Origin of the sequence: Erythrobacter sp., assembly GCF_024305245.1 — a bacterium.
GTDB lineage: Bacteria > Pseudomonadota > Alphaproteobacteria > Sphingomonadales > Sphingomonadaceae > Erythrobacter.
The window spans coordinates 1-57,009 of sequence record NZ_JAMWYX010000002.1 but is presented as its reverse complement, the minus strand read 5'-3'; the positions used below and the strand labels follow the sequence as shown (position 1 = coordinate 57,009).

Sequence of the window (57,009 nt, the reverse complement as noted above, 5' to 3'; positions counted from 1 at the left end):
GCCGCCACTCCGTCCCACGAATTCTGGTCATGGTTGTCGGTATAGACCATCCGCAGCGCCGCGTGCGGCCAGGTTTCGGCCTGCCCGGCGTAGTAGCCGCGCATCGCGCCTGCGCCGCTGCCGTCCTTCACCAGGCGCTGCATCGCCTCCTTCCAGCCCCAGCCATAGGTGGCATCGAAAGCGCGGGCGTGCAGATCGCGCTGCTCCCACTCGGCGAGCATGAAGACGGGCTTTACCGTGTCCAGTTCGGCCCGCGCGGTCTCCCAGAAATCGAGCGGGACGTAGCCGGCAACATCGGCGCGGTAACCGTCGATTCCGAATTCGCGCACCCAGTAAACGAGGCTTTCGGTCATGTAGCGGCGCAGACCGGGCTGGCTGTAATCGAAATCCGCCACGTCCGACCAGTCGGTGCCCTGCGGACTCATCAACGCGCCTTCGGGTGTGCGGGTGTACCATCCGGGGTGGCTCACCGTCAGCGGATTGTCATAGGCCGAATGGTTGGCGACCCAGTCGAGGATCACCTTCAGCCCCAGCCGGTGCGCCTCGTTCACGAAAGCGCGAAACTCCGCCTCGGTGCCCAGTTCCGGATTGACCGCGCGGTAGTCGCGCACCGCGTAGGGACTGCCGAGTGTGCCCTTGCGGTTCACCTCCCCGATGGGATGGATCGGCATCAACCAGATGATGTCCACGCCCATTGCGGCAAGGCGCGGCAGGTGGTCCTGCGCGGCGGCGAAGGTGCCCTCCGGCGTGAACTGGCGGGTGTTGAGCTGATACAGCACCGCATCGCGCGTCCACTCGGCATTCGTCACTTCGACCAGCGTGCGCGGCGTATAGACCGGCTCGGCCAATGCGGGCGAAGCCAGCATCGCCGCTGCCAGCAGAGCAAATCCCCGCCGCATCATGCCTCTCCTGCGCGCAGCAGCGGCGCGTCGGCAGGCAGGTCGCCATCGGCCACGAACAAAGTGGCGATCGCCGCCAGCACGAAGCTGACCGCAGCGATCACCATCGCGTAGATCGGCTCGCCGCCGAACAGGTTGGTGACGAGGAACCCCAGCACCGTCGCCGCCAGCAATTGCGGCACGACGATGAAAATGTTGAACACCCCCATGTAAATGCCCATTTTTTCCGCCGGGACGCAGCCAGCAAGGATCGCATAGGGCAACGACACGATCGATGCCCAGGCGATGCCGATACCGATCATCGGCACCCACAACAGCGCAGGATCGCGGATCAGCAGCATCCCGGCAAATCCCGCCGCGCCCAGCATCAAGTTGATCGCATGCAAGCGGATGCGATCGATCCGCGCGGCGATGAGGATAAATCCCAATGCCGCCGCCGCCGCCAGACCGTTCCTGACTGAGCCGAGCAAGGCCCACCAGTCGGCCGCGTCCTGATAGCCTTGCGTGGCCGGGTCGGGCGCACTGAAATGGTACTCGGCGACCGCAGGCGTGCCGTAAATCCACATCGCGAACATCGCGAACCAGCTGAAGAACTGCACCACCGCGAGCTGCTGCATGGTCTTGGGCATGGCGAACAGATCGCTGACCACTTCCATAAAACCGCTGTGGTTGCGCCCCTCGGCCCGCAAGACGCTCGCGACCAATTGGATGCCGCCGAATGCGGCGAGCAAGGCGGCCAGCACGTAAAGCTCCTGGGCGACCTCGATTGCGCCCAGAAACGCCGGGCGCGCTTCGCCGCGTGCCAGCGCGACGAAGGCGGCAAAGACCACGCCTGCGATGATCCACACCATCCCGCCCTTGCGGAATTGCGCGGCGCTGCGCAGCGCTGCGGCGGAGGTCTTGCGTGCGATGCCGAGCGCATTGCGCCGCGCCGCTTCGAACCCGGCCAATTCATCCGGCGAATATTCGCGGGTGGTGAACACCGTCCACGCGACCGCCGCCAGCAGCGCCGCCCCGCCGATATAGAACGCCCACTGCACCGTCTGCGGGATTTCGCCAGCCGGTGCGACATTGCTGAGGCCAAGCCAGTTGGTCATCACCCACGGCAGCGCGCCCGCCACCACCGCGCCCACCCCGATGAAAAAGCTCTGCATCGCGTAGCCCATCGTGCGCTGCCGGTCGGGCAGATTGTCGCCAACGAAGGCGCGGAACGGCTCCATCGTGACATTGAGCGAGGCGTCCATGATCCACAGCATCCCCGCCGCGACCCACAACACCGGCGAATTGGGCATCACGAACAGCGCGAGGCTGGCTAGCAGCGCGCCGACGAGGAAATAGGGCCGCCGTCGTCCGAACCTGCCCCACGTCTTGTCGGAAAGATGGCCGATGATCGGCTGCACGATCAGCCCCGTCATCGGCGCGGCAATCCACAGAATCGCCAGTTCATCGACCTCGGCGCCGAGCGTCTGGAAAATCCGGCTGACATTACCGTTCTGCAGGTCGAAACCGATCTGGATGCCCAGAAAGCCGAAGCTCATGTTCCATATCTGCGCTGGCTTCAGCGCGGGCTTGTGGCCTGCTGGCATCATGATCGCACTATCCTCTCCCGCCGCTCCCCGCTGCTGCAGGGATGACGCGGCACCCGCCGGGCGGTAAAATCGCGGCTCTCATGGCCGATGGCTTCCAACCCGTGCTAAGCTAGTCTGGACAGCTTGCAAAAATTTGCAAGAAACTTTGCGATCTTGATCGTGAAAATTCTCCCAAGAGCAGGCATTACGCTGCCTTTCATTGTTTTATCATTGGCTTATTTAATGCGTTCGGGACCAACACTGCCCTCTACAAAGATTTGCAAAAATTCGGGCATGATGCCAGAACGCCAACGGAGGGAGTTGGGTCATGATGCGAATCTTCGTAAGCGTAATCGCTGCGCTGTGCGCCGGCACCGCGTTGGCGGGCGAGAAATCTTCGGCCTTGCCGCCACTGGCCGATCGCGCGCCCGAGGACGAGATCATCTACTTCGTCCTGCCCGACCGGTTCGAGAACGGTGACCGGGCCAATGATCGTGGCGGGATAGAAGGCACGCGGCTCGATCACGGTTTTGATCCCGCCCACAAGGGCTTCTATCAGGGCGGCGATCTGAAGGGGCTGATGCAGCGGCTCGACTACATTCAGGGCCTCGGCGCGACCGCGATCTGGCTCGCGCCGGTGTTCAAAAACAAGCCGGTGCAGGGCCCGCCGGGACGCGAGAGTTCGGGCTATCACGGCTACTGGATCACCGATTTCCTCGACGTCGATCCGCATTTCGGCACCCGCGCGGAGTTCAAGGCGCTGGTCGATGCCGCCCACGCCCGCGGGATGAAAGTCTATATGGACATCATCACCAACCACACCGCCGACGTGATCAAATATGCCGAATGTTCCGGCCCGAATGCGCCCGAGGAATTGCGCAACAACGCGGCTTGTCCCTACCGTTCGGAGGGGGAATACCCCTACACCACCCGCGGCGCAGTAGACGGCGCGCCCATCAATCAGGGCTTCCTTGGCACCGATCCCAAGCATCTGACCGCAAAGAATTTCGCGCACCTGACCGATCCCGATTGGGCTTATACGACCTATGTTCCCGATGCCGAAAAGGCGATCAAGAACCCGGCGTGGCTCAACGATCCGATCTATTACACCAATCGTGGCGACAGTTTCTGGGAGGGCGAAAGCCGCACCACCGGTGATTTCTCCGGGCTCGACGACGTGATGACCACCAACCCGCGCGTGGTGGCGGGGTTCATCGACATCTACAAACAGTGGATCAGCGACTTCAAGGTCGACGGCTTCCGCATCGACACCGCCAAGCACGTGAACCCCGAATTCTGGCAGGTGTTCGCGCCGGCCATCCTCGATCACGCCCGTGCGCAAGGCATCCCGCATTTCCATATGTTCGGCGAGGCGTACGAATTCGAACCGGCGCATCTCGCCAAGTTCACCACGCAGGCCGGGCTTCCGGCAGTACTCGATTTCGCGTTTCAGGGCCGCGTGCGCGATGTGGTGGCAGGCGAGAAACCGGCCACGACGCTCAGCTACCTGTTCGAAACCGACGCGGTTTACGCCGAGGGGTTCGAAACCGCGAAGCAATTGCCGACCTTCCTCGGCAATCATGACATGGGCCGGTTCGCGATGTTCGTGAAGCAGGCCAATCCCGGCATTTCCGACGCCGAACTGGTCAGCCGGATCGAACTGGGCCACGCGCTGATGATGTTCTCGCGCGGGGTACCGACGATCTATTACGGCGACGAACAGGGCTTCGTCTCCGACGGTAACGATCAGGACGCGCGCGAGACGATGTTCCCGTCTGCCACCGCAGTCTACACCGATAACGACCTCGCTGGCACGGATGCGAGCGTGGCCACGAGCAATTTCGATCCCGCTCATCCGATCTACCGCGCTATTGCCGCAATGGCCGCGCTGCGCACGGCTGAACCGGCGCTGCGGCACGGGCAGCAGCTTACCCGCCATGCCGATCACGATGGCGGTGCGCTGGTGATTTCGCGGCTCGATCCCGAAGACCAAGGCGAGATCGTGATCGCCTTCAACGCCGGAGACACCCCGCGCCCGCTCGCCTTCCCGGTCGATGGCAGGGCGACGCAGTGGGAGTCGCTTTCGGGCGATTGTCCGTCTAACAGCGCGGCTATCGGCGCCTATCACCTCACCATCCCGGCCACCGGCTATATCGTCTGCAGGGCGGAGTACTGATCCCGTGAATGCCTCGTCCGTCGGCGCTGCATCGGCCGCCGCACCTGCTGCCGAAACCACTGCTGCGCTCGCCTGGTGGCGCGGCGCCGTGATCTACCAGATCTACCCGCGCAGCTTTCGCGACACCAATGGTGACGGGATCGGCGATCTGGCCGGGATCGTCGAGGGGCTGGACTATATCGCCGGACTGGGGGTCGACGGGATCTGGATTTCGCCCTTCTTCACCTCGCCGATGCGCGATTTCGGTTATGACGTGGCCGATTATTGCGGGATCGATCCGACCTTCGGCACCTTCGCCGATTTCGACCGGATCATCGAAAAGGCGCACGGGCTGGGCCTGAAGGTCATCATCGATCAGGTCTATTCGCACACGTCGGACGAACACGACTGGTTTCGCGAAAGCCGGAGCGATCGCACCAATCCCAAGGCCGACTGGTACGTCTGGGCCGATCCCAAGCCCGATGGATCGCCCCCGTCGAACTGGCAATCGGTGTTCGGTGGTTCCGCCTGGCAGTGGGACGGGCCGCGCAAGCAGTATTACCTGCACAATTTCCTCACCAGCCAGCCCGATCTCAACGTCCATAACCGCGAGGTGCAGGATGCGCTGCTGGATGTCGCGCGGTTCTGGCTGGAGCGCGGCGTTGACGGCTTCAGGCTCGATGCGCTGAATTTTTCGATGCATGATCCCGATTTGCGCGACAATCCGCCCTCGGGCCTGCCGCTGGAACTGGTGACGCGCCCGTTCGACATGCAGGCCAAGCGTTACAACCAGTCGCACCCCGATATCGTCGCGTTCCTCGAGCGGATCAGGCAGACGATCGACGAATTTCCGGGCCGCTTCACTGTCGCCGAAGTTGGCGGGCCGGAGCCGCTGGCGGAAATGAAGGCGTTTACCCAAGGCGGCAAGCGGCTGGATTCGGCCTATAATTTCGATTTTCTCTACGCCCCGCAGCTCACTGCGCCGCTGGTTCGCGCCAGTCTTGCGCAGTGGAGCGGCGAGCCGGGCGAGGGTTGGCCTTCGTGGGCATTTTCTAATCACGATGCCCCGCGCGCGATTACCCGCTGGGTGCAGGGCGGCGACCACGCCCGCGCCGCACGGCTCAATCTGCTGCTGCTGCTCGCGCTTCGCGGCAACCCGATCATCTATCAGGGCGAGGAGCTGGGCCTGCCGCAGGGCGAGGTCGCTTTCGAGGATCTGCTCGACCCCGAAGCCATCACCAACTGGCCGCACACGCTGGGGCGCGACGGAGCGCGCACCCCGATGCCGTGGCAGGCGAGCGCACCGCAGGCGGGCTTTTCGAGTGCCAACCGCACCTGGCTGAAGCTCGATCCCGCGCACGCCGCATTTGCGATCGACCGGCAAGCGGAGGATCTGCAATCGAGCCTGCATTACACCCGCAAGTTGCTGGCGCTGCGACGGCAGCTGCCGGCGCTGGTGATCGGCGATATCACTCTGCTCGACACGCCCGACGCGATCGTTGCCTTCGTGCGCCGCACTGCCAGCGATGCCGTGCTGTGCGCCTTCAATCTGAGCAATGAGGCGCAGAGCTGGGCACCGCCCGAGGAATTCGCCGCGGCGCAACTGCTGGCGAATGAAAGCACCATCGGCAGCGCGGCAAGACCGCCCATGGTGCTGGCGCCGTGTTCGGGTTACTGGGTTGCAAACAACCCGGAGCCCGCCTGCCAATGAACGCAACCCGGCCTGCCTCACGGCGCAGCGCCACGCTGGAGGACATCGCGCGTGAGGCCGGAGTGTCGGTCTCGACCGTTAGCCGCGCGCTGAACGACAGTCCTTCGGTCAAGCGGCGTACCAAGCAGCAGATCTGGCAGATCGCGCGGGCGCATGACTATGAATTCCGCGCCAGCATGCCCGCCGGGCCGAGCGGGGCCGATGCGACGATTGCGGTGGTCGTTCCCGCTCCGCAGGCGCGCGAAAGCCGGGTGGCGGACCCGTTCTTCCTCGAACTGCTGGCGGGAATTGCTGAGGCCGCGCGCGAACGCAACGCCGACCTCCTGATCAGCCATCTGACCCCGCGCGCGGGTGAGGATCTCGACTACGCGATGAGCACCAGCCGCGCGACCGGCGTGATCTTCATCGGGCAAAGCTCGCTCCACCATGCGTTCAACGCGCTGGCGCTGCGCGACAATCGCTTCGTGGTGTGGGGCGCGGAGTTTCCCGATGCGCAATATTGCGCAATCGGATCGGACAATGTCGCAGGCGGGCGGCGCGCAACCTCGCACCTCGTCCGCCTTGGCCGCCGCCGCATCCTGTTCCTCGGCGATACCGAAGCGCCCGAGGCCGAACAGCGCAGCCGCGGCTATCGTCAGGCGCTGGCACAGGCCGGGATCGGGTCCGACGACAGCCTGATCGTTCCGGCCCATTTCGAGGTCCATTCCGCCGAGGCCGCGACCCGCAGCGCGATTGCCCGCGGCCTGAAGTTCGACGCGGTGTTTGCCGCCAGCGATCTCATCGCGATCGGCGCGATCCGCGCGCTTACCCGCTCCGGGGTCGATGTGCCCGCCGATGTCTCGGTGGTGGGGTATGACAACATCCCGGCAGCGCGGCTCGTCACCCCGCAACTGACCACCATCGATCAGGACGCGAACCTGGCCGGACGGATGCTGGTGTCCAAGCTGATCGACCGCGGCGATGGCCCGGCGATTTCCGAACGGCTCGAAACCAGCCTGCTGATCCGCGAAAGCTGCGGCGGATAGCGGATGACCGCCGATGCCGCCCCTGCCCCGCTCACCAGCATCGTCATTGTCGGCGGCGGCAGTGCGGGCTGGATGACGGCGGCCGCGCTCGCCGATGTCGTTGGCCGCGATTGCGCCATCACGCTGATCGAAAGCGAAGCGATCGGCACCGTCGGCGTGGGCGAAGCGACCATCCCGCCGATCCGCAATTTCAACCAACGGCTCGGGATCGACGAGGCAACCTTTGTGCGCGAGACGCAAGGATCGTTCAAACTCGGGATCGAGTTCGTCGACTGGGGCAAGCGCGGACACAGCTATTTCCACCCCTTCGGCCAATACGGCGCCGAGTTCGATGCCGTGCCGTTCTATCACCACTGGATGCGCGAATATCTGGCCGGGCGCGTCACCGGCCCGATCGACGATTTCTCGATGTGCTGGGCCATGGCCAAGGCGGGCAAGTTCACGCACCCTTCCGCTGATCGGCGGCTGATCCAGTCGACCTTCGATTATGCCTATCACTTCGACGCCGGGCTCTACGCCGCTTTCCTCAGGCGCTTTGCCGAGGCGCGCGGCGTCGTGCACAAGGAAGGCCGCGTCGTCGACGTAGGTTTGCGCGGCGCGGATGGTTTCATCGAACATGTCACGCTGGAGAGCGGGGAGACGGTGAGCGGCGAGTTCTTTATCGATTGCAGCGGCTTTCGCGGACTTCTGATCGAGGAGGCGCTGGAAGCGGGCTATGACAACTGGCAGCACTGGCTGCCGTGTGACCGCGCGGTGGCAGTGCCCTGTGAGAAGGGCGAATTCACGCCCTACACCCGCTCCACTGCCAAGGTTGCTGGCTGGCAATGGCGCATCCCGCTGCAGCACCGCACCGGCAACGGCTACGTCCATTGCAGCGAGTTCATTTCGGAGGACGCCGCCAGCGCCGAACTGCTCGCCACCCTTGACGGCAAGCCTCTGGCTGACCCGCGCACATTGCGCTTCGTCACCGGCAAACGCCGCGAGTTTTGGAAGCGCAATTGCGTCGCCATCGGACTTTCGGCGGGGTTCATGGAGCCGCTCGAATCGACCAGTCTGCACCTCATCCAGTACGGCATCCTGCGGCTGATCGCGCTGCTGCCCGATAATGCGATGTCGCCGCTGCTGGCGCGCGAATACAACGCGCAGACCACCAGCGAATACGAGCGGATCCGCGACTTTCTGATCCTGCATTACAAGGCCAGCGAGCGGGACGATTCCGAGCTGTGGCGCTACTGCGCGGCGATGCCGATCCCCGACAGCCTGCAATACAAGATCGACCACTTCGCCGCTCACGGCATGCTGGTTTCCGGCGAGCGCGAGCTGTTCGCCAACCCCAGCTGGATCGCGGTCTATCTCGGCCAGGGCATCGTGCCCGCCCGTGCACCCGCCCTCGCCGCAATGCGTGGAGGCGTGCCGGTGGGCGAGCGTCTGGCGCAAATCCGCAGCGCGATGGACGAGGCGGTGGCCGCGATGCCGGGCCATGGCGAATTCGTCGCCCGCCACTGCGCCGCGCCGCCGATCACCACCTGATCGCGCCGCCTATCGTCGCTTCGACGAAGGCTCTGCCACGCCGATTAACCCCGGCGCGCGCTGCGCGGCGGCGCGTGTAGGAGACACATGAGACACTGTCCAAGGAGCGAAAATCTTCGCCCTCATCCGATGTCATCGGGAGGCGGAAAAAGCACTTGCGGCAAGGCATGGCGCCGACGCTGCCACCCGCAACACAAGTAGGAAAGCGGATGCACCGCTTATGCCGCCTCGCGCCGGTGTCTCGCCTGCCGCGGCACTGAAAGCCCGGACGCGGAAAGGGCCCGCCATTGCTGGCGAGCCCTTCCTGAAACCCTGGAGCGACCCGAGGGTTGTATTGCGATGCTACCGATCAGAAGTTCTTGCGGATCGTGAAGTTGAACGTCCGCCCGTAGATCTCGTGGCGGCTCGGGAAGGTGCCGACCACGTCGCCGCCGACCCCCAGCAGATCGTTCTGGGTCACGAAGGGTTCGTTGGTCAGGTTGAACGCTTCCAACAGAATCCCGACGCCGTTGAGCGGGCTGCCCGGCTTTTCGAAGGTGTAGCCGATCTGCGCATCGATGATGGTTTCACCCTGCGCATCCGCCCCGTCGAGCCCGCCGGAGAAGTTCTGCACTTCGGACAGGAAGGCACCGCGGTAACGCGCGGCGAGTTTGGCTCGGAAGCCGTACTTCTCGTAGAAGATATCGCCCGACCAGGTGACATCCGAATATCCCGGAATGCGGATCGGGTTGAGCCCCGGCTGTTCGATCTCGGCATCGGCATAGGTCACGCTGGCGAACCCGCCGAACCCGTCGAGCGCGGTCGAGACATCGCCGAAATCGAACCGCAGCGTGCCTTCGATCCCGGTGATCGATCCGTCCGCGAAGTTCACCGGACCGCCGAACACGCCGGTGGCCAGTTCGGGCGCTGTCGTAAGGATCGATCCGAACCCGGCATTCTCGATTTGCTGGGTCAGGTCGATCGTTTCGCTGAGATCGAGCACCCAGTCGGACAATTCCTTGTGGAATGCCGCGACGATAATCGCCGAACCGGGCGTGAAATACTTTTCGAACGACACGTCGAATGATGTCGACCGGTAAGGCTGCAACGTCGGGTTGCCCCCGCCCAGATTGAAACATACCAGCGTGGGCGGATTGAAGCCGATCACCGTATCGGGGATCTGGTCGCCATTCGTGTCCGCACAGCTCAGCGGATTGACGGAGATGTTCTGGTTTGCCGCCAGCTGATCCAGCCGCGCGCGGGTGATGGTCTTGGCCGCCGCGACACGGATGAAGGTGTCCTGCGCAACCTCGAAGCTGAGGTTCATGCTCGGCAGCCAGTTATCGTAGCTCGCGCTCACATCATTGGTGAACCCGCCGCTGATCGTGCCGACCGAGGATTGTTCGGTATCGGCATAGCGCAGGCCGATATTGCCGCGCACCGGAACCGATCCCAGATCACCGTCGATATTGGCCTGGATGTAGAAGTTGTGGATCTTCTCCTCGACCACCCATTCGGTGTCGTCGGTCGCCCGTTCCAGCTGATAGACGCCGCTGTCCAGCAGCGCCGCCGGATTATAGGCGATGATGTCCTGCCCGATCCCCTTGGAATTGGACGACCCGATAATCAGGTCGGCCGGGATCGCCAGCGAGCTGTCCGTGAAAGCGGGGCCGGCGCGCAGGAACGTGCCGTTATTGTCGAAATCCTTGTTGCGATCGGTGTAGAGCCAACCGACCACGATGCTGTCGATCATCCCGCCGTCGAATTCCCATGAGGCTTCGGCGCGCAGCTGATGAAGTTCGTCGTTGATCTCCGGTTCGCGCAGGAATCCGACCTGGCCCCAGCCGCCGGGATCGGTCAGCAGGACATTGGCCGGATCGGCGTAATCGATCAGCCCGTCGATCGAATATTCGCCGCTTTCGGGGAAGGTGAAGGTCAGCGTGTCCTGCGCACCCGAGCGGGCACGGCCGGTCCCTGCGTAGGATTCGAAATCGACATCGTCACGGTCGAGCGTAGAATACCCGTAATCGAGCACGAAGCCGAGATTGTCGTTCGCCCGCCATTCCAGATTACCGCCGATCGCGAAGATCGAGGATTCGGCGCCTTCGGTGTCGGTGCGCAAGATCGGCACCACCGCCGAATAGGTCGCCGTGTCAGCGAACGGGCCGCTGCCGGTCGCGCTGTCGAAACTCGCCCCGCTCCACGAAGCGATCGGAGTTTCGGTGCCGCGGAAGATGCCGGAATCGCTGGTATCGGTGTAGAAGCTGTCGATCGTCAGCGCGAAATTGTCGGTCGGTTCGAACTGCAGTGTCCCGGCAACCGAGGTGCGTTCGAAACTGCGGCTCTGCACGCCCTGACGCGGATTGTCGCTGGGATAAATCACCCCGTCGGCCGTGCGCGAGACCTGGTCGTTGCGGGTCTTCAACTCGCGCTGGATGATGTGGGTCGGTATCGATTGAGTCGTCACGCCCAGCGACCAGCCCAGCGTGCCGCTGGCGTTCTGATCGATGTAGCTGGCGAAGAAGCGGTACCCGTCATCCGAAAAATCGGGGTTCAGCGATCCCTGATCGTTGATCGTGTAGGTCGCCTGCGCGGTGATCTGGCGATCCTTGTAGTCGAGCGGCTTGATCGTGCGCAGATCGACCGCGCCGGCAATGCCGATGGCGGCCAGTTGCGCATCGCCGGTCTTGTAGACCACGCCCGAGCCGATCAGTTCGGACGGAAACTGGTCGAATTCGATCCCGCGGTTGTTACCCGCCGAAACCACTTCGCGGCCATTGAGCAGCGCGAGCGAGAAGTCGGGGCCGAGGCCGCGGATCGAGATCTGCTGCGAACGTCCGCGCACGCGCTGGGCGGTGACGCCGGGCAGACGCGCCAGCGTATCGGCGATCGAAAGGTCGGGCAGCAGGCCGATGTCTTCGGACGAGATCACTTCGACGATGGAGGTCGCATTGCGCTTGGCATCGAGCGAGGACTGGATCGAGCTGCGGATGCCGGTGACGACAATCGCGTTCTCTTCATCATCGGCGGTGGCGGTTGCCGGTTCTTCGGCGTCCTGCGCCAGCACCGGTGCGCCGGTCGCGGCCAGCGCCAGAAAGGTTGCGGCCCCGCAAAGCAGACGCGCGCTCACATTGATCCCGTTGGTCTTCATCTGAAATCCCCTCCAGCAAGCGACATCATGCGTGCGCTTTTGCAGGTTTTTTCATAGCGCAGTCTGCAGCCGAGGTAAATCGCCAATCGCGCGGCCGGGTCCGGCCCTGATTTTGCGCCACATTCCATAAATTTATCAACGGTATGGATGCAGGATACAGCCCAATCCTCCGACCAATGCCGAAAGGTTTCAACAGTTTGTTGCCCGATTGTCACAGTCTTTCCAGGGCGCTCTGCAGTGCTGCACAGGCAGGGCGAGGGCCGCATTGACGAGGCGGAACGACTTTCCATTATATTATTTTGGATCAGTGTTTTATCGTTACTGCTAGGCCGCCGTCACTGCATTTGCTAGGCTTCCGGTCATGGCAATCACCCCCACATCGCACCCGATATCGGCAGCGCCCGGATGGGCCATTGCGCCTGACAGGGCGGCGCTTTCAAATTTCTCGTCGCAAAATCATGCTCTTGTCACTGTCGATGCCATGCTCGAAACGCCTGATCGCGTCATCGATCATGCATCTTTGCAGGATTTTGCAAGAATCACGCCGCAATATCCCGGCCTGCGTGCGGCGATGGATCCGCAGGTCTGCGCCGCCTGGGTCGCGGTGCTTTCGCCATTGTTGAGCCGCTGGTTCGATGAAGGCGGCACGTGCTGGGAGATGCAGGGGTGGTATTCGCTGGTCACCACCCCGCCCGCCAACCTCGCCCCGATCCAGCGGCTGCCGCATGTCGACGGCACCGATCCGCGCCAGATCGCGATGATGCTGTACCTCCACCGCACCGGCCACGGCGGAACCGCGTTCTTTCGCCACCGGTCGACCGGGCTGGAGGCGATCACAGACGCCGATTTCCCGCTCTATCGCGAGGCCGTGCAGCGCGACGTGGTGCGCACCGGCCTGCCGCCTGCGGCCTACCCCACCGACGGCGCGCCGCATTTCGAACGCACGCATGCCGTTCCCGGACATTTCAACAGCGCCGTGTTCTATCGCGGCAACATCCTGCATAGCGGGGTGATCGACAATGCCGCGCCGCTTTCCTCCGATCCGCGCGAAGGACGGCTGACGATCAACGCCTTCTTCCGCCCGGTGGCGGATTGAAGCGGCCCCAAGGGTAGAGCAGAGCAAGGGGGCAGAGCTATGGCAGAGGGCAAGTTGCAGAAGCTGGTGATCGTCGGCGGCGGGACCGCAGGGTGGATCACCGCAGCGGCGTTCGCGCGCCTGCTGGGCCAGAGCCTGACGATCGAACTGGTCGAATCCGAAGCGATCGGCACTGTCGGCGTGGGCGAGGCGACGATCCCGCAGATCATCCGGCTCAACACCATCCTCGGCATCGACGAGCATGAATTCCTGAAGGCGACCTCGGGCACGTTCAAGCTCGGGATCGAGTTCGTCGATTGGGGCAAGCGCGGCAGCCGCTATCTGCACACCTTCGGCGATACCGGCATGAACCTCGGCAATGTCGCGTTCCATCACTACTGGCGGCGCAGTTGCATGGGCGAGGCGCAGCCCGATGCGCGCGGGCTGTGGCAGTGGTCGTTGCATCAGGCGGCGGCGGATCAGGCGCGGTTCGGCAAACTCGACCGGGTCGGCAACACCGCGATGACCGGGCTGGCCTATGCCTACCACTTCGATGCCAGCCGCTATGCCCTGTTCCTGCGCGCCTACGCCGAAGGGCGCGGTGTGACGCGCAGCGAAGGCATCGTAGAGAGTGTCGCACGCGATGGAGAGACGGGCGACATCACCGCCATCACGCTCGCCGGGGGCAAGCGCGTGGCGGGCGACTTCTTCATCGACTGCACCGGTTTTCGCGCGCTGCTGCTGGGGCAGGAACTGGGCGTCGGTTATGAGGACTGGTCACGGTGGCTACCTTGCGACCGGGCGCTGGCGGTGCCGAGCGAGCGCTTGTCGACACTGGTGCCCTACACCCGCGCCACCGCGAAGGACGCAGGCTGGCAATGGCGCATCCCGCTGCAGCATCGCACCGGCAATGGGCATGTCTATTCCAGCGGGTTCACCACGGACGAGGCGGCGGCCGATACGCTGATGGCGGGGCTGGACACCAGGCCGCTGGGCGATCCGCGCCCGATCCGTTTCACCACCGGCAGGCGGCAGGCGTTCTGGTCGCACAATTGCGCTGCCATCGGCCTTTCCAGCGGGTTTCTCGAACCGCTCGAATCCACAAGCATCCACCTGATCCAGTCGCATGTCAGCCGGTTGATCCAGCTGTTCCCGCGTTCGCCCGGTGCAGGCGCGATGCGCGACGAATACAACCGCCGTTGCCGCGCCGAATTCGAACAGATCCGCGACTTCCTGATCCTGCATTATAACCGCACCGACCGCGACGACACCGAGTTCTGGCGCTATTGCAAGCACATGGCTGTGCCCGACAGTCTGTCGCACAAGCTCGAACTGTTCGCTGCCGCAGGCCGCGTCGGGCGTGATGCGGATGATCTGTTCCGCGAGGCCAGCTGGGTGCAGGTGATGCTGGGGCAAGGCATCATGCCCGCCGATTACGATCCGATGGCCGACCAGGTCAGCGATGCGCAACTGGCCGAATTTCTCGCCAACCTGCGCACCATCGTCGAACGCGGCGTCGCGGGCCTGCCGAGCCACGAGGATTATCTGAAGCAGCATTGCCCGGCCGCAGACCCGGCGACAGCCGCCGCCTGATTGACGCTGCGCAGGAACAAGAAAAAGGGCGATGTGGCTACCCACACCGCCCGCTTTTCCTGATCAGCAGCGCCGCAGCGCTGATGACACCAAAATCTTAGCTGCTCTGGCTTTCGAGATAGGCCACCAGATTGGCGCGATCCTGCGCATCCTTGATGCCCGGGAAGGCCATCTTGGTGCCGGGCATGAAGCCCTTGGGATCTTCGAGGTATTCGAACAGAACGTCGGTCGTCCAGGTGACGCCGCTGTTCTTGTTGGCGTCCGAATAGCTGTAGCCTTCGACCGAACCCGACGGACGGCCCACGATGTTGTGCAGCGACGGGCCGACGCGGTTCACGCCTTCTTCGAGCACGTGGCACGAACGGCACAGCGCGAACACCTTTTCGCCTGCAGCGGCGTCAGTGGTCATGCTGGCGAATTCCATCGTCGCACCGGCAGCAGCAGCATCGGGCGCTGCAGCGGCAGGCGCCGCAGTTTCTTCGACCGCCGGAGCAGCCGAAGTTTCTTCAGCCGCCGGGGCGTTGTTGCCGCCACCGCATGCCGAAAGAGTCATCAGGCCCGCCAACGCGGCCGCACCCATCAGGAAATTACGCTTCATAGTCGTTTGTCCTCTGAACAACTTAGTCCTCCCGCAACCGCAGGGGACATAACCGAGTTTTTCCGGCATGAAAAGCAGGACTTCCACAAGCTCGAATGCTTTCGCCCCCGCCGTTGCCGTATAGTCCCTACGCATGAAAGCCGAAGGGTTTCCCGCAAAACGTGAACGGATATTTGCCTTGTTGCGCAGGGGCGCTAAACAGCAGGCATGAAAAACCTGCCCTGGCACACCAAAATCGTCCTCGCCCTGCTGGCGTTCCTCCCGCTGTATTTCGCGGTTGCCGCGCTCGGCACCAAGATCGGCGTGTGGGGCTGGCAGACCGGGCTGGTGGCGCTGACATTCGGCGGGGGCGTGATCCTGCTGGGGATCATCGCGGTCGCCGCGCTGGTGTCGCTGATTCTGGGTGTGCTTGCAAAGCCGCGCCGCAATGTGGTGCTGGCGGCGGCGATCATCGGGCTTTTGATACCCGGCGCGGTGTTCGTGATGTTCACCGCTGCGCGCGGCACGGCGGCTGACAATCCGATCCACGATGTCGCCACCGACACTTCCGATCCGCCGGCTTTCTCCGCCGAGACGCTGGCCGCGCGGGCCGAGGCCGAAGCCAACCCGCTGAGCGATTATCAGACGCCGCTGGGGGAACTGGAACTGTACAAGGGCGTCGCGCCCGAACTCGCGATCAAATCGCACGCGCAGATCATTACCGATCGCTATGCGAACCTCGCGCCCCTGCCGCTGGCAGGCGCGAGCCGCGCCGATGCAGTGGCGGCGGTCGCGGCGGCGATGGGCAATATGGGCTTCAACAACATCCGCACCGATGCCGCCACCGGCACGGTAGAAGGGGTGGCGGAAACGTTCTGGTTCGGGTTCAAGGATGATGTGGTCGCGCGGATCGGCGAGAACGAGATCGACTTCCGCTCGGTCAGCCGGGTCGGGCGCAGCGATCTGGGCGCGAATGCCGAGCGCATCGCCGAACTGCGTCAGCGCGTAGCAGGCCAGATCGGCCAGCGCTGACGCGTCAGTCGCGGAACGCCGACGCTGCGATTGCGCTGCGCTGCACCACCGTCAGCACGCATAAAGCGGCGTAGCCATAGGCGATTGCGCCGAACCACGACGGAAACAGGCACATGGCGATAAACACCGCGATCGTCTCGGTGCCTTCGGCCAGCCCGGTGGAATAGAAAAAGCTTTTGCGCCCATGCGCCTCGGTCGTGTCGCCGCGCTTGGCGGCGATGACGGCGAAGGCGAGGAAGCTTACCCCCGTCAGCACGAAACTCGCCGTCAGCACCAATGCAGGCAGCGTGTTGGCGGCGCTGAGAAGGCCGAAGCCGAGCGGGATGCTCACGTAAAACGCAAAGTCGGCGACAATGTCGAAATAGCCGCCCAGATCGGACGGCCCGCGCACCCGCGCCACTGCGCCGTCCAGCCCATCCGCCAGCCGGTTGGCGATGATCAGCGCCAGACCCCAACCGATATGCCCGAACGCAATGGCCGCCGCGCCGCCAAGGCCCAGCGCAAGGCCGGTAAAGGTCAGGCCGTTGGCGGTCACACCCAACCCGGCGAGGAACTGCCCCGCGCGGTTCAGCGGCGGATCGATCAGCGGGCGAAGTTTGGCGTCCAGCATCAGGTCACGCGCCCCAGCTTACCAGACCGATCCACGCCCCTGTCATCGCGCTCGCCAGATTGCCTGCGAGCCAGCTTTTCATCCCCAGCCCGGCAGCTTCCGCCCGGCGTTCGGGACACAGCGTGCCGATGGTCGATACCAGCAGGCCGACGCTGGCAAGGTTCGCCACGCCGCACAGCGCATAGGTGACGATCAGCAGGCTGCGCGGGCTGAAGGTGCCGTCAGGCAGCGCGGCGAGTTCGAGATAGGCGACATATTCGTTGAGGATCGCCTTGGTGCCCATCAACCCGCCCGCCGCCTGCGCCTCGGCCCAGGGCACGCCCAGCAGCCACATGAAGGGGGAGAACAGCCAGCCGAACACCCGCTTCAGGCTGATCGCCTCGCCTTCGATCAGGGGCAGCAGGGCTAGCACCTGATCGGCCAGCGCCACCAGCGCGAACACCACAATGATGACAGCGATCACCGCGAGAAACAGCGCCATCCCGTCCATCGTGCCTTTGACGATCGCATCGATGCTGCTTTCGTATTTGAGGCCGGGTTCGTCCTTCTCCACCGCCGTCTTGGCGTCATCGGCGCTGCCCGGCACCATCAGCCGCGCTATCAGCAACGCGGCGGGCAGCGAAATCAGCGAGGCGGAAATCATGTGGCCCACCGCATCGGGCACAGTGGCGCGCAAGGTGGTGGCATAGAGGATCAGGATCGCGCCCGATATGGTCGCCATAGCCAGCACCATCACCTGAAACAGTTCGGCGCGGGTCATCCTGTCAAAGTAGGCGCGCACCACCAGCGGACTTTCGACCACGCCGAGGAACATGTTCGCCCCGCCCGACAGGCCGACGACGCCGCTCACCCCAAGGCTGCGACGCAGCAGAAACGACAAGCCGTTGACCAACCAGCGCAGCACGCCCCAGTGCCACAGCAGCGCGGCGAGCGCGGAAAACACGATCACCAGCGGCAGGATCTGAAACGCGATGATCAACGGCGGCTGCTCGCCTTCGGCCAGCGCGAACGGCAGCGGCGCTCCGCCGAGATAGCCGAACATGTAGGATGAACCCTTGAGCGTCGCCTGCTCGACCGCGCTGACCGCGCTGTTGGCCAGCCCGACGATCTCCCACACGAACGGCACCCGCACGATCAGCAACGCCAGCAGCCCCTGCAACGCCAGCGCGCCCAGCATCCAGCGCCAGCCGGGATGGCGGGCGCGGTTCTCGCTGAAGCCCCAAGCGAGAGCCAGCAACACCGCGAGCCCGAGCACGCCTCTCAACTGGTCGAACAGTTCCAAACGCGCCCCCGATTGCCGTCGTTAAAAGCGCTTCTTGCCGATCAGCCGGTCGAGCGCCAGCGTATCCTGCCTGCGAAACGCGATCAGCGCCAGCGCCGCACCCGCCACCGTGACCGAGGGGAAGAACAGCAGGTTCGCGTCGTCGGGGCTGGCGAACAGATACAGCCCGAACGGGTCGAGAAAATGCCGCCAGATCGGCAGCGCCCCGCCCACCAGAATGATTGCCGAACCGATCAGGGCATATTTGCGCAGCAGGCCGAGCACCACCAGCACGCCGATCGTCACCTCGGCGGCCGCGAAGGCGAGTTGCAAGGTGGAGTCCGCGCCGACGCCGCCGTAATATTTGTTGGCAAGGCCGCTGCCCATGCCGTCATTCAGCAGCCGCGCGCCGCCCCACAGCACCAGCAGCATTCCGGTGCCGACCCGCATGATCAGCAAGGCGATCTTGGCAAGCATCTGTCGTTCTCCTGATTAGCCCCGCCGCCATGCGTGGTAGCGTTCGACCCACTTCAGCAGCCCTTCGGGCTTGTGCGCCTTCTTCCAGTTGCCCGCAGCGAACTTGTTGGCTTCGGCCATGGTGGGGTAGGAATGGATCGTGCCGAGGATCTTGTTCAGCCCGATCCCGTGCTTCATCGCCAGCACATATTCGGCCAGCAATTCGCCCGCGTTCGCGCCGACGATGGTGGCGCCCAGCACTGTGTCCTTGCCCGGCGGGGTGAGGACTTTGACGAAACCGCGCGTCTCGCTTTCGGCGATCGCGCGGTCGAGGTCGTCGAGATCGTAGCGGGTGACCTCAACCGCAATGCCCTGCTCTGCCGCCTCGCGCTCGTTGATGCCGACACGCGCGACTTCGGGATCGAGGAAGGTGACGGCCGGGATCACGCGGTAGTCCGCCTTGAACTTGCGGAATTGCCCGAACAGCGCGTTGACGCTGGCGTACCAGGCCTGATGGCTGGCAACGTGGGTGAACTGGTATGGCCCGGCCACATCGCCCGCCGCGAAGATATTGGGGAACTTGGTCGCGAGGAATTCGTCGGTGTTGACAGTTTTCGCCGTATCGACGCCAATCGCTTCCAGCCCGAATCCGGTCAGCCGCGCCTTGCGCCCGACCGCGACGATCAGCGTATCGAAGGGCACCTGCACTTCGGAACCCTCGTGTTCGGCAAACAGGGTGCTGCCTTCGACCCGCACCGCCTTGTGGCCGGTCAATACGGTCACGCCCGAGTCTTCCAGTACGCTGCGGGCGAGTGCGGACACGTCCTCATCCTCGCGCCCCAGCACCGCATCCGCCATCTCGACCTGCGTCACCTGCGAACCGAGCCGCGCCAGCGCCTGCGACAATTCGCACCCGATCGGCCCGCCGCCCAGCACCGCAATCCGCTGCGGCGCTTCGTCCATCGCGGCAAAAGCGTCCCACATCGTCTCGCTGGTCAGGTAGCCGCTGTCCGCCATGCCCGGAATGTCCGGCACCACCGGCGAAGCCCCGCTGGCGATGACAATGCTGCGGGTGGTGAGCCGCTGGGTGCCGCCGTCATTCAACGCGATCTCGACCGTCCACGGGTCGATGATCGTCGCATAGCCCTTCACCACATCGACGCCGAGCCCGGTGTAGCGTTCGACGCTGTCGTGCGGTTCGATCGCCTTCACCGCCCCAAGCACGCGGGCGATCACCGCCTTGAACGGCACCTCCGGCTCGACCGGGGCAAGGCCGTATTTGTCCGCCCCGCGCATCATCGCGGCAACCTTGGCGCTCTTGATCAGCGCCTTGGACGGCACGCAGCCGGTGTTGAGGCAATCGCCGCCCATGTCCTTGGCTTCGACCAGCGTCACGCTCGCCTTCACCTGCGCGGCGATATAGGCCGACACGAGGCCCGCGGAGCCTGCGCCGATGACGATGAGATTGCGGTCGAACTTTGCGGGCCGCGTGAACCCGGCATAGACCTTGCGGCGCTTGATGCTTCCGATCACCAGCTTGGCCAGCCACGGCGCGATGCCGAGCAGGGCAAAGCTTGCCAACACGCCTGGCGATACGATGCCGGACAGGCTGTCGATCTGCGCCAGCTGCGTCCCGGCGTTCACATAGACGGCGGTGCCCAGCAGCATGCCGACCTGGCTCACCCAGACATAGGTCCAGATCCGGATGCGGGTCAGGCCCATCACCAGATTGACCACGAAGAACGGGAACGCGGGAATCATCCGCAGGCTGAACAGGTAGAACGCCCCGTCGCGCTCCAGCCCGGCGTTGATCGCCTTCAACCGCTCGCCAAACCGCGCCTCGATCGTGTCGCGCAGCACATAGCGTGACGACAGGAACGCCAGCGTCGCTCCGGCGGTCGAGGCGAAGGAGACAAGGATCGTGCCCGTCACCAGCCCGAACAAAGCGCCCGCCGCCAGCGTCATGATCGCCGCACCCGGCAGCGATGCCGCAGTGACCGCAACATAGACCGCAAAGAAGCCGGCGAGCACCGCCACCGGGTTCTCGGCATAGAACGCTTCCCACTGGACGACGAGATCCTTCACCCCGCTCAGCGTGAGATACTGCCCCAGATCGAACACGAAATAGGCCGCGATAATCGCGGCCAATGCGGCAAGGATGATGATTTTCTTCAAGGGAACTCCTTGCCCTGTTTTCGTCGGAAACGTGCCGGAGGTTACGCGGTTTCCGCAAGCGCGGCGTATTTTGCGATCCAGCGCTTGTCGATCCAGTGCTTCAGACGCAGCACCCAGCGCCCCTGTGCCGCCAGCGGGCCATAGCTGGCAATCGCCTGCCCGTCGCCGGTATTCATCAGATACAGGCTGTTCCAACGCGGATGATAGGCGGCGCGCGGCGGCTCACCCGCCAGCAATCTGCGCAGATTGGCCGCCAGCACCGGCCCGGCAAACACCGCATGCACCCCTGAATGGGCCAGCGGGCGGTCGGCGCGGGCGGCTACGTCCCCGGCGGCAAGGATATGCGGGTGGGATACCGAACGCTGGTGCGCATCGACCAGCGCGAAGCCTGCATCATTGACCGCCAAGCCGCTCGCCCGCACCCACTCCGGCGCGGCGCTGCCGATGGCGGCGACGACAAGATCGGCCGGTTCGAGCGACTGCGCGCCTGCCATGATAGCGCCGCCTTCAAACTGCGCGGCGGCAGTGTGCACTGCGATGCCTTGCCGCGCCAAAGTCTTGCCCACGCGGCTGCGCACCGCCGCCGAAAAGCCGGGGAGCAAGCCGCCCTCGCCTGCCACCAGAGTCACTTCGAGCCGCGCTTCGGCCCATGCGAGGTTCCGCAGCCCGAACGCCAGTTCCACCCCGCCCGCGCCGCCGCCGGCCACCACAACGCGGCGCGGCGCGGCGCGGTTGGCCATGTTGGCGATGAAGGTTTCGATCGGGCGAATATCGATCAGGCGCGGGTCATCGCCCAGCAGCGCCGCCGCCCGTCCTTCGCCGCCGGTGTCGAGCGAAGCGTGATCGAACGCGATTTCCTCGCCGGTGTCGGTGCGCACCACCCGCGCCTGCGGATCGATGCCGACACAGCGCCCCTGAACGAATTCGACGCCCGCGCACCGGGCCAGCGCCGCAAGATCGACCAGCCCTTCATCGCGTCCGTGCTGCCCCGCCAGCCAGCCCGGAACCATGCCCGAATAGCGCAATCCGACCGACGGGGTGAGCAGCAGCGTACGGGTGCCAGCAGGCGGCCCGCGCCGGATCCAGTCTGCCAGCACCGCCACATGGGCATGACCACCGCCGACCAGCAGCAGGATGCGCTGCTTTCCGCCATCCACCGGTGATTGCGCCGCTTTTTTCATTGCTTGCCCATGCCCGAAACCGCACGGTTCATCTAGCGGCAAGGTTCAATGGCTAACGCGGCCTGGAAATGAAAATGCCTCTCAATAGCTTCCTGTAGGTTCGTATCTTCATGAATTTGCATAAACGGCAACCGCCGGAACCGCCTGCAAGCTGGTGGATTGAAGCTGTGCCGCAAAAAGTGTTGCGCGGCATGCATCTGGCCGTGACAAGCCGGGGAGCGCGCCTAAAGGTCGCGGATGAAAGATGCGGGTACATCGTTCCGCGCCTGTCCTGCTATATGATGCATCGCGTGAACACATTTATTGGACAGAAAGGCTGCCATGGCGGTTGAAGCCCCATCTTACGGCTCGCAGATCTCGCTGACCAAGTTCTTCCGGATCTTTGCCGAGATCATGAAGCCCGAGAGCAGTTTCTATTGGCTCGCGGTAGTTTACGGCATCGGCATCAGCCTGCTGTCGCTGGCGACGCCGATATCCGTGCAGATGCTGATCAACACGGTTGCCAACACCGCCATGCCCGCGCCGCTGGTGATGCTGTCGGTCACGCTGTTCGTGCTGCTGCTGTTCTCCTCGATGCTCTATGCCTTGCGCATTCACCTGATGGAGCTGTTTGCACGCCGGTTCTACGCACGCATGGTCAGCGAGATTTCGCTGATCGCGATCTACGCGCAGAACCCGTTCTTTACCGACACCACCCGCGGCGCGCTGTTCAACCGCTATTTCGATGTGATGGTGATCATGTCGCGCACGCCGATCCTGGTCATCGACGGATTCTCGATCCTGCTGGGCATCACCGTCGGCTTTGTGCTGGTGTCGCTTTACCACCCGCTGTTCCTGATCTTCACGCTGGTGCTGATCGCGCTGATCTGGATTGTCTGGCTGGTGTGGGGCTCGCGCGCGATCCGCGCCGCAATCGACATGAGCCATGCCAAGCACGGCACCGCCATGTGGCTGCAACAGATCGGCGAATCGAACGGCTTTTTCAAATCTCAGCAGCGGGTCGATTACGCCATCGCCGAGACCGACCGCGCCACCCATAATTACCTCAACGCGCGCCGCCGCTATTTCCGCCAGCACTTCTCGCAGACGCTGTCGTTCCTGCTGATGTATGCCTCGGCCAGTGCGGTGCTGCTGGGGCTCGGCGGCTGGCTGGTGATCCAGTTCGAATTGACGCTGGGCCAGCTGGTGGCGGCAGAACTGGTGCTGTCGGCCGCGTTTTTCGGCGTGGCGCAGCTGGGCACCTATCTCAACTACTTCTACGAATTGTGCGCTGCGGGCGAGGAAGTCTCCCTGTTCTTCGATGTCGAGCAGGAAAAGCCCGGCGGTGCGGACCCGCTCGGCGGGGACGATCACGCGCTGGTGTTCCGGCAGGTCCGGGGCTCGGCCCGCCACGAAGAAGCCGAATTCAATTTCACCATTCCCAGCGGCGCAGTCGTGATGGCCGCGACCAGCCAGCACGGGCTGCAGCGCCTGTTCACCAACGTCCTCAAGCTCTACGAGCTACCGGCGACAGGCTACGCCACGCTCGGCGGGACAGAGCTGAAAGAGATCGAGGCGCATCACCTGCGGATGAGCATCTATGTGCTCGACCGGCCCAGCTTCGTGCCGATGACGATCCGCCAATATCTCGGCCTGTCATGCGCGGCGGGCGAAAGCTGGCGCATGCTCGATGCGCTGGAGGCGGTCGGTGTGGCGGAGGCGGTTGCCGGACTGGAGCACGGCCTCGATACCAAGATCGCGGCGACCGGTTATCCGCTCTCGACGATCGAACTGCTCAAGCTCAAGCTGGCGAGCGCCATCCTCGCCCGTCCGCGCGTCCTCGTGCTCACCCGGCTGTTCGATCTGATCGAGGAAGAACACCTCACCCACGCACTCGATGCCATTCGCGCAGGCGCATACACAACGGTGGTCTATTTCTCCGCGCGTGACGCCGCGCTCGGCTGCGACACGTTCCTCCACATGGAGGCTGATCGCCAGACCTGGTTCGATAATTTCACCGACTTTACCAAAGCCCGCCGCGACAGCCGCGTCGCCCGCGCCGATGTCGAACGCCTGCAGGCTCAGGTCGCCGCGCCCGGCAGCGGAGGTCGGCCATGAACGCGTCGCAACGCACGCCGCACCGCTTCACGGCGCTGGAAACCGTCAAGGTGCCGCGCGTGATGCGCGCCACATTCTATATGCTGTTGGTCGGCTTTCTGGCCGGACTGGCGTTCCTGATCTACGCCCCGTGGCTGCAGACTGCGACCGGGCGCGGGGCTGTCACCACGCTCAACCCGAACGAGCGCAAGCAGGATATCAACGCGCTGGTGCCGGGCCGGATCGAGGAATGGTACGTGCGCGATGGCAGCGCGGTCGAAAAGGGCGATCCGATCGTCCGCATCGCCGATATCGATCCGCAGCTGATCGAGCGACTTCAGGCCGAACGCCAGCAGGTCGACCTGCAATTGCAGGCTGCGCAAAGCGCCCTGGCGACCGCGCGGCTGGATGAACGCCGATCGCGCGAATTGTTCGAGGCCGGATTGGCCGCGCGGCGCGATTACGAGCAGGCGCAGATCCGCATCGCCGAAATGGAAGGCCGGGTCGCCGCCGCACAGGCCACTCTCAACCGCGCCGATGTCAGCCTGTCGCGCCAGTCGGTGCAGATCGTGCGCGCGCCGCGCGACGGCTTTATCCAGAGCCTCAATGCCGGAGATTCCGCGACCTACATCAACGCAGGTGACGTGCTGGCGACCTTCGTGCCAGACGGCGCCGAACGCGTGGTCGAGGTGTTCATCGACGGGCGCGACGTCGCGCTGGTGAAGCGCGGGGACAGGGCGCGGATCATGTTCGAAGGCTGGCCCGCGGTGCAGTTTTCCGGCTGGCCATCGGTCGCGGTCGGCACCTTCGGCGGGATCGTGGTCGCGGTCGACCAGTCGGCCCAGCCCAGCGGACGCTTCCGCGTGCTGATTGCCGAGGACAAGTCCGATGCCCATGCCTGGCCGGAAGAACGCTTCGTGCGGTTCGGGGCCAAGGCGCAGGCCTGGGTGCTGCTGGAAACCGTGCCGGTCGGTTACGAAATCTGGCGTCAGCTCAACAACTTCCCGCCCGAACTGCCACCGGGCGAAGACGCCGCGCAGACCCGGTGACAATGGCGCGTGCCCTGACCTTGACCCGCTGGCGATGGCTGGCTTGCAGCGCGGCGCTGATGGCCCTGCCGCTGTCGCCCGCCCCCGCGCTGGCGCAGGACATCGTGCCGGTAGGCGATCCGCTCGAAGTGGCGCTCACCACCGGACCGCTGCTGCCGGGCGAGGTGCTGCGATCATCCGCGCTCACCTTCCCCTCGATCCTTGAAGCGTTCGAGCGCGAGGCTGCCGCGCGCAGCGACCAGTTATCGGCTGACGGCGCGTTCGATCTGATGCTGAAGGGCGAATATTACGACCGGCTCACCGGCTTCTATTCGGGCGGGTTCGGCAAGGTCGAAGCGCGCCAGCCCTTGCGTCCCTTCGGCGCGGAGGTGTTCGGTTCCTACCGCGCATCGGACGGCGATTTCCCGATCTACGAGAACTACAATTTCACCAACCGGCTGGGCGAAGCGAAGGTCGGCGCGCTGTTCTCGCTGCTGCGCAACCGCGACATCGACCAACGCCGCTTCGCCATCGAGGACACCCGGCTTGCCGCCAGTCAGGCGCGGCTCGATGTGCTGCTGGTGCAGTTGAACGTCCAGCACGAGGCGCTGCGCGCCTATTGGCGCTGGGTCGCCGCGGGCGAGGAAATCCGGGTGTTCGAGGAACTGCTCGAAATCGCCGAAGCGCGGCAGGTGGGCCTCAGCCGCGAGGTGAGCGAAGGCGCACGCCCGCGGATCGCGCTGACCGAGAACGAACAGAACCTGCTGCGTCGCCGCACGCTGCTGGAGGAAGCCAAGCGCAATTTCGCCACCGCCGCCAATTCGCTGGGGTTCTATCTGCGCGATGCCAACGGACAGATGTACGTCCCGACCCGCGAACAACTGCCCGATACCGACATGGTCGCAGCCATGGCCGAGATGGAGACGCTGGTCGCCGCCCCGCTCAACGCCGTGATCCGCAGCCGGCCGGAACTGCAGACCTTCCGGCTGGCGCTGGAGCGGGCGACCAACCGGGTGGCGTTGCGACGCAATGATCTGCTGCCCCGGCTTGATGCCAGTGTCGAATTGTCGCGCGATTTCGGCGAAATCGGACCGGGCGGGCCGAGCTTCGATTCAACCGATACGGTGGTGGGCCTGACCTTCACCGTACCGCTGCAACGGCGCGAGGCGCGCGGACGGCTGCAGCGCGCCGAGGCCGAACTGCGCGAGACCGAACTGCGCCAGCGCCGCATCGCCGACCAGATCACCACCGAGGTGGGCAACATTCTCGAGAACCTCGGCGCCGCGCAGAAGCTGGCTGAACTGGCCGATGCCGAGGTGACGCAAGCGAGCCGGATGGTGCAGGCCGAACGCACCCGTTTCCGGCTGGGGGCGGGCGATTTCTTCCTCGTCAACCTGCGCGAGGAAAGCGCCGCCGACGCACAGGTGCGCGCCATCCGCGCCGAACTGGCCGGGCGGCTGGCCGAAGCCAGCTACAATGCGGCGACGATGAACCTGGACGCGCTGGGGCTGGAATAGCGATCGCTCATAGCTTGCCCCGCAGCGCCTGATACGCCGCCGCCGACACCGTATTGGCAAGGTTGAGCGAGCGGATCACGTCGGATCGCATCGGCAGGTGGAACAGGCGGCCTTCGTGCCGTTCGATGATCGGCTTGGGTATCCCCTTGGTCTCCTGCCCGAACACCAGCATCGCATCGTCCGGATAGTCGGGCTCGTAGAAACTGCGGCTGCCGAATTCCTCGAACAGGAACAGCTGATCCTCGCGCGGGATGCGCGCGGCGATGAAGGCGTCCCAACTGGCGTATTCGGTGAGATTCACGTGCGGCCAGTAATCGAGGCCGGAACGCTTGACGCGCTTGTCCGAGATGTCGAAGCCGAGCGGGTGGATCAGGATCAGCTCCATCCCCAGCGCCACACAGGTACGCCCCACCGCGCCGGTGTTGCCGGGGATTTCGGGCTGGATCAGGATGATAGAGGGGGGCATTGCCCTAGTCAGGCGACCGAGCCAAGTATCCGGCTAGGGCGAACATAGGCGAATTCGCCCTCGCCCGACCAATTCTTGCCATCAGGATAACGCAGTTCGATCCCGGCGAGTTCTGCCTCTTCGGCCAGCCCAGCGTTGACGCCCATCATCACATCGCCGTGCTTTTGCGCCGCTGCCTCGGTCAGGCGAAAATGGGTCGTCGATCCGCACGCTTGGCAGAAGTGGACATCGACCCCCGGCTCCGGCTTGTCGCGGCGGCAGTAGGTCGAGGTTGGGCCGGTGACGGTAACCTCGGCGGGATTGAAATAGCCCCATTGCGCACCGGCCTTGCGGCACAGATCGCAATTGCACGCGTGGACGAACTCCGGCTTTCCGGCGGTCGTCAGGCTGACCGCACCGCAGAAACACTCAAGCGTCATCAGCCCAGCTTCGCCTTCAGCAGCGCGTTCACCACCCCCGGATTAGCCTTGCCCTGCATCGCCTTCATCGTCTGGCCGACGAAGAAGCCGAACAGCGCCTCCTTACCGCCGCGGTACTGTTCGACCTTGTCGGCATTGGCGGCGATGATTGCGTCGACGGCGGCTTCGATCGCGCCGGTGTCGCTGACCTGCTTCAGTCCTTCGGCATCGGCAATTTCAGAGGGATCGCGTCCGGTTTTGAGCACGATTTCGAAGATTTCCTTGGCCTGCCCGCCGCTGATCTCGCCTTTGTCCTGCATCGCGAGGATGCTGGCCTGCGCAGACGCGGTGGCGTTGGCGGGGTCGGCCTCATCGCCCAGCGACTTCATCACGCCCGGAGCGATAGAGAGCGACCAATTGGCGACCTGCGTAGCGACGGCGGGTTCATCCTTGCCGATGGTCTTGGCGGTTTCGGCCAGCAGCGTCTCAAACCGCGCGAAAGTCTCGACCTCGGCGGTCAATTCACGCGCGTTATAGGGCGTGAGGCCCAGCACATCGGTGTAACGACTGCGCTTGGCATCCGGCAGTTCCGGCAGGCTGGCGCGGCATTCGGCGAGGAAATCCTCCTCCAGCACCAGCGGCAACAGATCGGGATCGGGGAAGTAGCGGTAATCATGCGCGTCTTCCTTGCTGCGCATTGTCCGCGTCGTGCCGGTGCCGGGATCGAACAGGCGGGTTTCCTGCACGATTTTCCCGCCGCTTTCGAGCACATCGACCTGCCGCATCGCCTCATGCTCGATTGTCTGCATGACGAAGCGCACGGAGTTGACGTTCTTGGTTTCGGTGCGCGTGCCGAATTCCTCGCCCGGACGGCGCACGGAGACATTCACGTCGGCCCGCATCGATCCTTCTTCCATGTTGCCATCGCAGCTTCCGACATAGCGCAAAATCGCCCGCAGCTTGCGCACGTAAGCCCCGGCCTCGGCAGGCGAGCGCATGTCGGGCTTGGACACGATTTCCATCAACGCCACGCCGCAGCGGTTCAAATCGACATAGGACATGGTCGGGTGCTGATCATGCATCAGCTTGCCCGCGTCCTGCTCGACGTGAATGCGCTCGATCCCGATGATCTTGTCTTCGGGGATCCCGGCCTTCTCGTCCGCTTCGATCAGCAACTGCCCCTCGCCCACGATGGGGTGGTAAAGCTGGCTGATCTGGTAGCCCTGCGGCAAGTCGGCGTAGAAGTAATTCTTGCGGTCGAACCGGCTCCACGCATTGATCTGCGCATCGATCGCCATGCCGGTGCGCACCGCCTGCCGGATGCATTCGCGGTTCGGCACGGGCAGCATCCCCGGCATCGCGGCATCGACGAGGCTGACCTGCGAATTCGGCTCCGCCCCGAACGCGGTCGACGCGCCGGAGAACAGCTTGGAATGGGTGCTGACCTGCGCGTGAACTTCGAGGCCGATCACGACCTCCCATTCGCCCGTGGCACCCTGAATGCGGTAGTTGCTCATTTCGTTTCCTCGTCACTCTCGGGGCGCTCACGCGTATCGAACCGCGCTTCGCCGTGATCGACGTTCTTTCTCACCCAATTCGCGACCATGAAGGTCAGCGGCACCGCGAGGACGATTGCCAATCCGGCAATCCACAGCGCGGTATCGGCGATCACCACCACTTCTCCGGCGCAGCCTTGAACCCGGCGCGCTGCTGGATCGCCAGACCCGCATTCAGCACGCCCTGCTCGTCGAACGGGCGGCCGACCAGCTGGAGGCCCAACGGCAGGCCGTGTTCGTTCAGCATCGCAGGCACGCTCATCGCCGGGAGGCCAGCGAGGCTGGCAGGCACCGCGAACACGTCGTTCAGATACATCGCCAATGGATCATCGACATTCTCGCCCAAGGGGAACGACGCCGTCGGTGTGGTGGGCGCGAGGATTACATCACATTCCGCAAACGCCCGCTCGAAATCGCGGGCGACCAATGCGCGCACCTTCTGCGCCTGCGTGTAGTATGCGTCGTAGAAACCAGCCGAAAGCACATAGGTGCCGATCAGGATGCGGCGCTTGACCTCGTCCCCGAACCCGGCGGCGCGGGTGGCGGCGTACATGTCCTGCAAGCCGCTGCCGTCTGGCAGATCGCGCAGGCCATAACGCACCCCGTCATACCGGGCGAGGTTGCTTGATGCCTCAGCCGGGGCGACGATGTAATAGGCGGGCAGCGCATATTTGGTGTGCGGCAGCGACACGTCGACGATCTCCGCGCCCGCGTCCTTCAGCCACGCCTTGCCCTGCTCCCACGAATCGAGGATCGCCTGATCGGTGCCCTCCATCCGGTATTCGCGCGGGATGCCGACCTTCTTGCCGCGCAGGTCGCTGCTGAGCGCCGCTTCCCAGTCGGGCACGTCCATCTGGAGACTGGTCGCGTCCTTCGGATCGAATCCAGCCATCGCGCCGAGCATGATCGCGCAATCCTCGACCGAGCGCGCCATTGGCCCGGCCTGATCGAGGCTGGAGGCAAAGGCCACGACGCCCCAGCGCGAACAGCGGCCATAGGTGGGCTTGATCCCGCAAATGCCAGTGAAGGCGGCAGGCTGACGGATCGATCCGCCAGTGTCGGTGCCGGTCGCGGCGGGCGCAATGCGCGCGGCGACGGCGGTGGACGAACCGCCCGACGAACCGCCGGGGCTCATCGCGGCGTTGCTGCCAGCTTTTTTCCACGGCGAGGTAACATTGCCGAAATAGCTGGTTTCGTTGGACGAACCCATCGCGAACTGATCGAGATTGAGCTTGCCCAGCATCCCCGCGCCCGCATCCCACAGCTTCTGGCTGACGGTCGATTCGTAGCGGGGGGTGAAGCCTTCGAGGATGTGGCTGGCCGCGGTGGTCTGCACGCCATCGGTGGCGAACAGGTCTTTCATCCCGATCGGCACGCCCGCCATCGCACCCAGGTCCGCGCCAGCAGCGCGGGCGGCATCGACGGTGTCGGCAGCGGCAAGCGCGTGGTCAGGGGTGGTGACGATGAAGGCGTTGAGCGCGGCGGCGTCTGCCACGGCCGCGTTGAAGCCTTCCGCCACTTCGCGCGCGGTGAAGTCCCCGGCGCGCACGCCGTCGCGGATGTCTTTCACGCCGAGTTGAGTCAGGTCAGTCATCGTTTCCAACCGTTCGCCCTGAGCCTGTCGAAGGGCTGTCCTTCTTCAGGGGCAGGTTCAAAAAATAAAAGGCAATCCTTCGACAAGCTCAGGATGATCGAGTGAAGCCCTGCGGTGTTCACTCGATCACCTTGGGCACCCCAAAGAACCCGTGTTCCGCCGCCGGGGCATTGGCAAGGACATCGCCCTGCCTGCCGCCGCCGGTCAGCGGATCGGCGTCCACCACGTCATCGCGCAGGCGCAGCGTATTGGGGATCACCGCCGCCATCGGCTCTATCCCGGTCACGTCGACTTCGCCCAATTGTTCGACCCATTGGAGGATGCCGTTCAGTTCGGGCACCATCCGTTCCAGCGCGGCATCATCCATGCTGATGCGCGCCAGACTGGCGATTTTCGCGACGGTTGCCTTGTCCACCGACATGCCCAGCGCTCCTTACTGACCCGGCACAGGCGCAGGTGCACCGCCCGGGCCACCCGGACCGCCGGGGCCGCCGGGGCCGCCGGGGCCCATCTGGGCCTGCATCGTCTGCTGCAAGATGCCGAGATTACGTTCGAACGTCTGCTGGCTCATCACGTCCACCACCTCGATCTCGAATTCGAGATCGGCGTTGGGCGGGATCGGCGCGCCCGGAGGCGGTTCGGCCCCGTAGGCTTTGTCGGCGGGGATGAAGAGCGTGTACTTGCCGCCCTTCTGCATCTGCTGCAGCCCTTCGAAGAAGCCGGGAATGGTCGCGCCTTCCTCGATCGGGAACGGCGTGCCTTCGGGGAACAGGCCCTGCACCGGCAGCGGAATGTCGCGCGATTCGTCGAACACCGTGCCGTCAGATGCTAGCATACCCTTGTATTTGATGAACAATACATCGCCCGCCTTAGGCATCGGGCCGGTGCCGGCTGTGATCGTGTCGACATTCAGCCCGCGCGGCACTGCGGCCCACGCCAGCCCCGCCCCGATGGCGATAGCGAGGATGACGCCGATCCACAGCTTGGTCAGCGAGCCCTTTGCGACGGGCCGGATCGGAACGCGGGTAATCTCGGTCATGGTGTTGTCCTGCGTGACGGCACGCTTTCGCGCCGTGTGAGACGACAGAAGGGCGCGGTGTTAAGCCGCGCCCTGATGGCTGATCGGAAGAGGGGATTCAAGCGGGTTTCCGCAAGGAAACGCACGCCCGGCGACGGGATTATTTGCTCCCGTCACGCTCCATCCGCTTGCGCTCCATCTTGCGGGCGCGGCGAACGGCTGCGGCCTTTTCACGGGCGCGCTTCTCGCTGGGCTTTTCGTAGTGGCGACGCAGCTTCATTTCGCGATAAACGCCTTCACGCTGCAGCTTCTTCTTGAGCGCGCGCAGGGCCTGATCGACATTGTTATCGCGAACCATGATTTGCATAAACGACGACTACCTCAATTTTTCCAAACGCCAGAGCCCGCCCGAATCATGCGGGGATACGCGGTGAATTGCCTGTGAAACACCAATAATAGAGGGGCGATTCCCACGAGGGACCGCCCACCAAACCCGGCCCCGATAGTCCAACACCGCCTGAAACGCAACCCGTCAGCGTCATGCCATCGCCGGACCGTGCGCCGCACCGCCTAGGCAGAGCGCCCCAGCCCCGCTAAGAGCCTTGGCGATGACCACTTCCCCCATGCCCTTGGCACTCTCTCCGCTTGCCGCTTCGGCGCTGGTCGCCGGTGGCGGCGCGCTGGGCGCGCTTGCCCGGTACCAGACCGGACGCCTGCTGACCCACGTACTGGGCCAGCGCACCGCCGACGGCTTTCCGTGGGCGACGCTGAGCGTCAACCTCGTCGGCAGCCTTTTGATGGGCGCACTGCTCGGCTGGCTGGCGCGCGGCACGGCTTCGGCCGAAACTGCCGAGACCATGCGGCTGGCGATCGGAGTCGGCCTGCTCGGCGGGTTCACCACCTTCAGCGCCTTCAGCGCCGAACTGGTGACGATGCTCCATCGCGGCCAGATGATCGAGGCGCTGGGTTACGGCGCGGTGTCGCTGGGCGCCGGGATGGCGGCGATCATCATCGGGCTGATCGCCGCGCAGGGCGTGTCATGAGCGAGGGCAAGGACACCAGCGCACCCGCCGACAACGTCCGGCAATTCACGGTCAGCGAGGATGACGACGGCATCCGGCTCGACCGATGGTTCAAACGCAACCTGCCGCAGATCGGCTTTGCCACGGTATCGCGCTGGGCACGGACCGGGCAGATCCGGGTCGATGGCAAGCGCGCCAAGCCCGAGGATCGCCTGGCCGAAGGGCAACAGCTGCGCGTGCCGCCCGGCGGCGAGGAGCCGCCTGCCTCCGGCCCGCGCAAAGCTGCGCCGCGCACCCGCACGCTCAGCCCCGAGCAGATCGCCGAAGCCAAGGCGATGGTGATTCGCGAAACGCCGAGCGCGATCGTGCTCAACAAGCCGCCGGGCCTCGCCACGCAGGGGGGCAGCAAGACCACCAAGCATGTCGACGGCTTGCTCGATGCGTTTGTGGAGGACGAGAAGACGCCGCGTCCCCGCCTCGTCCACCGGCTCGACAAGGATACCTCGGGCGTGCTGCTGATCGCGCGCACGCCGGGCAGTGCCGCCAGTTTCTCCAAGCGTTTCGCCAGCCGATCGGCGCGGAAAGTCTATTGGGCGCTGGTGGTCGGCAACCCCGCCCTGTCCGAAGGCGTGATCGACGCCGCTCTCGCCAAACAGCCCGGCACCGGCGGCGAGAAGATGCATATCGACGAGGAAAACGGCGCAGCGGCCAAGACCCGTTACCGCGTGGTCGACCATGCCGGAGAACGCGCTGCATGGGTGGAACTGGAGCCGCTCACTGGGCGCACCCACCAGCTGCGCGTCCACATGGCGGCCATCGGCCATCCGATTGTGGGCGACGGCAAATATGGCGGGCCGGAATCCTTCCTGACCGGCGCAATCAGCCGCAAGATGCATCTCCACGCGCGGCGCCTGATCATTTCCGAGCCGAAATCGGGAGAGGGAACGGGCGGCAAGCTGGATGTGACCGCCGATCTGCCGCAGCATTTCTCCGCCAGCATGGAAGTGCTGGGCTTCGATCCCGGCCTGTCCGATGCCTCCCCGCTGCGCGAAGAGGTGCCGGAACGCTCGCCGGAGGAAAAGAAGCAGGCGGCCCGCCGCCACTTCAAACAGGCGCGCAAAGAAACCCGCGCACCCCGCCGTGCGCGCGGTGTGACGGCGGAAAAGGGCAAGAAGGCGCCGGGCAAACCTGCCGGAAAGCCCGCGCCCAAGTCCGCCAAACCCGCGCCCAAGGGTGCCAAACCCCCCGCCAACAGAGCGCGGCCAGCCCCCAAGGGGCCGCCCAAAGGCTCGCGCCGCTGATGCATCCCGATCCCCAGTTCCGTTCCCATGACCTTGCCGCCTGCGAAAAGCTGATCGCCGACATCGGGTTCGGCACGATCTTCGCTGCCACACCCGAAGGCCTGCGGGCGGCGCGCACGCCCCTGCTGTCGGCGGGCAACGGGGTGGTGCAATTCCACCTTTCGGCCCGCAATGCCCTGACCGGGCACCTAGCCGGCGGGGCGGAAGCGCTGATCGTGGTCAATGGTCCGGACGGCTATGTCTCCCCGCGCTGGTATGCCAACCGCGACACCGTGCCGACCTGGAATTACGTGTCCTTGGAATGCGAAGGCCCGGTGACGCGAATGGCGGATGAAGGGTTGGAGGCATTCCTCCACGCAGCCATCGCCAAGCACGAGGCCCGGCTGGGCGGCGAACCGTGGCGGGCGGAGGAAAGCTCCGGGAAAACATGGGCCGGGCTGTTCAAGGGAATCGTCGGGTTCGACATGGCGGTGCGCGATTGGCGCCCCACCTTCAAGCTGTCGCAGAACAAGCCGCCCGAAGACCGCACCCGGATTGCCGAAGGGCTTGAGACCGCAGGCGTTCCTGCGCTCGCACAGCTGGTGCGGGGCGCGGACGCATGAGCGCGGTGCGCCTTGCCGTGTTCGATTGCGACGGCACGCTGGTCGACGGGCAGGCCGATGTCTGCTGGGCGATGGACCGCGCCTTTGCCCGCGCCGGGCTGGCCGGGCCCGATATGCAGGCGGTGCGGCGGATCGTCGGATTGAGCCTGCCGGTCGCGGTGCGCAGCCTCGCCCCCGACCTGCCCGAGGATCAGGCCCGCGCGGTGACCGAATTCTACCGCTCCAGCTTCCGTGCGCGGCGCGAGGAAGGCCTGCTCGACGAACCGCTTTATGATGGCATCGCCGAATTGCTCGTCAATCTGCGCGATGCGGGCTGGAGCCTTGCAGTCGCCACCGGCAAGTCCGACCGCGGGCTGGCCGCGTGCCTTGCGACCCACGGCATCGCCGACATGTTCATCTCGCTCCAGACCGCCGACCGGCATCCGTCCAAACCGCATCCGGCGATGCTGGAGGCCGCGCTGTTCGAAGCCGGAGCCGCCCCGCGTGAAGCAGTGATGATCGGCGATACCAGCTTCGACATGCTGATGGCCCGCAGCGCCGGAGTGCGGGCGATCGGTGTCGCATGGGGATACCACGCGCCTGCCGAATTGATGGCGAGCGGCGCGCTGAGCGTGGCCGAAACATCCGCTGCGCTGGCGACGGCGCTGGAGGAGGCGCTGGGATGAGCCAATCTGCCCGCGACGCTGCCGAAGCGCAGGCCCGCCGCCGCTATATCATCATGAACATAGCGCGCATCGGCGGGCTCGGCCTGCTGCTGCTGGGCGTGGCGATCACCCGCAATGTGCTGCCGGTGCAATTGCCGTGGGCGCTGGGCGCGGGGCTGGCGGTGCTCGGCCTGCTCGAATTCTTCTTCCTGCCGGCGATCATCGCCAAGCGGTGGAAGGCCGGTGACCGCGCCAAGAGCGATCAGCACCCATGATCCGGCGGTTCTACAAGGAAGTGACGCTTGCCGAGGTGCCGGGCGCCGAAACGCTCCGGTATCAGGTGATGCTCGATGGCCGCGCTGTGAAGACCGTCGGCGGGCGGCCTCAGGTGGTACCCACGCAAGGTCTGGGTGAGGCGCTGGCGGCGGAATGGCGACGGCAGGGCGAAACCATCGACCCCGCCAGCCTGCCGTTTCGCGACATGACCGATTACGCGATCGATGTGGTCGCGTCCGATCCGGCCAGAGTGATCGCCAATCTCGTCACCTATGCCGAAACCGATACGCTGTGTTACCGCGCTGATCCCGACGCGCCCCTCTATGCACGTCAGCAAGAGGTGTGGGAGCCATTGCTGACCCGCTTCGAAAGCGATCACGGCATCGCGCTGGTGCGGGTCAGCGGCATTCTCCACCGTCCGCAACCGGAATCGGCAATGGCGGCGCTGCGCGCGCGGCTGGAACCGCTCGATCCGTTCGCGCTGGCCGGGCTCGAGGCTATGACCACACTCGCTGCGTCGCTGGTGATCGCGCTCGCCGCGTTCGACGCGGCGGGTGAGGACGAGCCGCTGGCGCTGTGGCAGGCGGTGTGTCTCGAGGAAGAATGGCAGGCCGATCTGTGGGGCCGCGACTGGGAAGCCGAGGAACGCCGTGCCAAACGCGAGGCCGATTTCCTGCGCGCCTGCGGGTTCGCGCGGCTGGCGCGGGGCTGATCTAGCCCCCCGCAACCCACGTGGCGACTTCGCCCGCGACGGTGTTCGCCGCCCGGTTGATCGCTGCGCCGACTGCGGGGCCCTCTGCCGGGACACCGGTTTCGCGCGCTTCGAAGCGGCGGGTGGTGGCGTTGCCGTCGGCTGCGATCCGGACGGCATCGAACCGCACGACGACCGACGAATCCGCCGCAACATAGCCCATGTCGATCAGGTTGCCGCGCAAGGTCACTGTCGCCAGCGCCACGGTTTCATCGCTGTCCATCACTAGCGCATCGCCGCGCGCGCGGATCGCTTCGCCGAGCAGGCCGCGGAACAGGCGGGCCGGTTTTTCGACCCAGAATGCCTCTTGCAGATAGGCCAGTTCGGTGTCCGACACCGCCACCGGCACGCGCAGCACGTCGAGCTTGGCCGCGGCTTCGATCGGCATCACTGCGACTACCGGACGGTTCGGCCCGGCGGCGGCACCCGCACCCACCGGCGCACGTGTTTCGGGGCTCAATGTCAGCAGGCTTTCGGGCGGTTCGCCGCCCAGACTGATGCAACCGGGCAGCGCCAGTGCCAGTGGCAGAGCGATCAGGGCGGGCCATTTGCGGAAGGTCATGCGATCGATTGTCCTCATGGCTTGTAGTCCGGCAGCGACTTGCCCCCGACCAGCGCGCCCGCGCCTTCGCTTTCCAGCTTTTCGGTGACCGCGCGCAAGGCGCGGCTGGTGGCGCGCAGATCCTGCAGGGTCGCTTCGGCATTCGGCAAGGTGCTGGTGCGAAGCTGGCGGGCCGCCGGGCGGGTGTCCTCCAGCGTGGCGGCCAGCGCGGCAAGCGCATCATTGGCCGATGACAACGTCCCGCGCAGCTCCTCGGCCAGCGGCGATCCTTCGGTCCTGACCAGTTCGTCGGTGGTGAGCGTCAACTTTTCGACGGCGTCGAGCGTCTCGTTGAATTCGGTCAGCGTGGTTTCGAACTGTTCCATATTGGCGACCAGCGCCGGCGTGGCATCGGCCAGCCCGCCGGTCAGACGGTTGGTGTTGCGGATGATGCCCGAAATCTCCTGCTGGTTTTCCGGCCCCAGCAGCGTGTTCAACTGTTCGGTCAGCGTCGCCAGCCGTTCCAGCAGCAGCGGCGCGCTGGCAACGATCGCCCCGAACCCGCCGCTGCCCGGCGGAATCACCGGCGCGCCTTCGGGACATGCGGTGGTCTCGCAGGTGATCGGCGGCGCATCCTTGCGCGCGCCGTCCAGCAGGATGGTGGAAACTCCGGTAAAGCTTGCCTCGATCGTGGCCTGCGTACCGACCAGCATCGGCACGTCGTCCCTGACCTTGATCCGCACGCGCACAAAGGCCGGATCATCCTTGGCCAGTGCGATTTCGGTCACCTGACCGACCGGCACGCCGGCAAAACTCACCTGGCTGCCGGTGGCAAGGCCGGATACCGACTGGCCGTAGAAGATGTCGAATTCGTCCTGCTTGCCTTCGCCCAGACGCGCGATCCAGACGATGAATGCGGCCAGCCCCGCCAGCAGCACCAGCGTGACCGCACCGACCCAGAGATGATTGGCTCTCGTTTCCATGCCGCTTCCTATGAACGCCGCAAGGCCGGTGTGTCCAACATTCTATCCACCTTTCCCTGCGCTTGCCCCGGTCGTTTGTGCCGTGCCCGACTGCGCCTGATTGCGGTCGTGCGAGGCCTGCGCAGCGCGTCCGCGCGGGCCGTTGAAATATTCCTCGATCCACGGATGGCCGGTGGCGATCAGTTCGGGAATGGTGCCGACAGCGATGATCTTCTTGTCGGCAATCACCGCCACCCGGTCGCAGATTTCGTACAGCGTATCAAGATCATGGGTTATCAGAAACACCGTCAGACCCAGTGTTTCCTTCAGTTCGCGTGTCAGCCGGTCGAACTTGGCCGCGCCGATCGGATCGAGCCCGGCGGTGGGCTCATCGAGGAACAGCAGTTCGGGATCGAGCGACAGGGCGCGGGCAAGCCCGGCGCGCTTCTTCATCCCGCCCGAAAGTTCGGACGGGAATTTCGCCACCGCGCTCTCCGGCAGGCCGGACAGGATCACCTTGTAGCGCGCGATCTCGGCCCGCAGCCTTGCATCGAGGTCGGGATAGAACTTCTTGAGCGGCACCTCGACATTCTCGCCCACTGTCAGGGTGGAAAACAGCGCCCCGCCCTGGAACAGCACGCCCCAGCGGCTGCGCACGCCGTATATGTTGTCGGGATCGCTGTCCCTGATGGTCTCGCCCAGCACTTCGATGCGGCCCTCGCTCGGCCGCTGAAGCCCGATGATGGAGCGCATCAGCACCGATTTGCCGCTGCCCGAACCGCCGACCACGCCGAGGATTTCGCCGCGCCTGACCGTGAGGTCGAGCCCTTCGTGAACGCTGAAATCGCCGAACCGGTTGGCCAGCCCCTCGACCACGATTGCAGGCTCAGGGGCGTCGTGATCATCCGCCATCGCTTACCCCCACCCGATTTCGGTGAAGAACACCGCGAAAAACGCATCAATCACGATGACCGCGAAAATCGCCGAGACCACCGCCATGGTGGTGCGCCGCCCCACCTCTTCCGAATTGCCGCGCACCTGCAGCCCGTTATAGCATCCGGCCAGCGCGACGATCAGGCCGAATACCGGCGCCTTGATCAGGCCGACCCACAGATCATATTCGGGCACCACATCGTGAATGCGCTCCAGAAACGTCCAGAACGGGATGCCGAGCGTGAGGTCGCCCACCACCGCCCCGCCGACAATCGCCATGACCGAGGCGTAGAAGCCCAGCAGCACCATCATGAAGGTCGCCGCGAGGATGCGCGGGATCACCAGCACTTCGATCGGCGAAATGCCGATGGTGCGCATCGCGTCGATCTCCTCGGTCAGCTTCATCGTGCCGAGCTGCGCGGCAAACGCACTGCCGGAACGGCCCGCCACCATAATCGCGGTCATCAGCACGCCCAGTTCGCGCAAAGTGATGCGCCCGACAAGGTTCACGGTCAGCGATTCCGCACCGAACTGCTGCAGCTGGACCGAGCCTTGCTGCGCGATGACGATACCGATCAGAAAGCTCATCAGCCCGATGATCGGTAGCGCGGTGACGCCGACCAGCTCCATCTGGTGCACCAGCGCGCGCCCGGGAAAACGCGAAGGATGGCGGATAAGGCTCGCCCCGCCGATCAGGATCTGCCCGAAGAAGCCGACCACGCCGTAAAGGCCCGAGCGTGCGGCAAAGACCTTCTCGCCCAACTCCACCGGGACGCGCTTGAACACCGGCAGGCGCGGCGCGCGAATACCGCTGCCGGCGTCGATCCCGCGCACTGCGCCAAGCAGGCGTTCGGCGGCTTCGCTAGCGCCGGTGATCTCGGCGTCATGTTCGCGCGCCAACCGACACACCACCCACGCGCCGACCGTGTCCATCTCGTCCACCTGCGCGAGATCGATGACGGCAATCGGGCCGGTGACGCCGCGCAGCGCGCGTTCGAACGGCGCGATGGCGGCTAGCGTCAGCGTGCCGGAAAGCACCAGCCGAGGGCCTTGCGCCTCGCCGTGCTGGCTGCCGTCTTCCAGCGAGTATTGCGCCGCATTCTCCATCGGAATCAGGCTATGGGGAGATTTTCCGCCCCCTGCAAGGCTCTCGCGTCGAGCCGCCGCTACCTCCATCATTGCATCGCAACATAGGTGCTGGCATGGCGCGAGACATTATGACCGACACGACGAACCAGCCTCTGGCTACCACCTTCGACCCCGCCGAAATCGAAGCGCGCTGGTATGCGCATTGGGAGGCCAATGGCTGCTTCCGGCCCGAGCGTCCGGATGCCAAGGCCTTCACCATCGTGAACCCGCCGCCGAACGTGACCGGCAGCCTGCATATCGGCCATGCGCTCGACAACACCTTGCAGGATGTGGTGGTGCGCTACGAACGCCTGCGCGGCAAGGACGCGCTGTGGGTGGTCGGCACCGATCACGCGGGCATCGCGACGCAGATGGTGGTCGAACGCCAGCTTGAGGCGCAGCAGGACAAGCGCACCAACTATTCCCGCGACGATTTCGTCGCCAAGGTCTGGGAATGGAAGGCCGAATCCGGCGGCACCATCACCCACCAGCTGCGCCGTCTGGGCTGTTCGATGGACTGGAGCCGCGAACAGTTCACGATGGACCCGCACTTCACCAAGGCGGTGATCAAGACCTTCGTTGATCTCTACAACGACGGCCTCATCTACCGCGACAAGCGGCTGGTGAACTGGGACCCGAAGCTCAAGACCGCGATTTCCGATTTGGAGGTCGAGACGCAGACGATTGCGGGCAGTTTCTGGCACCTGCGCTATCCGCTGGCCGACGGCGCGACGCTGCCCGATGGCCGCGACTATCTCGAAGTCGCCACCACTCGCCCCGAAACGATGCTGGCAGATATGGCCGTGGCGGTGAACCCGGCGGACGAACGCTATGCCAGCATCGTCGGCAAGCACGTGATCCTGCCACTGACGGGCCGCCGCATTCCGGTAATTGCTGACGAGCACGCCGATCCCGAGCTTGGCTCCGGCTGCGTCAAGATCACGCCGGGGCACGATTTCAACGATTTCGAAGTGGGCAAGCGCGCCGGATTTGCGGCGGGCGAAATGCTCAACATGCTCGATGCCGAGGCCAACGTCTGCCAGACGGCGGACGGGCTGGTGCCGGAGGAATTCCTCGGCCTGCACCGCTTCAAGCGTGATGGCGTCGACGGCGCGCGCGAGTTGGTCGTCAAGCGGATGAAGGAACAGGGCTTCCTGATTCCACACATCACGAAGAACAAAGAGGGTGAGGCTGTCGAACACGACGCCGAACCCCGCCAGATCGCCACCCCCTTCGGCGACCGCGGCGGCGTGGTGATCGAGCCGTGGCTGACCGACCAGTGGTATGTGAACGCTGCGGAACTGGCGAAGAAGCCGATCGAAGCGGTGAAGTCCGGTGAAATCGGGATCGTGCCCAAGACGTGGGAGAAGACCTTCTTCAACTGGATGGAGAACATCCAGCCTTGGTGCGTGTCGCGCCAGCTTTGGTGGGGGCACCGGATTCCGGCTTGGTTTGGCGATGACGGGTGCGTGTTCGTGGCCGAAACTGCCGAAGCGGCGCAGGCGCTCGCTGGCGAGGGCGTTGCCCTGACGCAGGACGAGGACGTCCTCGACACGTGGTTCTCATCCGCGCTGTGGCCCTTTGCCACGCTCGGCTGGCCGGAGAGCGATAACCCGCTGGTCCAGAAACACTTCCCCAACAGCCTGCTCATTTCCGGCTTCGACATCCTGTTCTTCTGGGATGCCCGCATGATGATGATGGGCTATTACAACATGGGGCAAAAGCCGTGGGATACGCTCTATCTCCACGGCCTCGTCCGCGCGGCCGACGGCGCGAAGATGTCGAAGTCCAAAGGCAATGTGGTCGATCCGCTCGGCCTGATCGACCAGTACGGCGCGGACGCGCTGCGGTTCTTCATGGCGGCGATGGAAAGCCAGGGCCGCGACATCAAGATGGATGAAAAGCGGGTCGAGGGGTATCGCAACTTCGCCACCAAGCTATGGAACGCGGCGCGGTTCTGCCAGTCGAACGGCATCGGTGCCTCGGCCAGTGTGAAAGCGCCGACTGCGCGGCTTGCGGCCAACCAGTGGATCATCGGCGAGGTTGCGGCCTGCGTGACCGAGATCGAGCGCGCGATGGCCGACCTGCGCTTCGATGCGGCGGCGAACGCGATCTACCAGTTCACGTGGAGCAAGTTCTGCGACTGGTATCTGGAACTGATCAAGCCGGTGTTTGCAGGGGACGCCAACAGCCCGCCCGCCGTGGAAACCCGTGCGGTCGCCGGTTGGGCGCTCGACCAGATCCTCGTGATGCTGCACCCCTTCATGCCCTTCATCACCGAAGAACTGTGGCACAAGCTGGGGACACGGCCTTACGAGCTGATCCTCGCCCAATGGCCCGCGCCGGAAGCGGAGGTTTCCAAGGAAGCGACCGACGCGATCGACTGGGTGATCGAACTGACCACCAACACCCGCAGCGCCAAGAACGAACTCGGCATTCCGCCCGGCGCCAAGCTTGCGGCGTACCTTGCTGCGCCCTCGGACGTGGCGACCCGCACCATCGAACGCAGCAGCGCCGCAATCGAACGCCTCGCCCGCCTGACCCCCGTCACCATCGGCGACGCGCCCGCAGGCCCGGCGATGCAGGTGATCGCAGGGAGCGACGTGTTCGTGATCCCGCTTGAAGGGATCATCGACATTGCCGCCGAAAAGGCGCGGCTGGAAAAGGCGCTGGCGGCTTCGGAAAAGGAAGCCAAATCGCTGGGCGGACGCCTGTCGAACCCCGCCTTCGCCGAAAAGGCCAAGCCCGAAGCGGTCGAGAAAGCCCGCGCCGATCTCGCCCATCATCAGGGCGAGGTCGAGCGGCTTACGGCGGCGCTGGCGCGGCTGGGATAGGCGAAGCGCTCAGCTGCGGGGCGGATCGATCGGGACGAGCGCCTCGTCGCCCTCGATATCATCGACCACCTCGACGATACCCTGCCCCAGATGGCTGCGGCGACGGCCGTAAGCGAAGTAGATCAGGATGCCGGCGGCCGTCCACGCCGGCAGCACGATCATCGCATCGCTCGGCAGGTTGAGGAACAGGAAAACGCATCCGGCAACCGTGGCCGGAGCGACGAACCACAGCCCCTGAACCCGGAACGGACGCTTCACGTCAGGCCGCTTCTTGCGAAGGACCATCACAGCGACAGCCACCATGGCGAAGGCATACAGCGTTCCGGCATTGGCGATGTCCGCCAGCTTGCCGACCGGCAGAAACGCCGCGGCGAAGGCCACCACGCTGCCGGTGATGATCGTCACGACGTGCGGCGTGTGCCACTTCGGGTGCACCCGGCTAAGGACTTCGGGGAGCAGCCCGTCGCGGCTCATAACGAAGAAGATGCGGGTCTGCGCGAACAGCAGCACCAGAATGACCGAAGGCAGGGCGATGAAGGCCGCATACCCCAGCGCGTTGCCCACGCCGGACCAGCCGATCTGGCGCAGCACATGGGCGAGCGCTTCGTCCGAACACACCAGCGCGGCGGCATGTTGCGGCAGCAAGCACTGACGGGCGAGTTCCTCGGAACCTGCGGGGAAGGGAATTTCCCCCGGCCCCATGATCGGTTGCCCGCCAATCGTCCCGATCGCACCTGCGGCGACCGCGATGTAGAACAAGGTGCAGAACAAGAGCGAGCCGACCAGCCCGATCGGCACGTTGCGTTGCGGGTCCTTGGTCTCCTCCGCCGCGGTCGAAACGGCGTCGAAACCGACATAGGCGAAGAAGATCGTCGCCGCCGCCCCGATCGCGCCGACCCCGCTTCCCCAGCCGCCGAACACGCCTGCGGGAAGGAAGGGATTGAACCGCTCGACCTCGACCTCAGGCAGCGTCAGCGCGATGAAGACCGTAAGCGCCGTGACCTTGATCGCCACCAGCACTGCGTTGACCTTCGCGCTCTCGCTCGTCCCGATCACCAGCAGCAAGGTGACAAGCAGGGCGATGGCGAGCGCGGGCAGGTTGATGACCCCGCCCTCCACGCCGCCGAGCACAAGCGGCCCTCCGGATAGCCATGCCGGCAGTTGAACACCGAAAGTCTCGTTCAGGATCGTGCCGGTAAAATACCCCGACCAGCCGACCGAAACCGCACTGGCCGCGATAGCGTATTCGAGCACCAGCGCCCAGCCGACCGTCCACGCCAGAAACTCGCCCATGGTCGCGTAGGTGTAGGTATAAGCCGATCCCGAGACCGGAATGGTCGAGGCGATCTCTGCATAACACAGTGCTGCGACGATGCAGATCAACCCGGCGACGCCGAACGCCAGCATCAGGCCCGGCCCCGCCTTCTGAGCGCCGGCAGAGGTAAGCACGAAGATGCCTGTGCCGATGATGCAGCCGATCCCGAACAGCATCAATTGCAGCCCACTCATGGTGCGCTTCAGGGACTTGTTGCGAGCCGCGGCCAAGATGGCATCCAGCGGCTTCACCCGGTCAAAAATCATGTTGGGATATATTCCGTGACCCGAAACGGCCGATCCCCGTCCTGCCGGTCGATGCACGCAATATCCCGCGCATGACATTTCGGAAACAGGAAAATGACACCGCTCTGCTTTATCGCGTCCAGACCGCCTGCCGCTGTCCATGAAGCCGTGTTTTTGCGCGCTCATCGCGTGTTCATTTGTCGCTGCGAAGAATGGCGGTTCTCATGCAACCGGCTCCCGAATTGAACAGAGATCGCGTGTGCTGCGCGCAGCATTGACCTTGCTTGCGGTGTCGTGGGCGTCCGGACTTGCGGCGCAGGCGGCAGAGGCTGGCGGCGACGCGGACCGCGCACATCGCCTCGCCAGCGTTGGAGAGGCGGACGCGGCACTGAAAGCGGTGCGCGCATCGCTGCCGGAGTGCGAGACCGGGTGTATCACGCCGGGCGAGGCGACGGTGATGGCACTGGCCGCTGGCGAAGGCGGGACACAGCCGGGCCGGTTCCTGCTCGATATACGCGGCGGCGGCCAAAGCATCCATGGCGAGTTGGAAGAACTGTTCTTCGTCAATTCCCGGCAGGATTACGCCACGCCCGGCACGCTCACCATCGCCTTCGAACCCGATGCGCTGCGTGCGCTTTTGCAACGGGCGCGGGTTTGCGGGGCTGCCGAGGTGGTTGACGGGCGGATCGACGTGAAGGGCTGCCGTTCCGGCGGGGTGTCCGATCTCAACATGTTCACGATGATGCAGCGGCTCGGCGGTCGGCGGATCGTTGTGGATGGCGACGTGCGCCTGCAATGGATCGATTCCCACATCGGATCGCCCCGCCCCGTCGCCAACAAGCGCGGCGAATATGAAATCGGATATTATCAGGTCTGGGTCCGCGTGGCCGAGGCTGACCAGGTGATCTTCATCTACGAAGATTGATACGCGGCGGGCGGCGCGGAAATTTCCCACCGGCAGAATTCGTGGCATAGGCAGAGACATGATCGCTGCGCCCGACAATGTTTTTGCACCCAAGCCCCGTGTGCGTCCATCTGCGCGGATTGCATGGGTGGGTCTGCTTGCACGTCATTCCATCGCGCAAACCAGAGCCGATCTGATGTCTGCCCTGGAGGCTCGTGCGGCATGAACCTCACCCTCGCCACCGACGATACCGGCGGACCGGAGATCTTCGCCAGCCTGCAAGGCGAAGGACCGAGCATGGGCATGCCGGTCGCGTTCGTGCGGCTGTCACGCTGCAACCTTGCCTGCGTGTGGTGCGACACGGCCTATACGTGGCATTTCGAGGGCGACAACCGGCCCCACCGGGACGGCACCACTTTCGAGCGCAAGGCCAATCAGGTCACGCTCTCGCCCGCTGAAACCGCGACACGGATTGCCACGCTGGGCCAGAACCGCCTCGTCATCACCGGGGGCGAGCCATTGTTGCAGGCGGGCGGGCTGGCGGAAATGCTCGAACACCTGCCGGATATCAGCGTGGAGATCGAAACCAATGGCACCGTCGCCCCTCCGCCGAGGCTCGATATCCGCGTCGATCAGTACAATGTCAGCCCCAAGCTGGCGCATAGCGGCAACCCGGCGGAACTGGCGCTGATCCCTGAACGCCTGGACGCATGGGCTGCCGACCCGCGCGCCTATCTCAAATTCGTGATCGCCGCGCCGGAGGACGTGGCCGAAGTGCTGGAACTGCAACGCCGCTACCGGTTCCGGCCCGGTCAGGTGTTCCTGATGGCCGAAGGCACCGACAGCACGATCCAGCGCGCACGGCAGGAATGGCTGAGCGGCCTTTGCCTGGAACACGGTTTCCGCATGAGCGACCGGCTGCATATCCACTTATACGGAGATACCAGAGGCACGTGAAAGGCCCACCCCTAACCCCTCCCGCAAGCGGGAGGGGATTTGAAGCGCTGATACTCCCCTCCCGCTTGCGGGAGGGGCTGGGGGTGAGACTGCTTCTTTACCCCTGCGACCGCCAGCGCATCACCACGCGCTGCACCAGTTCTTCCTCGCCGCCGTCCTTGCTCCACAGCTCGGCGAAGCTGGGATCTTCCGAGGCCGGGCGCTTGTGTTCCTCGAGGTTGTCGAACGTCACGCGGATCGGAATCGCCACGCCTTCGCCGCAGATGATGCATTCGCGGTTGCGCAGCGCCGGAATCGAATCGAGGAAACCGCGCGCGCCTTCGGGCATGGCGGCTTTCACGAACGCCTGATCGCGATCATTGTTGAGGCGCATCGAGATGATCGTGCCGCACTGCGACAGCACGCCTTCGGCCAGATCGGATGGGCGCTGGGTAATCAGGCCAAGGCTGATGCCGTATTTACGCCCTTCCTTGGCGATCCGGCTGAGGATCTTGCCGACCGATGATCCATCGGCGTTCTTTTCGTTGGGTACGTAACGGTGGGCTTCTTCGCATACCAGCAACACCGGACGGGTCTTCTCGTCGCGGCCCCAGATGGCAAAGTCGAACACCAGCCGGGCAAGCACCGCCACCACCGTCGAGGTGATGTCGGAAGGCACGCCTGAAACGTCGATGATCGAAATCGGTTTGCCGTTACCGGGCATCCGGAACACCTTGCCGATGAAGTCGGCCATGGTGTCGCCCACCAGCATGCCCGAGAACATGAACTGGTAACGCGGATCGGCCTTGATCTCGTCAAGCTTGCCCTTGATCCGCATGAACGGCGCGGACGAGGTCGCCTTGTCGAGCTTGCCCATTTCGTCCTGAATGATGTTGCCGAGGTCGGACAACAGATAGGGGATCGGCGAATCCACGGTGATCTTGCCCATCGTCTGCGCCAGCCGGCTTTTGGAGCGCGCGGCGAGCAGGCACTTGGCCAGAATATCGGCATCGACCTGACGTTCATTGCCGCTGGACGACAGCAGGACTTCGCAATGCTCCTCGAAGTTCATCAGCCAGTAGGGCATCTGCAGGTTGGAAACGTCGAGGATCTGCCCGGTCTGCCGGAACGCGGCGGAATATTCGCCGTGCGGGTCGATCATCACGATGTGGCCCTTGGGCGCAGCCTCGCAGATGCGGTGCAGGATCAGGGCGGCACTGGTCGATTTGCCGGTGCCGGTCGAACCGAGCAGGGCGAAATGCTTGCCCAGCATCGCGTCGATATAGAGCCCGGCGCGGATGTCGCGGGTGGGGAACACCTTGCCGACGGTGATGCTGGCGCGCCCGTCACTGGCGTAGATCTGTTCGAGATCGCGGGTGGTGGCCGGATAGCACATCTCGCCCGGCACGGGATAGCGCGTGACCCCGCGCTTGAACCCGTTGATGCGCCCGGTCAGCTTCTCCTCGCCGCCTTCGCCCAGAAAGTCGATATGAGCGATGATCCCGCCATCGGAGCGGCGGTCCTTGCGCTGGTCGCGGACGTTGGCGAGCAGCCATGCGTCGCCGACGCGGATCTTGATCTGGCTGCCAACCTGTCCGGCCAGTGCCACAGAAGGATCGGAATCCTTCATGCATTCGTTGATGCGCTGCAAGTCGAAGGCGATCTGCGAACCGGAGCCGGAAATTTCCAGCACCACGCCGATCGGAAGGCGCGAATTATCGACCGGCGCGCCGCTCGATACCGGGCCGTCATCCTCCGCCACTGGCGCAGGGCCGGTTACGCCTTCGAAATCATGCCTGCCGTGATCGGCCATGCCTGCCCTTTCCTGCACCAACTGCAACAACTGGCGGCACAGATACGGGCACTGCAGTTAATATCGGGTCAACATTGGCGCCGCTCAGCCGCGCGCGAACAGCCTTCCGGCAAGCCATCCCATGACCAGCGACAGGGCGATCGCGCCCAGCCCGTACAGGAACGACCAGCGCTGCGCGGAAGCGACCACCTGACCTTCCAGCCCGACCTTTTCGACTTCGATCCGCGCGGTCGCACTCGCCAGCACTCGCCCGCGCGCAATGGCGAAGGTTTCGGCGGTGTAGCGCCCGGTGACGACATTCGACGGCAGCTCGATCCGCGCCTGATACAGCACCCCTTCGCTGATCCGCACGCCTTGCGGGTCTTCCTGATACAGCCCCTGCTTTTCGCGCAATGCGACCAGCCCGCTGGCGAACCGCTGCTGTTCTTCCGGGTCGATCTGACCGGAGGGCGATAGCTGGATGAAATCCGTCCCCAGTTCGTAAATCGCCGCGGTACGCTCATCCACGATCTCGCCGATGGGGCGTGAGGAGGCTACGGCGAAGAACGAAGGGACGGATCGGAAATCGCTCTCGCCGGCGTTCATCCAGATGCCTGCAAGCCGTTCCTTCTCGCGGATGCGCACCGGCGCGGCCGGCCCTTTGAGCACCACCACGATGTCGTATTCCTCGGCAGTGCCCGGCGGAGCGATGACCGCGCCGTAAAGCAGCAGGTTGGCGCCGGTGAAGCCCTGACGCACCTCGATCCGCGACTGGCTGACCTCTGGCACCAGAATCGGCTCGGCCTGCGCGGTGAGCAACGGTGCGGCCAGCAGCAGCAAAAGCGCGGCGCGTGCGCGCCTCACAACGGTGCCACCGTGTAGATCTCGTCGGGCTGCACCCCCAGCCCGTAGAGCATCCTCAGCGCGATCACCAGAACCAGCGCGGCAAGCGCGAGGCGCAGGTATTCGGGCCGGGCCTTCAACGCGATCTGCGTGCCGAACTGCGCGCCCAGGACCGATCCCAGCAGCAGCAACGCGGCCAGCACGATATCGACCGCCTTGGTGGTCAGCGCATGGGTCATGGTGGTGACCATCGTCACGAACAGGATCTGGTAAAGCGAGGTGCCGACCACGACATTGCCGCTCATCCCGAGGATATACAGCATCGCCGGGACCAGCAGGAACCCGCCGCCCACCCCCATCAACATGGTCAGAATGCCAACCAGCATCCCGAGGATCAGCGGCGCCAGCGGCGAGATATACAGGCCCGAGGCATAGAACCGCCAGCGATAGGGCAGGCTCGCCACCAGCGGATGGTGGCGCCGCTTGCGCGCTGGCGCACTGCCTTTGCCCGGGCTCGACGGGCGCAGCGTGGTAATCGCCTCGCGCAGCATCAGCGACCCGATCGAACCGAGCATCAGCACGTAGAGGATGTTGATCACCACATCGATCTGGCCGAGCGACTGCAGCACACGGAACAGCACCGCGCCGATCAGCGCGCCGACCACGCCGCCGCCGACCATCACCGTGCCCATCCGGTAATCGACGCCTTTGCGCCGCGAATGGGCGAGCACGCCCGAAACGCTGGCACCTGTCACCTGTGTCGCGGCCGAAGCTGCGGCGACCGTGGGGGGAATGCCGTAGAAAATCAGCAGCGGCGTGGTCAGAAACCCGCCGCCGACGCCGAACAGCCCGGACAGAATGCCCGTCAGCCCGCCCAGCAGCACGATGAAGAGGCCGTTGACCGAGAGATTCGCAATGGGCAGGTAAACGTCCATGCCCGTGCGATTAGCCGAGGCTGGCCGTGGATAAAAGCCGCGCTGACAGGGCATCCCCGTCGATTGTCGGCACTGCGTTGCCGATTAGTCGCCGATCAGAACCGGGTCGACAGGGTGACGGCCACGCCGGAGCCCGGTCCGGCATCGCCCTCCACCCGCTCACGCCAATCGAGCGAGAGGCGCGCCGGCACCTCGCCCATGGTCATGTCGAGCCGCATCGTCGGGCCGAGATCGACCCGGTGGGCACCTTGCTGCGCCCCGCCCCACGCCCCAGCTCCCACGCTGAGCCGCACCGCGTTATCGGAGGCGCTTGCCATGGCTTCGATCTCGCGCGTCACGCTCGCCTGACCGTCGGCAAAGAAGGTGTCTTCCACCCCGCCGACCCAGCCGGCCTGCGCATAGGCCTCCAGCCGGGTGCCGAGCGGTAGCGCGACCGGCGCGAACTCGGTGACGGCGAAGGCGGAAGGGCGCAGTTCGTTGCGGAACGCGCCATCAGTCACCCGCACCTCGCCGAATGCCCGCACCGGCACGCGCGGCAGCGGGCGGGCCGAAGCGCCCAGCGCCAGCTCGCTCTCCCCGCGCCGCACCAAAGCGCGATAGGCGCGCGCATGGAGCCGCGGATCACGGGCGTTTGCCGGGGCCAGCCGGTATTGCAGCACTGCCCCAACCTGGCTCGCGCCATAGATCGGCACCCGCCCCTGCGAAATCGGCGCGGCATTCGAACCCTGCCGCCAAAATCCCCACGCATCGATCGACCAGCGCCCTGCGCGCATTGCGCCGGTTGGCGGCGCAGCAGGCGGAAGAAATGGCGGATTATCGCTGCCCGTCACACTCGCAAAGGCCCGCAGCCGCGGTGCCGGTGCCAGGGCCGGTGACAGTGGGTTTCGCAACCCGGCTTGCCGCAGCAATTGGTGGCCAGCGGCAAGGCGCGGATCCATGCCCACCGACAACCCGCTGCCGAGCAACATGAAAGCGCCGCCCGAACGTTCGCGGCGAAGGCGAGCAGCCGAGGCTGGAATGGTTGCCGCAATGTCGGTCTGTCCGGCGGGCAGGGACGCCTGACGCGCGGCGGACGGCGCGGCTTCGGCAAATGGCAATCCGGGCAGCAATGCCGCACTGGCCGGAAACGGGCTTTCCCATAGCGCGGCGCGGCCACCGATCCATGCGGCCAGCAGCAGCCCCATCATCACCAGTGGCGCGCCCCGCGCCGGAACCGCTCGCCGTGCAGGCTTCACTGCGCGCGCGCGCCGCTCGTCAGGCTCAAGCGCAGCGGATGGACGTGGTGCTCGGTCTTGTCCCACGCCGCCGCGCGCCCGCCCAGTGTGCGGGCGTAGGCGAACACGGCCCGCCGCCCGGCGATGATTGCCACGACATTGGCCAGCGGTAGGCGCAGCACCGCGCGAACGGCTTCGCCCGGCCCGTATTCGCGCGCGGCAAAGGCAAACCGCATCGCCGCGCGCCAGCCGAAGGCGGCGAGGTTGGCGACCAGCAAAAATGTCAGCAAGGGGCTGATCGGCACCGGCTCGCCCACACCGGCCAAAATGGCGAGCCCGCCGAGCATCGTCAGCACCACCAGCACATAGCCGGTCAGCAGAACCAGCGCCGCCAGTGGACCGCGCCGGTCACGCGCGCGCATCCAGCCTTCGAGCACGCCGCCGCTCCAGCCGATGCGGTCCCAGCCCTGCAAGGCGATCCCCAATACCCAGCGGCTTTTCTGGCGCACGACATGATCGATCCGATTGGGGAACAGCGCCCGCGTCGCCACCAGCCGCCCGTCATCCCCGCGCACCCGCACAAACCGGCAAACACCGCCCTGCGCGGCGATGCCGAGCCCGAGTTCGTAATCCTCTGTCAGCGATTCGCTGGCGAAGGGCTGCATGTCGGCCCGTCCCCGTGCGAGGCGATCGAGCGCGCCGCGCGCCGCCGCGCAGCCCACGCCCGCCCCCGGCAATCCTGCGCCCAGCCAGTCGCGCACCACCATCGCCTTGCCATGAGCCTCGGCGTGCTGTTCATTATCGCAGCTGCTGATGTCGGCTTTCAGGAAACCGATAAGCTGCGTTCAGTAGGTGAAGATGGGTGGAAACCAGACGCACCCTCAGGCAGCAGATCAGGCAGCAAGGCGCCGCCAATCTTTCGACCGGCGGCGCTCTCAGTACGTTTCTAGTACTACTAGGCGTAGGAGACGGTAAGCTTCTGCTTGCGTTTGACGGAGCGCATCGCGCCGCCGACGAATCCAAATCCAAGGAGCATCATCGCCCATGTGGTAGGTTCTGGAACCGAAGCCTGAAATTGCGAAACACTGGCCGATGCAGCGCTCCACCGCATTCGCGTCTGATCGTAAGTCTTCGACAAATCACCGGTGGCCCAGCTGTTAACCGTTCCGATGTATTGGATCCCGGCGAATGTGATGCTCGGAGGAAGGGCGCCGAAATCACTGCTCCGCATAAACTGGCCCAAATGTATCGAGCCATTACTATCGGTTTTCGATGCAGAGAAGAGCACCGACCCATCTGCCCCCAGCAGATTCATGGTGCCAGTCATGTTGATGGTGTCGGACTCAGCTGTACGAAACCAAGGAAAGATAGACATCATACCAGTTAATGTGAGCTGCTGATTACCAGCGAAATCTATATTCCAATTAACCGTGTCACCCGATTGTACAGTAAACGCATCGAAGCTGCTCCATCCCGACGTATCGTCGTTCCGGTTCGGACCGACAGGGACGGCCTCTAGATTATAGCTCTGAGCAATATCTATCGTGGTTGCAGCCACCGCAGGCCCCGCACCTACAAACATTAGGGAGAGCAGGCACGTTTGACTGATTTTTTTAAGTAGCTTCATTGATCCACCCCACCCATGCGCTCGCTAGTGATCCCGACCTTACACGCCACCTGAGACATGACGCTCTTGGTAAGTCCCCTGGGGAGTTAGTTGACCATTAGTCAATGCTAAAAGCAGTGATGTCTCAAAATGAGGCATTTTTTTAAAAGTCGAGAGCTAGATATCCGACTAGTTCCGCTACATATCACGCAGTTCACAGCGCATTCCAGCGAAAATTTTGAAAAGAGGCTGTCAGCCGAACGGCAGGTTTTGGTGCCAGATCGTCGAAAGCGGACCCGCCCGCTGCGAGCAATTTGATCGGCTCGGATGCAGATCGCTGCGCGTCGGCGAATTCCTCGCAGTAATGGCTGCCCAGATGGTTCGCCAGCCATGTTCCGTGGCGCTGCACCAGCGGTTCGACCGGAAGCTGCACGAAGTCGGCGCCGCCAGCGATGCCCTCGTCAAGCAGGGCCAGTGCAGCCGGATCGACCATGTCTTCGGCATCGTGGAACACCATCATCGCGAACCGTCGGCCTGATCGCGCCTCGTCCGTTGCAAGGGCGGTGTATAACCGGTTGAGGCAATCGGCCTTTGTGCTCGGCCCGTCGCGGTCGTGGATCACCAGACGCAAACGTCCATCGCCCGCAGCGGCCGCGACCGCTGCGGCAAGCGTCGCGGGATCGTTGCGATAGCAGCCGACATAGACCCGCAGATCGCGCTGCGGCCAGCTGGCCAGCAGGTGCGCGATGGTATCGCCGATCACGGCGGCTTCCTGCCATGCGGGGATCAGCACCGCTGCAGGCGCATGCAAAGGCCGCTGACGGAGCGCGTCGCGCGGCCGCTGCCCGGTCACCGCCTTGCCGCTGAACCTGAGCCACAGCCAAATCCCATCGACCACCAGATCATCGGCGGCACCGATCAGGAAAAAGATCCCGGCGAACAGCAATAACTCGTGCTGCAGCAGCGCAAATAGCTGCCACAACCCAAGGTCTCCGATGGACAAGGCGACCCCCTTTCCCCGCGTAAGTCAACAGACTATCGCGCCGGTGCACAGCTGGCAACCAGTGTGCACTTTCGAAGTGTATTTTGACAGTTAAGGCGCGTTTACTTCGATGGGGGCGTGAGCTTGCGTGCTTACCAGCTGCCGGTGTTCTCCATGCTCGCCCATGGCTCGGCCGGCTCGAGATGGCCTTCCTGCAGCAACTCCACGGAGATCCCGTCGGGCGACTTGACGAAGGCCATGTGCCCGTCGCGCGGGGGGCGGTGGATGGTGTGGCCTGCTTCCTTCAGACGCTGGCAGGTCTCGTAGATGTTATCGACACGGTAGGCGAGGTGCCCGAAATTACGCCCTCCGGCATATTGCTCGCCCGCAGTGCCGTCCTCCGCTGGCCAGTTATAGGTCAGTTCGACTTCGGCCACGCCTTCCTGCCCCGGCGCGGCGAGGAAGATCAGCGTGAACCGCCCTGCTTCGACATCGAAGCGCCGGACCTCTTCCAAACCGATCAGCTTGAAGAATGCGACCGTCGCGTCGGGATCGGTGACGCGGATCATCGAGTGGAGAAATTTTGTCATAAAGCTACTCTCAAATCTGACACAAAGACCGGTCGCGAAGCGACCGCAAGGCCGACCGGCCGCCCGCAGCGATGCGACCTTCGGGTCGCATGAGCGAGGATATCGCACGCCGGAGGGCGGGCGGAAACAAGAACCTCATTCAAAAACGGTTCATCGACGTTAATGCACAGCTCGTCGCATCGACACCAGTAGGGGAAACATGCGATGAGCAGCGATGAAGTGCAACCGGTGAATGGGCCGACCCGTGCCTGGCGCGAGCCTGCCACGCTGCGCTGGTTCGGGACGGCGGCCATTCTTGCCATCGGCCTGACCGCTGGCGGATACCTGCTCGGCAACGGCTTGCTGCGCGCCAAAGATGCCGAACGCGCGGTCACGGTGCGCGGCCTTGCCGAACGCGATGTCACAGCCGATCTTGCCACCTGGACGATTGCCTATTCCGCCAGTTCCAGCAGTCTTGCCGAAGCGCAGGACAAGGTGCGCCGCGACACGCAGGCGATCGAGGGCTTCTTCAAGGATCTGGGCTTCCCCGGCGAAGCGCTTCAGCCGACCGGCGCCAATGTCGCGAGCTATACCAACGAAGGCGTCACCACCTACACCGTGCGCCAGCGGCTTGCGCTGCGCAGCGAGGACATCGCCCGCGCGCAAAAGGCGGTCGCGCGGCAGTTCGATCTGGTCGGGCGCGGCGTGTTTCTGGAGGAAGGCTCGGGGATGAGCTACACCTTTACCGGCCTCAACGACATCAAGCCCGACATGGTAGCCGAGGCGACCAAGGACGCGCGCGCTTCGGCGCAGCAGTTCGCCGAGGATTCAGGATCGGGCGTCGGCAAGATCCGCGATGCGACGCAAGGCTATTTCACTATCGAGGCGCGCGACGGCGAGGCCGGGGGATGGGGAATGGCAGACAGCCCCTACAAGAAGGTGCGGGTGGTCACCACCGTCAGCTTTTCGCTCGATTGAAAGATGCAAGGATGGGGCGCGGCGGTGTGCCAGCCGCGCCCCTCCCGTTGATCAGAACGAAGCAGTGACCGAGAACACGATCGTCGCATCGGCGATCTCACCGCCTGCCAGAGTCGCAAAGTTCGGCAGGAGATAGGCACCGTCACCGGCGGAAATGTCGGTATCGATGTAGGAGGCCGACAAGGTCAGCCCCTCGATCGGCGCGACATCGACGCCCAGCGACCAATCGAAATAGGTGCCGGTGGGCGCGATGCTGGTACCGTTCGGGCCAAGGCCGGAATTGCCGTCCGAATAGCCGAGGTGCGCCTTGAGGCTGACCGGCGAATCGCCGACAGCATAGACCGCGTCACCCGACAGGTAGAGGTTGTCTTCCTTGTCGCCCGGATTGTCGGGCAGTCCGGCGGCTGCGGCCGCGCCGGTCAGGAACACCTTGCCCAGCGCTTCCTGCTTGGGCGCATAGGCGATGCCCGCAGTCAGCGAGAGCGGCCCGACATCGCCCGACAATCGGGCATACAGCTCGGCGAAATCGGTGGTGTCGGCCCCGCTCGGATACATGAACCAAACGACCCCGGTATCCAGCGTGCCGGCTCCCACCGGGAAGGCATAACCCGCGATGAGATCGAGTTCCATGTTGGTGCCGCCGAAGGTACCCCATCCGGCGAGGTTCGAACCCCAGGTGCCGACATAGAACCCGCTTTCGTGGGAAATGGTGATCCCGCCCTGCACGGCCATGCCTTCATCGGTCTGCGAGACGCCGCGGAACCGGTAATCGGAGGTCAGCGTCGCGCTGCCCGAAATGGTGATGGCGGACGCTGCCCCATCGTCTGCGGCGCGACTGGCGGTTGCCGGGACCGGAGCGATTGCCCGCGTGCCGGAGAGCGGCGAGAGAACCGGCGAAGCGGGCGATGCAGAGGGTTCCAGCGCGAACGCATCGTCCGATGCGTCCTCGGCCTGCTCATGCTCCGACGCAGCGACACCCGACTGCTGGGCAAACGCCATGGGCGCGGAACAAAGACAATATGCGAGAGTGGCGGCGGAGAGGCCGCGGAGTGCGATTTTGGACATGACAGCTTCCTGTTGTGTTGTTTTGCTGTCCCGCCTGCGAATCCGATCGTCGTTTCTTTGTTGCGAACGACACCCGTCGGATTGCAATCTTCATACCTATGTAGTTGCATTGGCGCAAGATGGTTCCTTCACCTTGCGCCCGCGCGGCCTTTGGCGCACAATTGTCTCCCTCCGGCGCAATATCCGGTCGGCCGGTTGCGGACCGGCGGTGCCGGAGCTAAACGCCGCCATCTTGCGGCAGGCAGGCTGGCCCGCGCCGGCCACCATCCTGTCGCCTCCACACACAGGGCCACCACCAACCCGATGTTCGACCGGCTGCGCGAAATGTTCCGTCCTCGTCAGGCACCGCGCCTTCCCGCGGTGCCTGCTGGCACGCGCTATTACGTCATCGGCGATATTCACGGGCGAATCGATCTCTACCGCGCGATGATCGATGCAATCGAACAGGACGACAGCAAGGGCGAACCGGCCGACACCCGCGTCGTGCTGCTCGGCGATCTGGTCGACCGTGGGCCCGATAGCGCCGGGGTGATATCGCGCACCCGCGCCTGGCAGCAGAGCCGAAAGGTGCGGGTGCTGGCGGGCAATCATGAGCAAATGTTCCTCGCCGCCTTCGAAAAGCCCGAGGCCTTGCGCCATTTCCTCAAGCATGGCGGGCGCGAGACGGTGCTGAGCTACGGCCTGTCGAAAAAACAATATGCCGCGCTCTCGCTGGAAGAAATCTTCGAACGACTGCCCGCGCTCGTCCCCGAATCCGAACGCGAGTATATTGCAGGCTTCGAGACGATGATCCGCGCGGGCGATTACGTCTTCGTCCATGCCGGGATCGATCCCGACGTCCCGCTAGGCGACCAGAAGCGCAGCGATCTTTTGTGGATCCGGGAGCGTTTTCTCAATCACGAAGGCCCGCTCGAGAAGGTGGTGGTGCATGGCCACACGATCTTCGACCGGGTGATGGATTGCGGTAATCGCATAGGAATTGATACTGGCGCTTTCCGAT

Annotated in this window: 52 protein-coding genes (1 of these 52 only partly in view); 21 read left to right on the top strand and 31 right to left on the bottom strand. The window is 64.6% G+C overall.

Translation table 11 applies throughout. The features are described 5' to 3' along the window. On the bottom strand, nt 1-899 hold the 5' portion of the coding sequence (locus Q0L48_RS03300; RefSeq protein ID WP_296717245.1) for an alpha-amylase family glycosyl hydrolase. Its footprint begins 466 nt before the window's first position; the window shows 899 of its 1,365 coding nt (coding positions 1-899); the start codon lies at nt 897-899; the stop codon falls past the left edge of the window. Further along, a complete protein-coding gene (locus Q0L48_RS03295; protein ID WP_296717243.1) occupies nt 899-2,488 on the bottom strand; it encodes an MFS transporter in 1,590 nt (529 codons plus the stop codon). Before Q0L48_RS03295 ends, Q0L48_RS03300 begins: the two co-directional genes overlap by 1 nt. Nucleotides 2,489-2,795: 307 nt before the next feature. On the opposite strand from Q0L48_RS03295, the gene Q0L48_RS03290 reads away from it, so the two are divergent. The 4 genes from Q0L48_RS03290 to Q0L48_RS03275 all read left to right on the top strand — a co-directional run bounded on the left by Q0L48_RS03290 (nt 2,796) and on the right by Q0L48_RS03275 (nt 8,888). Next, nucleotides 2,796-4,643 carry an alpha-amylase family glycosyl hydrolase gene (locus tag Q0L48_RS03290; protein ID WP_296717240.1) on the top strand — a complete coding sequence of 616 codons (1,848 nt, stop codon included), beginning with the start codon at nt 2,796-2,798 and terminating at the stop codon, nt 4,641-4,643. Nucleotides 4,644-4,731: 88 nt separating this feature from the next. Further along, a complete protein-coding gene (locus Q0L48_RS03285) occupies nt 4,732-6,333 on the top strand; it encodes an alpha-amylase family glycosyl hydrolase (RefSeq protein WP_367274002.1) in 1,602 nt (533 codons plus the stop codon). After that, complete coding sequence (locus tag Q0L48_RS03280) at nt 6,330-7,358, top strand: LacI family DNA-binding transcriptional regulator (protein WP_296717234.1); 1,029 nt, start codon at nt 6,330-6,332, stop codon at nt 7,356-7,358. The genes Q0L48_RS03285 and Q0L48_RS03280 overlap by 4 nt, the downstream gene beginning before the upstream one ends. A gap of 3 nt (nt 7,359-7,361) precedes the next feature. Next, nucleotides 7,362-8,888 (top strand): tryptophan halogenase family protein, encoded by a 1,527-nt coding sequence (locus Q0L48_RS03275; protein ID WP_296717231.1) that lies wholly within the window; start codon nt 7,362-7,364, stop codon nt 8,886-8,888. 349 nt (nt 8,889-9,237) lie between these two features. Here the strand turns inward: Q0L48_RS03275 and Q0L48_RS03270 are convergent, their stop codons facing one another. Further along, entirely contained in the window at nt 9,238-12,018 is a 2,781-nt protein-coding gene (locus tag Q0L48_RS03270) for a TonB-dependent receptor (RefSeq protein WP_296717227.1), read from the bottom strand. A 361-nt stretch (nt 12,019-12,379) separates the two neighbouring features. Here Q0L48_RS03270 and Q0L48_RS03265 point away from each other — a divergent pair, with 361 nt between their 5' ends. Then, nucleotides 12,380-13,114: a DUF6445 family protein gene (locus Q0L48_RS03265; RefSeq protein WP_296717224.1), complete on the top strand. Its 735-nt coding sequence runs from the start codon at nt 12,380-12,382 to the stop codon at nt 13,112-13,114. Nucleotides 13,115-13,153: 39 nt separating this feature from the next. Next, nucleotides 13,154-14,686 (top strand): tryptophan halogenase family protein, encoded by a 1,533-nt coding sequence (locus Q0L48_RS03260; RefSeq protein ID WP_296717222.1) that lies wholly within the window; start codon nt 13,154-13,156, stop codon nt 14,684-14,686. Between the two features lie 97 nt (nt 14,687-14,783). Here Q0L48_RS03260 and Q0L48_RS03255 read toward each other — a convergent pair whose 3' ends face one another. Continuing rightward, nucleotides 14,784-15,284 (bottom strand): cytochrome c family protein, encoded by a 501-nt coding sequence (locus Q0L48_RS03255; protein WP_296717219.1) that lies wholly within the window; start codon nt 15,282-15,284, stop codon nt 14,784-14,786. 207 nt (nt 15,285-15,491) lie between these two features. Here Q0L48_RS03255 and Q0L48_RS03250 point away from each other — a divergent pair, with 207 nt between their 5' ends. Further along, a complete protein-coding gene (locus tag Q0L48_RS03250; protein WP_296717216.1) occupies nt 15,492-16,295 on the top strand; it encodes a DUF1499 domain-containing protein in 804 nt (267 codons plus the stop codon). Between the two features lie 4 nt (nt 16,296-16,299). Here Q0L48_RS03250 and Q0L48_RS03245 read toward each other — a convergent pair whose 3' ends face one another. The 5 genes from Q0L48_RS03245 to Q0L48_RS03225 are packed head-to-tail and all read right to left on the bottom strand — an operon-like array spanning nt 16,300 to nt 21,978. After that, a complete protein-coding gene (locus Q0L48_RS03245) occupies nt 16,300-16,905 on the bottom strand; it encodes a CDP-alcohol phosphatidyltransferase family protein (RefSeq protein ID WP_296717214.1) in 606 nt (201 codons plus the stop codon). A gap of 4 nt (nt 16,906-16,909) precedes the next feature. Then, on the bottom strand, nt 16,910-18,187 hold the full coding sequence (locus tag Q0L48_RS03240; protein ID WP_296717211.1) for a nucleoside transporter C-terminal domain-containing protein: 1,278 nt from the start codon (nt 18,185-18,187) through the stop codon (nt 16,910-16,912). Nucleotides 18,188-18,208: 21 nt separating this feature from the next. Then, nucleotides 18,209-18,643: a hypothetical protein gene (locus tag Q0L48_RS03235; RefSeq protein WP_296717208.1), complete on the bottom strand. Its 435-nt coding sequence runs from the start codon at nt 18,641-18,643 to the stop codon at nt 18,209-18,211. 15 nt (nt 18,644-18,658) lie between these two features. After that, nucleotides 18,659-20,797 carry an FAD-dependent oxidoreductase gene (locus tag Q0L48_RS03230; protein ID WP_296717205.1) on the bottom strand — a complete coding sequence of 713 codons (2,139 nt, stop codon included), beginning with the start codon at nt 20,795-20,797 and terminating at the stop codon, nt 18,659-18,661. A gap of 41 nt (nt 20,798-20,838) precedes the next feature. Further along, on the bottom strand, nt 20,839-21,978 hold the full coding sequence (locus Q0L48_RS03225; RefSeq protein WP_296717202.1) for an FAD-dependent oxidoreductase: 1,140 nt from the start codon (nt 21,976-21,978) through the stop codon (nt 20,839-20,841). A 321-nt stretch (nt 21,979-22,299) separates the two neighbouring features. Between Q0L48_RS03225 and Q0L48_RS03220 the strand changes: the two genes are divergently transcribed. Genes Q0L48_RS03220 through Q0L48_RS03210 form a run of 3 tightly spaced genes read left to right on the top strand, consistent with a single transcriptional unit; the run spans nt 22,300 to nt 26,599 of the window. Beyond that, nucleotides 22,300-24,075 (top strand): ABC transporter ATP-binding protein, encoded by a 1,776-nt coding sequence (locus Q0L48_RS03220; RefSeq protein WP_296717199.1) that lies wholly within the window; start codon nt 22,300-22,302, stop codon nt 24,073-24,075. Next, entirely contained in the window at nt 24,072-25,103 is a 1,032-nt protein-coding gene (locus Q0L48_RS03215; RefSeq protein ID WP_296717197.1) for an HlyD family efflux transporter periplasmic adaptor subunit, read from the top strand. The genes Q0L48_RS03220 and Q0L48_RS03215 overlap by 4 nt, the downstream gene beginning before the upstream one ends. Nucleotides 25,104-25,105: 2 nt before the next feature. Continuing rightward, nucleotides 25,106-26,599 (top strand): TolC family protein, encoded by a 1,494-nt coding sequence (locus Q0L48_RS03210; protein ID WP_296717194.1) that lies wholly within the window; start codon nt 25,106-25,108, stop codon nt 26,597-26,599. Between the two features lie 7 nt (nt 26,600-26,606). On the opposite strand, the gene Q0L48_RS03205 is transcribed toward Q0L48_RS03210, so the two are convergent. From Q0L48_RS03205 to rpsU, 8 genes are all read right to left on the bottom strand, one after another. Next, the gene (locus Q0L48_RS03205) at nt 26,607-27,065 is read right to left on the bottom strand and encodes a tRNA (cytidine(34)-2'-O)-methyltransferase (protein ID WP_296717191.1); all 459 of its coding nucleotides are present in this window, start codon (nt 27,063-27,065) and stop codon (nt 26,607-26,609) included. Between the two features lie 8 nt (nt 27,066-27,073). Continuing rightward, nucleotides 27,074-27,484, bottom strand: coding sequence for a GFA family protein (locus Q0L48_RS03200; RefSeq protein WP_296717188.1), 411 nt, complete (start codon nt 27,482-27,484; stop codon nt 27,074-27,076). Further along, nucleotides 27,484-28,980 (bottom strand): Asp-tRNA(Asn)/Glu-tRNA(Gln) amidotransferase subunit GatB, encoded by a 1,497-nt coding sequence (gene gatB / locus Q0L48_RS03195; protein ID WP_296717187.1) that lies wholly within the window; start codon nt 28,978-28,980, stop codon nt 27,484-27,486. The genes Q0L48_RS03200 and gatB overlap by 1 nt, the downstream gene beginning before the upstream one ends. Further along, entirely contained in the window at nt 28,977-29,135 is a 159-nt protein-coding gene (locus tag Q0L48_RS03190) for a glutamyl-tRNA amidotransferase (RefSeq protein WP_296717184.1), read from the bottom strand. Before Q0L48_RS03190 ends, gatB begins: the two co-directional genes overlap by 4 nt. Next, nucleotides 29,132-30,613: an Asp-tRNA(Asn)/Glu-tRNA(Gln) amidotransferase subunit GatA gene (gatA, locus tag Q0L48_RS03185; RefSeq protein WP_296717181.1), complete on the bottom strand. Its 1,482-nt coding sequence runs from the start codon at nt 30,611-30,613 to the stop codon at nt 29,132-29,134. Before gatA ends, Q0L48_RS03190 begins: the two co-directional genes overlap by 4 nt. Before the next feature lie 118 nt (nt 30,614-30,731). Beyond that, a complete protein-coding gene (gatC, locus tag Q0L48_RS03180; RefSeq protein WP_296717178.1) occupies nt 30,732-31,034 on the bottom strand; it encodes an Asp-tRNA(Asn)/Glu-tRNA(Gln) amidotransferase subunit GatC in 303 nt (100 codons plus the stop codon). 12 nt (nt 31,035-31,046) lie between these two features. Beyond that, nucleotides 31,047-31,652, bottom strand: a complete 606-nt coding sequence (locus Q0L48_RS03175) for an FKBP-type peptidyl-prolyl cis-trans isomerase (RefSeq protein WP_296717175.1) — start codon at nt 31,650-31,652, stop codon at nt 31,047-31,049. A 139-nt stretch (nt 31,653-31,791) separates the two neighbouring features. Beyond that, nucleotides 31,792-31,998 (bottom strand): 30S ribosomal protein S21, encoded by a 207-nt coding sequence (gene rpsU, locus Q0L48_RS03170; protein ID WP_017664771.1) that lies wholly within the window; start codon nt 31,996-31,998, stop codon nt 31,792-31,794. A 241-nt stretch (nt 31,999-32,239) separates the two neighbouring features. Here rpsU and crcB point away from each other — a divergent pair, with 241 nt between their 5' ends. From crcB to Q0L48_RS03140, 6 genes are read left to right on the top strand one after another with little or no spacing between them, the layout of a single operon-like run. Beyond that, the gene (gene crcB, locus Q0L48_RS03165) at nt 32,240-32,674 is read left to right on the top strand and encodes a fluoride efflux transporter CrcB (RefSeq protein WP_296717172.1); all 435 of its coding nucleotides are present in this window, start codon (nt 32,240-32,242) and stop codon (nt 32,672-32,674) included. Then, nucleotides 32,671-33,954, top strand: a complete 1,284-nt coding sequence (locus tag Q0L48_RS03160) for an RluA family pseudouridine synthase (RefSeq protein ID WP_296717170.1) — start codon at nt 32,671-32,673, stop codon at nt 33,952-33,954. Before crcB ends, Q0L48_RS03160 begins: the two co-directional genes overlap by 4 nt. After that, nucleotides 33,954-34,556: an FMN-binding negative transcriptional regulator gene (locus Q0L48_RS03155; RefSeq protein ID WP_296717167.1), complete on the top strand. Its 603-nt coding sequence runs from the start codon at nt 33,954-33,956 to the stop codon at nt 34,554-34,556. The genes Q0L48_RS03160 and Q0L48_RS03155 overlap by 1 nt, the downstream gene beginning before the upstream one ends. Continuing rightward, nucleotides 34,553-35,221 (top strand): HAD-IA family hydrolase, encoded by a 669-nt coding sequence (locus Q0L48_RS03150; protein ID WP_296717165.1) that lies wholly within the window; start codon nt 34,553-34,555, stop codon nt 35,219-35,221. The genes Q0L48_RS03155 and Q0L48_RS03150 overlap by 4 nt, the downstream gene beginning before the upstream one ends. Further along, complete coding sequence (locus tag Q0L48_RS03145) at nt 35,218-35,475, top strand: hypothetical protein (protein ID WP_296717162.1); 258 nt, start codon at nt 35,218-35,220, stop codon at nt 35,473-35,475. Before Q0L48_RS03150 ends, Q0L48_RS03145 begins: the two co-directional genes overlap by 4 nt. Beyond that, a complete protein-coding gene (locus Q0L48_RS03140; RefSeq protein ID WP_367273994.1) occupies nt 35,472-36,188 on the top strand; it encodes an ATP12 family chaperone protein in 717 nt (238 codons plus the stop codon). The genes Q0L48_RS03145 and Q0L48_RS03140 overlap by 4 nt, the downstream gene beginning before the upstream one ends. A 1-nt stretch (nt 36,189) precedes the next feature. On the opposite strand, the gene Q0L48_RS03135 is transcribed toward Q0L48_RS03140, so the two are convergent. From Q0L48_RS03135 to Q0L48_RS03120, 4 genes are read right to left on the bottom strand one after another with little or no spacing between them, the layout of a single operon-like run. Continuing rightward, nucleotides 36,190-36,789 (bottom strand): ABC-type transport auxiliary lipoprotein family protein, encoded by a 600-nt coding sequence (locus tag Q0L48_RS03135; protein ID WP_296717161.1) that lies wholly within the window; start codon nt 36,787-36,789, stop codon nt 36,190-36,192. A 14-nt stretch (nt 36,790-36,803) separates the two neighbouring features. Then, a complete protein-coding gene (locus Q0L48_RS03130; RefSeq protein WP_296717157.1) occupies nt 36,804-37,751 on the bottom strand; it encodes an MlaD family protein in 948 nt (315 codons plus the stop codon). A gap of 42 nt (nt 37,752-37,793) precedes the next feature. After that, entirely contained in the window at nt 37,794-38,642 is an 849-nt protein-coding gene (locus Q0L48_RS03125; protein WP_296717155.1) for an ABC transporter ATP-binding protein, read from the bottom strand. A gap of 3 nt (nt 38,643-38,645) precedes the next feature. Next, nucleotides 38,646-39,770: an MlaE family lipid ABC transporter permease subunit gene (locus Q0L48_RS03120; protein ID WP_296717153.1), complete on the bottom strand. Its 1,125-nt coding sequence runs from the start codon at nt 39,768-39,770 to the stop codon at nt 38,646-38,648. A gap of 110 nt (nt 39,771-39,880) precedes the next feature. Between Q0L48_RS03120 and Q0L48_RS03115 the strand changes: the two genes are divergently transcribed. Next, on the top strand, nt 39,881-42,625 hold the full coding sequence (locus tag Q0L48_RS03115; protein WP_296717151.1) for a valine--tRNA ligase: 2,745 nt from the start codon (nt 39,881-39,883) through the stop codon (nt 42,623-42,625). A gap of 9 nt (nt 42,626-42,634) precedes the next feature. Here the strand turns inward: Q0L48_RS03115 and Q0L48_RS03110 are convergent, their stop codons facing one another. After that, nucleotides 42,635-44,206: an amino acid permease gene (locus tag Q0L48_RS03110; protein ID WP_296717148.1), complete on the bottom strand. Its 1,572-nt coding sequence runs from the start codon at nt 44,204-44,206 to the stop codon at nt 42,635-42,637. A gap of 238 nt (nt 44,207-44,444) precedes the next feature. Between Q0L48_RS03110 and Q0L48_RS03105 the strand changes: the two genes are divergently transcribed. Both Q0L48_RS03105 and Q0L48_RS03100 read left to right on the top strand, forming a co-directional pair. Next, nucleotides 44,445-45,110, top strand: coding sequence for a hypothetical protein (locus Q0L48_RS03105; RefSeq protein ID WP_296717147.1), 666 nt, complete (start codon nt 44,445-44,447; stop codon nt 45,108-45,110). Between the two features lie 201 nt (nt 45,111-45,311). After that, the gene (locus Q0L48_RS03100) at nt 45,312-46,046 is read left to right on the top strand and encodes a 7-carboxy-7-deazaguanine synthase QueE (RefSeq protein WP_296717145.1); all 735 of its coding nucleotides are present in this window, start codon (nt 45,312-45,314) and stop codon (nt 46,044-46,046) included. 97 nt (nt 46,047-46,143) lie between these two features. Here Q0L48_RS03100 and Q0L48_RS03095 read toward each other — a convergent pair whose 3' ends face one another. The 8 genes from Q0L48_RS03095 to Q0L48_RS03060 all read right to left on the bottom strand — a co-directional run bounded on the left by Q0L48_RS03095 (nt 46,144) and on the right by Q0L48_RS03060 (nt 53,987). Beyond that, the gene (locus Q0L48_RS03095) at nt 46,144-47,838 is read right to left on the bottom strand and encodes a DUF87 domain-containing protein (RefSeq protein WP_296717142.1); all 1,695 of its coding nucleotides are present in this window, start codon (nt 47,836-47,838) and stop codon (nt 46,144-46,146) included. 84 nt (nt 47,839-47,922) lie between these two features. Further along, nucleotides 47,923-48,681: a TIGR02186 family protein gene (locus Q0L48_RS03090; RefSeq protein WP_296717139.1), complete on the bottom strand. Its 759-nt coding sequence runs from the start codon at nt 48,679-48,681 to the stop codon at nt 47,923-47,925. Then, nucleotides 48,678-49,595 (bottom strand): sulfite exporter TauE/SafE family protein, encoded by a 918-nt coding sequence (locus Q0L48_RS03085; protein WP_296717137.1) that lies wholly within the window; start codon nt 49,593-49,595, stop codon nt 48,678-48,680. The genes Q0L48_RS03090 and Q0L48_RS03085 overlap by 4 nt, the downstream gene beginning before the upstream one ends. 95 nt (nt 49,596-49,690) lie before the next feature. Then, nucleotides 49,691-50,830 (bottom strand): hypothetical protein, encoded by a 1,140-nt coding sequence (locus tag Q0L48_RS03080; RefSeq protein ID WP_296717136.1) that lies wholly within the window; start codon nt 50,828-50,830, stop codon nt 49,691-49,693. Further along, on the bottom strand, nt 50,827-51,624 hold the full coding sequence (locus Q0L48_RS03075; protein WP_296717894.1) for a glycosyltransferase family 2 protein: 798 nt from the start codon (nt 51,622-51,624) through the stop codon (nt 50,827-50,829). The genes Q0L48_RS03080 and Q0L48_RS03075 overlap by 4 nt, the downstream gene beginning before the upstream one ends. Before the next feature lie 140 nt (nt 51,625-51,764). Further along, nucleotides 51,765-52,436, bottom strand: a complete 672-nt coding sequence (locus tag Q0L48_RS03070) for a PEPxxWA-CTERM sorting domain-containing protein (RefSeq protein ID WP_296717134.1) — start codon at nt 52,434-52,436, stop codon at nt 51,765-51,767. A gap of 193 nt (nt 52,437-52,629) precedes the next feature. Then, complete coding sequence (locus Q0L48_RS03065; RefSeq protein WP_296717133.1) at nt 52,630-53,418, bottom strand: glycosyltransferase; 789 nt, start codon at nt 53,416-53,418, stop codon at nt 52,630-52,632. 131 nt (nt 53,419-53,549) lie between these two features. Continuing rightward, nucleotides 53,550-53,987, bottom strand: a complete 438-nt coding sequence (locus Q0L48_RS03060; protein WP_296717131.1) for a VOC family protein — start codon at nt 53,985-53,987, stop codon at nt 53,550-53,552. A 204-nt stretch (nt 53,988-54,191) separates the two neighbouring features. Between Q0L48_RS03060 and Q0L48_RS03055 the strand changes: the two genes are divergently transcribed. Then, a complete protein-coding gene (locus Q0L48_RS03055) occupies nt 54,192-54,944 on the top strand; it encodes an SIMPL domain-containing protein (protein ID WP_296717129.1) in 753 nt (250 codons plus the stop codon). A 51-nt stretch (nt 54,945-54,995) separates the two neighbouring features. On the opposite strand, the gene Q0L48_RS03050 is transcribed toward Q0L48_RS03055, so the two are convergent. Beyond that, nucleotides 54,996-56,000, bottom strand: a complete 1,005-nt coding sequence (locus Q0L48_RS03050; protein ID WP_296717892.1) for a TorF family putative porin — start codon at nt 55,998-56,000, stop codon at nt 54,996-54,998. 333 nt (nt 56,001-56,333) lie between these two features. On the opposite strand from Q0L48_RS03050, the gene Q0L48_RS03045 reads away from it, so the two are divergent. Continuing rightward, a partial coding sequence (locus Q0L48_RS03045) for a metallophosphoesterase family protein (protein ID WP_296717127.1) occupies nt 56,334-57,009 on the top strand: 676 nt, incomplete at its 3' end.

What these genes read in the sequence shown, in the direction of transcription:
- Q0L48_RS03295 (WP_296717243.1), bottom strand. Translation starts at nt 2,488, where the DNA reads ATGATGCCAGCAGGCCACAAGCCCGCGCTGAAGCCAGCGCAGATATGG.
- Q0L48_RS03290 (WP_296717240.1), top strand. Translation starts at nt 2,796, where the DNA reads ATGATGCGAATCTTCGTAAGCGTAATCGCTGCGCTGTGCGCCGGCACC.
- Q0L48_RS03280 (WP_296717234.1), top strand. Translation starts at nt 6,330, where the DNA reads ATGAACGCAACCCGGCCTGCCTCACGGCGCAGCGCCACGCTGGAGGAC.
- Q0L48_RS03275 (WP_296717231.1), top strand. Translation starts at nt 7,362, where the DNA reads ATGACCGCCGATGCCGCCCCTGCCCCGCTCACCAGCATCGTCATTGTC.
- Q0L48_RS03270 (WP_296717227.1), bottom strand. Translation starts at nt 12,018, where the DNA reads ATGAAGACCAACGGGATCAATGTGAGCGCGCGTCTGCTTTGCGGGGCC.
- Q0L48_RS03265 (WP_296717224.1), top strand. Translation starts at nt 12,380, where the DNA reads ATGGCAATCACCCCCACATCGCACCCGATATCGGCAGCGCCCGGATGG.
- Q0L48_RS03260 (WP_296717222.1), top strand. Translation starts at nt 13,154, where the DNA reads ATGGCAGAGGGCAAGTTGCAGAAGCTGGTGATCGTCGGCGGCGGGACC.
- Q0L48_RS03255 (WP_296717219.1), bottom strand. Translation starts at nt 15,284, where the DNA reads ATGAAGCGTAATTTCCTGATGGGTGCGGCCGCGTTGGCGGGCCTGATG.
- Q0L48_RS03250 (WP_296717216.1), top strand. Translation starts at nt 15,492, where the DNA reads ATGAAAAACCTGCCCTGGCACACCAAAATCGTCCTCGCCCTGCTGGCG.
- Q0L48_RS03245 (WP_296717214.1), bottom strand. Translation starts at nt 16,905, where the DNA reads ATGCTGGACGCCAAACTTCGCCCGCTGATCGATCCGCCGCTGAACCGC.
- Q0L48_RS03235 (WP_296717208.1), bottom strand. Translation starts at nt 18,643, where the DNA reads ATGCTTGCCAAGATCGCCTTGCTGATCATGCGGGTCGGCACCGGAATG.
- Q0L48_RS03225 (WP_296717202.1), bottom strand. Translation starts at nt 21,978, where the DNA reads ATGAAAAAAGCGGCGCAATCACCGGTGGATGGCGGAAAGCAGCGCATC.
- Q0L48_RS03220 (WP_296717199.1), top strand. Translation starts at nt 22,300, where the DNA reads ATGGCGGTTGAAGCCCCATCTTACGGCTCGCAGATCTCGCTGACCAAG.
- Q0L48_RS03215 (WP_296717197.1), top strand. Translation starts at nt 24,072, where the DNA reads ATGAACGCGTCGCAACGCACGCCGCACCGCTTCACGGCGCTGGAAACC.
- Q0L48_RS03210 (WP_296717194.1), top strand. Translation starts at nt 25,106, where the DNA reads ATGGCGCGTGCCCTGACCTTGACCCGCTGGCGATGGCTGGCTTGCAGC.
- Q0L48_RS03205 (WP_296717191.1), bottom strand. Translation starts at nt 27,065, where the DNA reads ATGCCCCCCTCTATCATCCTGATCCAGCCCGAAATCCCCGGCAACACC.
- Q0L48_RS03200 (WP_296717188.1), bottom strand. Translation starts at nt 27,484, where the DNA reads ATGACGCTTGAGTGTTTCTGCGGTGCGGTCAGCCTGACGACCGCCGGA.
- gatB (WP_296717187.1), bottom strand. Translation starts at nt 28,980, where the DNA reads ATGAGCAACTACCGCATTCAGGGTGCCACGGGCGAATGGGAGGTCGTG.
- gatA (WP_296717181.1), bottom strand. Translation starts at nt 30,613, where the DNA reads ATGACTGACCTGACTCAACTCGGCGTGAAAGACATCCGCGACGGCGTG.
- gatC (WP_296717178.1), bottom strand. Translation starts at nt 31,034, where the DNA reads ATGTCGGTGGACAAGGCAACCGTCGCGAAAATCGCCAGTCTGGCGCGC.
- Q0L48_RS03175 (WP_296717175.1), bottom strand. Translation starts at nt 31,652, where the DNA reads ATGACCGAGATTACCCGCGTTCCGATCCGGCCCGTCGCAAAGGGCTCG.
- rpsU (WP_017664771.1), bottom strand. Translation starts at nt 31,998, where the DNA reads ATGCAAATCATGGTTCGCGATAACAATGTCGATCAGGCCCTGCGCGCG.
- crcB (WP_296717172.1), top strand. Translation starts at nt 32,240, where the DNA reads ATGACCACTTCCCCCATGCCCTTGGCACTCTCTCCGCTTGCCGCTTCG.
- Q0L48_RS03160 (WP_296717170.1), top strand. Translation starts at nt 32,671, where the DNA reads ATGAGCGAGGGCAAGGACACCAGCGCACCCGCCGACAACGTCCGGCAA.
- Q0L48_RS03155 (WP_296717167.1), top strand. Translation starts at nt 33,954, where the DNA reads ATGCATCCCGATCCCCAGTTCCGTTCCCATGACCTTGCCGCCTGCGAA.
- Q0L48_RS03150 (WP_296717165.1), top strand. Translation starts at nt 34,553, where the DNA reads ATGAGCGCGGTGCGCCTTGCCGTGTTCGATTGCGACGGCACGCTGGTC.
- Q0L48_RS03145 (WP_296717162.1), top strand. Translation starts at nt 35,218, where the DNA reads ATGAGCCAATCTGCCCGCGACGCTGCCGAAGCGCAGGCCCGCCGCCGC.
- Q0L48_RS03140 (WP_367273994.1), top strand. Translation starts at nt 35,472, where the DNA reads ATGATCCGGCGGTTCTACAAGGAAGTGACGCTTGCCGAGGTGCCGGGC.
- Q0L48_RS03135 (WP_296717161.1), bottom strand. Translation starts at nt 36,789, where the DNA reads ATGACCTTCCGCAAATGGCCCGCCCTGATCGCTCTGCCACTGGCACTG.
- Q0L48_RS03130 (WP_296717157.1), bottom strand. Translation starts at nt 37,751, where the DNA reads ATGGAAACGAGAGCCAATCATCTCTGGGTCGGTGCGGTCACGCTGGTG.
- Q0L48_RS03125 (WP_296717155.1), bottom strand. Translation starts at nt 38,642, where the DNA reads ATGGCGGATGATCACGACGCCCCTGAGCCTGCAATCGTGGTCGAGGGG.
- Q0L48_RS03120 (WP_296717153.1), bottom strand. Translation starts at nt 39,770, where the DNA reads ATGGAGAATGCGGCGCAATACTCGCTGGAAGACGGCAGCCAGCACGGC.
- Q0L48_RS03115 (WP_296717151.1), top strand. Translation starts at nt 39,881, where the DNA reads ATGACCGACACGACGAACCAGCCTCTGGCTACCACCTTCGACCCCGCC.
- Q0L48_RS03110 (WP_296717148.1), bottom strand. Translation starts at nt 44,206, where the DNA reads ATGATTTTTGACCGGGTGAAGCCGCTGGATGCCATCTTGGCCGCGGCT.
- Q0L48_RS03100 (WP_296717145.1), top strand. Translation starts at nt 45,312, where the DNA reads ATGAACCTCACCCTCGCCACCGACGATACCGGCGGACCGGAGATCTTC.
- Q0L48_RS03095 (WP_296717142.1), bottom strand. Translation starts at nt 47,838, where the DNA reads ATGGCCGATCACGGCAGGCATGATTTCGAAGGCGTAACCGGCCCTGCG.
- Q0L48_RS03085 (WP_296717137.1), bottom strand. Translation starts at nt 49,595, where the DNA reads ATGGACGTTTACCTGCCCATTGCGAATCTCTCGGTCAACGGCCTCTTC.
- Q0L48_RS03070 (WP_296717134.1), bottom strand. Translation starts at nt 52,436, where the DNA reads ATGAAGCTACTTAAAAAAATCAGTCAAACGTGCCTGCTCTCCCTAATG.
- Q0L48_RS03060 (WP_296717131.1), bottom strand. Translation starts at nt 53,987, where the DNA reads ATGACAAAATTTCTCCACTCGATGATCCGCGTCACCGATCCCGACGCG.
- Q0L48_RS03055 (WP_296717129.1), top strand. Translation starts at nt 54,192, where the DNA reads ATGAGCAGCGATGAAGTGCAACCGGTGAATGGGCCGACCCGTGCCTGG.